At 39.7% G+C, this 57671-nt stretch carries 38 protein-coding genes, 1 tRNA gene and 2 pseudogenes (1 of these 41 running past the window's edge); 23 read left to right on the forward strand and 18 right to left on the reverse strand.

Annotation, left to right across the window (positions count from 1 at the left end):
- Window positions 1-13: 13 nt before the first annotated feature.
- Together gpmA and GD631_RS19870 are read right to left on the reverse strand one after the other, a co-directional pair.
- Complete coding sequence (gene gpmA, locus GD631_RS19865) at window positions 14-760, reverse strand: 2,3-diphosphoglycerate-dependent phosphoglycerate mutase (RefSeq protein WP_143259439.1); 747 nt, start codon at window positions 758-760, stop codon at window positions 14-16.
- A gap of 114 nt (window positions 761-874) precedes the next feature.
- A pseudogene (locus tag GD631_RS19870) lies at window positions 875-1535 on the reverse strand (DUF5117 domain-containing protein); the annotation flags it as partial.
- Between the two features lie 155 nt (window positions 1536-1690).
- On the opposite strand from GD631_RS19870, the pseudogene GD631_RS19875 reads away from it, so the two are divergent.
- A pseudogene (locus GD631_RS19875) lies at window positions 1691-1943 on the forward strand (ATP-binding protein); the annotation flags it as partial.
- A gap of 39 nt (window positions 1944-1982) precedes the next feature.
- On the opposite strand, the gene GD631_RS19880 reads toward GD631_RS19875, so the two are convergent.
- The 10 genes from GD631_RS19880 to GD631_RS19925 all read right to left on the reverse strand — a co-directional run bounded on the left by GD631_RS19880 (window position 1983) and on the right by GD631_RS19925 (window position 20051).
- On the reverse strand, window positions 1983-3437 hold the full coding sequence (locus GD631_RS19880; RefSeq protein WP_143259438.1) for an ATP-binding cassette domain-containing protein: 1455 nt from the start codon (window positions 3435-3437) through the stop codon (window positions 1983-1985).
- 130 nt (window positions 3438-3567) lie between these two features.
- Entirely contained in the window at window positions 3568-5709 is a 2142-nt protein-coding gene (locus GD631_RS19885; protein ID WP_143259437.1) for an alpha-glucuronidase family glycosyl hydrolase, read from the reverse strand.
- Window positions 5710-5739: 30 nt separating this feature from the next.
- Window positions 5740-6717 (reverse strand): glycoside hydrolase family 43 protein, encoded by a 978-nt coding sequence (locus GD631_RS19890; protein ID WP_143259436.1) that lies wholly within the window; start codon window positions 6715-6717, stop codon window positions 5740-5742.
- A gap of 179 nt (window positions 6718-6896) precedes the next feature.
- Window positions 6897-8033, reverse strand: coding sequence for an endo-1,4-beta-xylanase (locus tag GD631_RS19895; protein WP_143259435.1), 1137 nt, complete (start codon window positions 8031-8033; stop codon window positions 6897-6899).
- A gap of 29 nt (window positions 8034-8062) precedes the next feature.
- Window positions 8063-9547, reverse strand: coding sequence for an MFS transporter (locus GD631_RS19900; RefSeq protein WP_143259434.1), 1485 nt, complete (start codon window positions 9545-9547; stop codon window positions 8063-8065).
- A gap of 21 nt (window positions 9548-9568) precedes the next feature.
- A complete protein-coding gene (locus tag GD631_RS19905) occupies window positions 9569-11215 on the reverse strand; it encodes a sialate O-acetylesterase (RefSeq protein ID WP_143259433.1) in 1647 nt (548 codons plus the stop codon).
- Window positions 11216-11543: 328 nt separating this feature from the next.
- A complete protein-coding gene (locus tag GD631_RS19910; RefSeq protein ID WP_143259432.1) occupies window positions 11544-13766 on the reverse strand; it encodes an endo-1,4-beta-xylanase in 2223 nt (740 codons plus the stop codon).
- A 24-nt stretch (window positions 13767-13790) separates the two neighbouring features.
- On the reverse strand, window positions 13791-15197 hold the full coding sequence (locus GD631_RS19915) for a glycan-binding surface protein (RefSeq protein ID WP_143259431.1): 1407 nt from the start codon (window positions 15195-15197) through the stop codon (window positions 13791-13793).
- Between the two features lie 14 nt (window positions 15198-15211).
- Window positions 15212-16858, reverse strand: coding sequence for a RagB/SusD family nutrient uptake outer membrane protein (locus GD631_RS19920; protein ID WP_143259430.1), 1647 nt, complete (start codon window positions 16856-16858; stop codon window positions 15212-15214).
- A 19-nt stretch (window positions 16859-16877) separates the two neighbouring features.
- Complete coding sequence (locus GD631_RS19925) at window positions 16878-20051, reverse strand: SusC/RagA family TonB-linked outer membrane protein (protein WP_143259429.1); 3174 nt, start codon at window positions 20049-20051, stop codon at window positions 16878-16880.
- 389 nt (window positions 20052-20440) lie between these two features.
- Here GD631_RS19925 and GD631_RS19930 point away from each other — a divergent pair, with 389 nt between their 5' ends.
- Entirely contained in the window at window positions 20441-24589 is a 4149-nt protein-coding gene (locus tag GD631_RS19930; RefSeq protein WP_143259428.1) for a hybrid sensor histidine kinase/response regulator transcription factor, read from the forward strand.
- A 3-nt stretch (window positions 24590-24592) separates the two neighbouring features.
- On the opposite strand, the gene pulA is transcribed toward GD631_RS19930, so the two are convergent.
- Genes pulA through GD631_RS19945 form a run of 3 tightly spaced genes read right to left on the reverse strand, consistent with a single transcriptional unit; the run spans window position 24593 to window position 27523 of the window.
- Window positions 24593-26599 (reverse strand): type I pullulanase, encoded by a 2007-nt coding sequence (gene pulA, locus GD631_RS19935; protein ID WP_143259427.1) that lies wholly within the window; start codon window positions 26597-26599, stop codon window positions 24593-24595.
- Between the two features lie 58 nt (window positions 26600-26657).
- Window positions 26658-27224, reverse strand: coding sequence for a crossover junction endodeoxyribonuclease RuvC (ruvC, locus tag GD631_RS19940; protein ID WP_143259426.1), 567 nt, complete (start codon window positions 27222-27224; stop codon window positions 26658-26660).
- Complete coding sequence (locus tag GD631_RS19945) at window positions 27221-27523, reverse strand: DUF4286 family protein (protein ID WP_143259425.1); 303 nt, start codon at window positions 27521-27523, stop codon at window positions 27221-27223. Before GD631_RS19945 ends, ruvC begins: the two co-directional genes overlap by 4 nt.
- A gap of 117 nt (window positions 27524-27640) precedes the next feature.
- On the opposite strand from GD631_RS19945, the gene GD631_RS19950 reads away from it, so the two are divergent.
- From GD631_RS19950 to GD631_RS19975, 6 genes are all read left to right on the forward strand, one after another.
- A tRNA-Ala gene (locus tag GD631_RS19950) sits at window positions 27641-27714 on the forward strand.
- A gap of 66 nt (window positions 27715-27780) precedes the next feature.
- Window positions 27781-29445, forward strand: coding sequence for a tyrosine-type recombinase/integrase (locus GD631_RS19955; RefSeq protein ID WP_143259424.1), 1665 nt, complete (start codon window positions 27781-27783; stop codon window positions 29443-29445).
- Between the two features lie 286 nt (window positions 29446-29731).
- Window positions 29732-29905 (forward strand): hypothetical protein, encoded by a 174-nt coding sequence (locus GD631_RS19960; protein WP_185911519.1) that lies wholly within the window; start codon window positions 29732-29734, stop codon window positions 29903-29905.
- Window positions 29906-30513: 608 nt separating this feature from the next.
- A complete protein-coding gene (locus tag GD631_RS19965; RefSeq protein ID WP_143259423.1) occupies window positions 30514-30723 on the forward strand; it encodes a hypothetical protein in 210 nt (69 codons plus the stop codon).
- A complete protein-coding gene (locus tag GD631_RS19970) occupies window positions 30710-31351 on the forward strand; it encodes a hypothetical protein (RefSeq protein WP_143259422.1) in 642 nt (213 codons plus the stop codon). Before GD631_RS19965 ends, GD631_RS19970 begins: the two co-directional genes overlap by 14 nt.
- 494 nt (window positions 31352-31845) lie before the next feature.
- The gene (locus GD631_RS19975) at window positions 31846-33606 is read left to right on the forward strand and encodes a DEAD/DEAH box helicase family protein (protein WP_143259421.1); all 1761 of its coding nucleotides are present in this window, start codon (window positions 31846-31848) and stop codon (window positions 33604-33606) included.
- 218 nt (window positions 33607-33824) lie between these two features.
- Here GD631_RS19975 and GD631_RS19980 read toward each other — a convergent pair whose 3' ends face one another.
- Window positions 33825-35609, reverse strand: coding sequence for a RagB/SusD family nutrient uptake outer membrane protein (locus GD631_RS19980; protein ID WP_143259420.1), 1785 nt, complete (start codon window positions 35607-35609; stop codon window positions 33825-33827).
- 649 nt (window positions 35610-36258) lie between these two features.
- Here GD631_RS19980 and GD631_RS19985 point away from each other — a divergent pair.
- From GD631_RS19985 to GD631_RS20055, 15 genes are all read left to right on the forward strand, one after another.
- Window positions 36259-37278 carry a DUF3871 family protein gene (locus GD631_RS19985; RefSeq protein WP_143259419.1) on the forward strand — a complete coding sequence of 340 codons (1020 nt, stop codon included), beginning with the start codon at window positions 36259-36261 and terminating at the stop codon, window positions 37276-37278.
- A gap of 311 nt (window positions 37279-37589) precedes the next feature.
- On the forward strand, window positions 37590-37862 hold the full coding sequence (locus GD631_RS19990; protein WP_143259471.1) for a hypothetical protein: 273 nt from the start codon (window positions 37590-37592) through the stop codon (window positions 37860-37862).
- Between the two features lie 157 nt (window positions 37863-38019).
- Window positions 38020-38607: a tyrosine-type recombinase/integrase gene (locus GD631_RS19995; protein ID WP_118419800.1), complete on the forward strand. Its 588-nt coding sequence runs from the start codon at window positions 38020-38022 to the stop codon at window positions 38605-38607.
- A gap of 592 nt (window positions 38608-39199) precedes the next feature.
- On the forward strand, window positions 39200-39571 hold the full coding sequence (locus GD631_RS20000; RefSeq protein ID WP_223225895.1) for a lipocalin family protein: 372 nt from the start codon (window positions 39200-39202) through the stop codon (window positions 39569-39571).
- Window positions 39572-39859: 288 nt separating this feature from the next.
- Window positions 39860-40327, forward strand: a complete 468-nt coding sequence (locus GD631_RS20005) for a lipocalin family protein (RefSeq protein ID WP_185911520.1) — start codon at window positions 39860-39862, stop codon at window positions 40325-40327.
- Window positions 40328-40908: 581 nt separating this feature from the next.
- Window positions 40909-41787: a hypothetical protein gene (locus tag GD631_RS20010; RefSeq protein WP_143259418.1), complete on the forward strand. Its 879-nt coding sequence runs from the start codon at window positions 40909-40911 to the stop codon at window positions 41785-41787.
- Between the two features lie 104 nt (window positions 41788-41891).
- Window positions 41892-42848, forward strand: a complete 957-nt coding sequence (locus tag GD631_RS20015; protein WP_223225894.1) for a hypothetical protein — start codon at window positions 41892-41894, stop codon at window positions 42846-42848.
- A 736-nt stretch (window positions 42849-43584) separates the two neighbouring features.
- Window positions 43585-44157: a sigma-70 family RNA polymerase sigma factor gene (locus GD631_RS20020; protein ID WP_143259417.1), complete on the forward strand. Its 573-nt coding sequence runs from the start codon at window positions 43585-43587 to the stop codon at window positions 44155-44157.
- 81 nt (window positions 44158-44238) lie between these two features.
- The gene (locus tag GD631_RS20025) at window positions 44239-45309 is read left to right on the forward strand and encodes a FecR family protein (RefSeq protein WP_143259416.1); all 1071 of its coding nucleotides are present in this window, start codon (window positions 44239-44241) and stop codon (window positions 45307-45309) included.
- A 23-nt stretch (window positions 45310-45332) separates the two neighbouring features.
- Window positions 45333-48311: a carboxypeptidase-like regulatory domain-containing protein gene (locus GD631_RS20030; RefSeq protein WP_143259415.1), complete on the forward strand. Its 2979-nt coding sequence runs from the start codon at window positions 45333-45335 to the stop codon at window positions 48309-48311.
- An 8-nt stretch (window positions 48312-48319) separates the two neighbouring features.
- Window positions 48320-49507, forward strand: coding sequence for a DUF4876 domain-containing protein (locus GD631_RS20035; protein ID WP_143259414.1), 1188 nt, complete (start codon window positions 48320-48322; stop codon window positions 49505-49507).
- Between the two features lie 92 nt (window positions 49508-49599).
- Window positions 49600-51168, forward strand: a complete 1569-nt coding sequence (locus GD631_RS20040) for a DUF6850 family outer membrane beta-barrel protein (protein WP_143259413.1) — start codon at window positions 49600-49602, stop codon at window positions 51166-51168.
- 44 nt (window positions 51169-51212) lie between these two features.
- Entirely contained in the window at window positions 51213-53402 is a 2190-nt protein-coding gene (locus GD631_RS20045; RefSeq protein WP_143259412.1) for a zinc-dependent metalloprotease, read from the forward strand.
- Window positions 53399-55606: a S46 family peptidase gene (locus GD631_RS20050; RefSeq protein ID WP_143259411.1), complete on the forward strand. Its 2208-nt coding sequence runs from the start codon at window positions 53399-53401 to the stop codon at window positions 55604-55606. The genes GD631_RS20045 and GD631_RS20050 overlap by 4 nt, the downstream gene beginning before the upstream one ends.
- A gap of 15 nt (window positions 55607-55621) precedes the next feature.
- On the forward strand, window positions 55622-56197 hold the full coding sequence (locus tag GD631_RS20055) for a PepSY-associated TM helix domain-containing protein (RefSeq protein WP_223225893.1): 576 nt from the start codon (window positions 55622-55624) through the stop codon (window positions 56195-56197).
- 69 nt (window positions 56198-56266) lie between these two features.
- Here GD631_RS20055 and GD631_RS20060 read toward each other — a convergent pair whose 3' ends face one another.
- Both GD631_RS20060 and GD631_RS20065 read right to left on the reverse strand, forming a co-directional pair.
- Window positions 56267-56479 (reverse strand): hypothetical protein, encoded by a 213-nt coding sequence (locus GD631_RS20060; RefSeq protein ID WP_004312688.1) that lies wholly within the window; start codon window positions 56477-56479, stop codon window positions 56267-56269.
- Window positions 56480-57148: 669 nt separating this feature from the next.
- A protein-coding gene (locus tag GD631_RS20065) for an energy transducer TonB (RefSeq protein WP_143259410.1) crosses the window boundary here: on the reverse strand, window positions 57149-57671 show its 3' portion. The gene runs 494 nt beyond the window's last position; the window shows 523 of its 1017 coding nt (coding positions 495-1017); its start codon lies off the right edge, out of view; the stop codon is at window positions 57149-57151.

Genomic DNA, 57671 nt, shown 5'->3' on the forward strand with positions numbered 1-57671 from the left:
ATGTGTAACTTTTCTATTTTTTCTTTCCCTGATTGGCTACTGCTTCCATCAGTTTTTTGATTTCTTCCGGATTTCCCAGGAAATAGTCGTTGCCCACATTCAGGTTTTCATCAAACTCAAAAACGTAAGGCACGGCAGTAGGCAGATTCAGTTTTATTATATCTTCATCGGAGATGTTTTTCAAATGTTTTATGATACCCCGCAGACTATTACCATGAGCCACAACCAATAAAGTATGGGCTGTTTTCAGGCTGGGGAATATATCACTTTCCCAGTAAGGCATGATACGTTCAATGGTATCTTTCAATGATTCGGTACGAGGTAACTCCGCGTCGGGCACTTCATGATAACGGTAATCAAAACGCGGGTTTCGCAAATCACTCTCCGAAAGTGGATTAGGGGCTATATCATAACTACGACGCCACACGAGCACTTGTTTTTCTCCATATTTCTCGGCAGTCTCGGCTTTATTCAATCCCTGCAATTCACCATAATGCTTTTCATTCAGGCGCCAGTTTTTCTCTACAGGTATCCAGTCCAGATTCATCTTATCGAGAACACAGTTCAAGGTTTTCACTGCACGTTTCAAATAGGAAGTATAAGCCTTATCAAAATTGAAACCATATTCTTTCAATGTCTCTCCGGCTTTTTCAGCTTCGGCAACTCCCTTTTCTGTCAGATCGACATCTGTCCAGCCCGTGAAGCGGTTTTCTTTATTCCATGCACTCTCTCCGTGACGAAGTAATACTATCTTTTTCATTTCTAAAATTCTCCTTTCTTCTTTTTATATATACAACAGATTGTTTCTTCACAAAGTTCACTAGAAAACAAATAGTTATCAATACCCAGAAATAATGATTCTTTCTGCAAAGAAGGTATGCGGATCTACAATACGCAACCCGTAGGCATTCTCTGTTTCCGAAGGCAGATAACGCAATACGCTATAACGTGCCATCATCTAAGCTCATTGTGGGATCGTCCGGCCACTCTTTGGCAATAATGGCATTTTTAAATCCTGCTGCTTCAAAAGCAACATTCCAGTCGTTCACACCAGCTTTAAGATAAGGGATCCATTTCTTGGGTATCGCCGGGTCTATATAGTATACAATGGAGCGTTTCGGTTTGGTGAGTTGTTCCCGACGATAACGTTCCGGGCCTTTCGGTTCCAATCGGTAACGCTGAATGATAACTCCACGCGATGTGACTTGCTGTTCATCAGAGAATTCTATCACCGGATTCTGAAAAAAGCCAATCCTTTCATCTGCCAGTCGCGGCCGCATCGGTTCCTTAGGCAACATCACCATACTATTGTTCAGTTTCACAGTCACTGATCCTGTTGCCGCAGCCGGCAGTTTACCGGAAGTTATGTTATAAGTACGCAAAGTTACTACTTCCACATTAATAGGATAGGTCTTTATGGTATCCATAAATGTACGATCCTGCACCAAAGAACCAATACCAAGAATAGAACGGTCACTTGACATAAAGCCACATGTCTTGTTATCACTTAAAAGAAACTTGGAGACGTGTACTATGATTTACCAATGAAATCACAATGTTAGAGTGTAAGATGTATTGATAACAGTTTGCATACAGATTATTATCACTTAATTCTTTACAATCGGAATCCTCATTAAAAGTCATATTGATCCCATCAAAGGTAAGATATTCCCTGCCGATAATATTCGATTCTTTTGACATTGATTACCGGATTAATGGGAATGAAGTACGATTCTCCGTCAAGGATACAGAAATAGGCATCGCTCCGGAAAAACAAGAAGCTATCTTCACCCGGTTTGTGAAACTGAACAGTTTCACAAACCGGCACTAGACTGGGACTTCCTATCTGTGAAAGCATTATCACACAATTGGGAGGTAAGATCGGAGTGGAATCGGAACCAGGAAAAGGCTCTTGTTTTTGGTTTACACATCCGCTTCATTAGAAGCGAGATGCCCACTACATATAATCAACCCCAAAATAGTTATCGATTTCTCTTTAAGAAAATACGGTCTGTTATAGTGTTCGGAAGTTCCGATTCATAATGCGTCACCATAATCATCGTTTTATCCCTACGCTGGCAGAAAGCTTCGATAACTTTCTTTACCCGGCGACGATTATAGGTATCCAATCCATGAAGCGGCTCATCCAGAATGAGCAGTTCGGGGTCTTTGACGAAAGCTCTTGCCAGCAAAGCCAAACGCTGCTCTCCGCTGGAAAGTTGCAGGAAAGGTTTATCTTTCAAGTCTGCAATGCCGAATATATCCATCCACCATTCACAGATAGCCATCTGCTCCGGTTGAGGACGTTTGTACAGACCGATACTGTCATGCAGACCGCTGGCTACGATTTCAATAGCCGGCAAGTTTTTGAGATAAGCACGATGCATCTCCGGACTTACATAACCGATGTGTTTCTTGATTTCCCAAATACTTTCTCCTGTTCCTCGCTTACGTCCGAAAAGACTGATGTCGCAAGCATACGATTGCGGATTATCCGCACAGACAAGGCTCAACAATGTTGATTTTCCTGCACCGTTCTCGCCACTCAATGCCCATTTTTCACCACGAGACACGGTCCAGTCCAGTTCTTTCAGAATGGTTCGGTCACCATAACGGATGCTGACTTTATTCAGTTTTACTACTTCATCCGAGTCGTAATTATTGCCATTATAAGGCAAGTTTATAATCCGCTGCTGCAAGTCATCGAAAGAGGCAGTCACATCTCTACTGCGAAAAGCGTCCAAATAGGCTTCACGCTCCATTTTAGGAAAGACTTCCATCTTATCCACAGGAATGACATGAGTGATAAATGAAGGTATATCATCCAACATGGAAAGTACCAGAATAATCTGCACGGACGACATTTTCGTCAGGCGTTCAAGTAAAGAAAATAACAATTCGCGTGTAGGAGCATCCAGTCCGATGAACGGATTATCCATTATTAAGACACGGGGAGCTGTTAATAAAGTTTTGGTAAGTTGGAATTTGCGTAATTCACCACTGGAAAGAAGAATGATTTTCTTATCAAGTAACGGTTCGATACGGAAGAGTTCAAACAGTTCATGTTGCAGATGTTCGTCTTTGATTTCTCCCAGCATTTCACGAACATCGGGAGCCTCATCCTGATCATGAGCGTTCCAACGTTGCTGATAGTAGTAATTGGCATCAGCTGCTCCGTAAGTATCGCGAAAGGCAATGTATTTCACATTATCATAAAGAGTTTGGGTGGCAGAAGGGGAAAAATCATATTGCACAGTTCCTTCACGCAATGGATATTTTCCGAGGAGGGTGTCTACAAAAAGACTTTTTCCACCACCATTGGGACCTACAATGGCTATGTGTTCGTTCGCTCCGATAGTTGCCGTGACAGGTTTGGCTAAACGCACAAGCGGGTTGCGTGCTACGCCCCCCGCCATGCAGAATGTATTTTGACTCATATTCTTTTATTCTGTTTCGTTATTGCCCGCAAAGGTAACAATTTTATCATAAAAGACGTCTATATGCAAACATATTCTTATCATTTCTATTGATTGGATAGCTTTAGTTCATGGAAAAACAAAACTTCCTTTATTTAGTAAATCCATAAGGAGGACATTCAAAATTGGTCATATCGAGTTGATATTCCATCATGTCTTTCAACTCGTGTACCGGACGTTCTAGTTCGTAAGGTATCGGTTGCTTACTGAATTGCCCGAAGTAAAGCAAACAGGCATCCCGCCACCAGACTGCATCACGTGCCTGAATCTTCAAGCGATGTTGCACTTCCTGAAAACGTTCGGAATCGATATACGGCTGCATACTATCCCACACTTTCTGAAAGTTTCTCACTTCTTTTACGCCACGGTCATACGCATAACACATTTCTGTCCAAAGCGTACGTCCATTCTTCATCTGATGGTTCCAGGAAACATGGTGAAACCAGAGAAGCATATTTTCCGGGCAAGTATCCACATTGTCCAGTCGCTCACACAGTGGGGAATGATATTGTCCGGTAGCATTACTTCCCGTACTGCTACGGTCGAAACCGATTCCTAAACTGTCAGCACGGTGATAATAGGAAGGCATCCAATCGGGACGGGCATTGGGAATATCGCACCAGGGTTCCGGTCCGTAATGATGTCCCCAAGCAAAAATATGATGCAAGCCAAGCGGCATCATGTAGTTTACCACTGCTTCTCTTGACTTCTGAAGAACTTGGGAATTGAGTAGAGAGAGTTGAGAGAATAGTTGTTCTTTCTCTTTTTGCGCAACTTCTCCTGTTAAAAGATTGGACTGTGTATCAACGACCGGAAGAAAAGTCTGCCTCAACCACTCTTCACCGATTTGTTCGGAAGAAAGTGAATGTTTCCACGCCAGACGGCCGAAAGCATACCAGTTGGCTTGGGCAAAAGGATGTCCGCACCAATTAGTGTCATCACCGATATTGGTGACACCGGCAATAGCAGTCAATGAATGAGGGAACAAAGAGCCGTCCGTCACACGGGCAATAGTAGAACCTTCACCCTGCATGTATGTATCGCTATCCAGACACTCTTTCCACATAGGAGCAAGAAAAGCAAGATGGTTAGAAAAGCCGAGATATTCCTGTGTTATCTGGAATTCGGGCATAACCGCCGTTTTCTTCATCGCTCCGAACAACGGACTGAATGGTTCGCGAGGTTGGAAATCAATCGGGCCGTTCTTTATCTGTACAATGACGTTATCCCGGAATTTTCCGTCCAAAGGTTCAAATTCAAGATAAGCTTGTTTGGCACGGTCGCTGTCGGTAGGCGAGTAAACGAAAGCGCGCCACATCACGATGCCGTGATAAGGTTTCAATACATCGGCAAGCATATTAGCTCCTTCGGCATGAGTACGCCCGTAGTCACACGGTCCGGGTTGTCCTTCGGAGTTTGCTTTCACCAAAAAGCCTCCGAAATCGGGTATCAGCGAATAGATATCTTTGGCTTTCTTCTTCCACCAGGCAATCACCTCTTTATCTAACGGATCGGAGGTGGATAAACCACCTAAAGCAGCCGGAGAAGAGAAGTTGATTGAAAGATATATTTTCAAACCATAAGGACGGAAGATGTCTGCCAGAACCTTGACTTTCCGCAAATAATCATCAGATAATATCTTAGGACTTGCATTGACGTTGTTTATCACAGTAGCATTGATACCGATGGAAGCATTGGCACGTGCGTAGGCTTCATAGCGGTGAAAAACAACAGAAGGAAGTTCGTCCCATTTCCAAAGCGAATGTCCGGCGTAACCACGTTCGATTGTACCGTCCAGATTATCCCAATGATTCAAGATACGAATTCGGTAATCCGGTTTCTCGGAGACATTTAAAGACTTCAATGTTGATTCGGATAATTGTCCGGTAGCTTGCAGACGAAGCAGATGATAAGTTCCGTAAAGTATTCCTTGCTCACCGGAAGAGGTAATTGTCAGATGGTTGCCGTCTTTAGAAGCGCGGATGATGTATCCGTCATTTCCTAATGCACGCAGTTCCTTATTTTTCTGTATTTCCAACGTTATGGGGATTCCTCCCTGCCAAAAGTTCTGCAATTCGGAAACGGCGATATTTAATGTAGGAGATTGTTTCTTATTCATTATTATTGCTTTTGCTCCCGTTGGATAACGAAGCCACAAAGCGCTCCCATCTTCTGCATAAACAGAAGGAAAACAGAATAAAAAAACTAATATCAATATAGATATAATCCTCATAAGTAAATGAATCAAATTATCAGTTAATGACTATTCATCCAGTCCTTCAATCGTGATGATTTTTCCATCAGCATCGTATTGCAGTTCACAGACTTTCAGGCTACGAAGCCAGGTTTTCCCTTCGGAAGGTACGCAATCGTGATGGAACAGATACCATTTACCTTTGAACTCAACAATAGCATGATGAGTAGTCCATCCCACTACCGGAGTCAGGATAACTCCCTGATAAGTAAATGGTCCATAAGGATTGTCACCTATCGCGTAACAAAGTAGATGGGTATCGCCTGTAGAATAAGAGAAATAATATTTCCCATTATATTTATGTACCCAGGAAGCTTCGAAGAAACGACGTTCTGTATCTCCTGCTGTCAGAGGTTTACCGTTTTCATCCAGAATGACTAACGGACGCGGTTCTTCCGCAAACTCCATCATATCATCACTCAAACGAACAACACGGGATGGTAAGGCTTCCTCCTCTCCTTCGGGTAAAATGGCTGATTCTAATGCTTTATTATTCCGGTAACGTTGAAGCTGTCCCCCCCACAGTCCGCCGAAATACATATAATAATTACCATCCCCATCATTCCAGACAGCCGGATCGATGCTGTAACTTCCTTTCATCGGGTTTGCTTCCGGAATAAAAGGTCCGTATGGTTTATCGCTCACAGCTACTCCGATACGGAATATGTCGTTTTGGTCTTTCAATGGAAAATACATATAATATTTACCGTCTTTAAAAGCAACATCACAGTCCCAAAGCTGACGGCCTGCCCAAGGAATATCTTCCGTAGAAAGTACAACCCCGTGGTCAGTAATCTCTCCATTCATTACATCATCCATAGAATACACATGGTAATCTTTCATATTGAAATGATCTCCGTTGTCATTTTCGGAAATACCGCTTTCCCAGTCATGAGAAGGATAAATGTAAAGCTTACCATCAAATACGTGTACGGCAGGATCGGCCATATAGTCGCCGGGCACTAAATATCTTTTTTCTGTTTTCATGGTTTTATTCTTTTTACAAAGTTATAGTTCTAAATTAGCTTTATAAATGGGTATTTAATGAGTTCAAATTTGCAGAGGTCGTGTACAGCTCTATACAGAGATCGTGTACAGCTCTATGCAGAGATCGTGTATAACCCTATGCAGAGGTCATGCAAATTTGAGTCCATTTCGTTAAATTATCATTTCTGCATTGCCTCATTGATAATCAAACTGACTACGGGTTTCGGCTGATAACTGCGGTCGAAAAGTAGCGGATAATCCGTACGCCCTCTCATCGGCCAGTCATTACGCCAAGTATCCAGATCGGTTACCCCCCAAAGGGTAACTCGTGTGATGATATCCTGATGTTTCAAAAACAGGCGGAAGAAATCATTCATCCGTTCGGTCCATGCTTTCGATACATCCTCCGGCAATCCATTGGGATAAGGATTCATATCCTTTTTATATTCGAACGAAGCGGAAACTTCTGCACCTATGTTTTGCTTCGGTGTGGGCAATACCGTCAGATCGAGTTCTGTAACCATCACTTTCACCCCTGCCTCTGCAAATGCAAGCATACTCTTTTCAAACTCGCCGACCTCCGGATAGTCCATACCGATGTGTCCCTGCATACCTACCGCATCAATACGGATGCCACGCCTTTTCAATGCTTTCACCAGTTTTACGACTCCTGCCCTCTTTCCGGGATTAGCCATAGAAAAGTCGTTGTAGTAAAGTTCTGCGTCCGGATCAGCCTCATGTGCATATTGGAAAGCCAACGGAATATACTCTTCTCCCAAAATCTCATAAAACTTGCTTTTGCGATAAGACCCGTCATCTTCTATCGCCTCATTCACTACATCCCAGCCTATGATACGGCCTTTATATCGTTTCACAATAGTAGTGATATGATCTTTCATCCGTTTCTTCAAAACTTCCGGAGAAACATTCTTTCCTTCCCCATCCACACAGAACCAAGGAGAAAGTTGTGAATGCCATATCAAAGTATGTCCCGTGATGACCATCCCGTTCTTCTCCCCAAAAGCAACAAATTCATCCGCTTGCGTGAAGTTATAACGATTTTCCTCCGGGTGCATCTCCTGACTCTTCATGCAATTCTCCGCTACAATAGCATTAAATTGTTCCTGAATTACGCGCACTCCTGCTTTATCCTGACCGGACGCTTGTCGTGTATTCACCGCTGTTCCTATCAGGAACTTACCCTTCAAAGCTTCTTTCAAAGTCTTTTTTTCTTGTGCAAAAGCTACCGAAGTACTAGTTATCAGGGCCACAACAGCCAACAAAAAAACTGCGGTTGTTCTTGTCGAAGTCTTCATATAGTCTATCTATTAGTTATAGTTATTAATCAATTGTTTTCCAGACGGCGTTTTGCCAGATCGTCCTGAATATGCTCATTCAACTTCTTAGAAATAGGATAAAAAAACAAAGCAATTACTCCTACAAAGAAAGTGATGGCAGGAATCACGCTAGATGTCAAACGAATGCCGAAAATAGCGCTTTCCGTCTGCACTGTATTAGAAACAAAACCGAACGAATCGACAATTGCACCGCAAATAGCTCCCCCTATACCCAGTCCGGCTTTCAGGGCAAAGACTACACCTGCAAATACAAATCCTGTCGCACGACGATGGTTCACCCATTCGGAATGATCGGCAACATCTCCCATCATTGCCCAAAGCAATGGAATAGTAGGTGCGTATGCCAAACTCTTCAAACAGTTAATAATAAAAATCGTACTGATGTTTGTCGAATCTACCACAAAAAACAGGGCTGTAAAAAGAGCTGTCAATGTCAGGCAGATCAGAAATACATTTCGCTTGCCAAAGATATTGGAAAGAAATCCGGAAAGCAATATTACACCCGCCAAAGTGATAACCTGACCAATCATATTGAACAAACTGAAACCTACAGCAAACACATTACTATGATCGGGTTGCGCAATCAGTCCGAAAGCATCAAGAAAGGTGTGCCACATACCATAAGTTTCTCCTTCTACCCGTACTAATCCGAAGTTCTGCAAGAAATCAAAAAGGGCTGTTTTATCTACGAAGTAATTAAAGTAGTAAGACATACTGCTTCCCCACATAGCCAATGTCGTAAACAAAAAGAGGGTTAGGATAAACATCGCTTTCCATGGACGGCTGCTTACGATATCTTTGAAATCCTGTTTCACGGAAGTTTTCTGCCCCACGGGAGGCGTGATACGCTCTTTGGCGGAGAAAAATGTGATTACTAAAAGAACAACTCCGATGATGGCAAACAGGGTAATCGTCAGAAACCATCCACGTTGGTCATCGCCTTGCCCAAACTTGGAGACTAACGGCAAAGTAAGTCCCTGCACTATAAAAGTGGCGATTGTAGCAGTCACAAAACGGACGGACGAAATACTGGTGCGCTCCTTTATGTCACTTGTCATCACACCGCCCAAAGAAGCATACGGGGTATTATTGAAGGAGTAAATAGACATTAATAAGGTATAAGTGATACCTGCATAAATAATCTTCCCACGCTCACTCAAATCGGGTGTCGTAAATGCCAGAATGAAGAATACGGCAAAAGGAATAGCTGTCCACAACAACCAGGGGCGATATTTACCCCAGCGGGTGTTGGTCCTGTCGGACAAGATACCTACCACCGGGTCGACAAATGCATCGAAAATACGTGCGACCAACAATATCATACCTGCTGCTGTTGCTTTGATTCCAAAAACATCTGTATAGAAGAAGAGTTGGAACATCATCATCATCTGGAAAATCAGGTTCGCCGAACCATCACCCAAGCTATAACCGATTTTCTCGGCCATCGACACTTTTTGAGTCTGTGTTTTCATGGTACTACTATCTTTTTTAATTTATTTGACTCTTTGTTGAAAGACTGCCTGGGAAACACGTTGTCCCAACGTCTTTTTATCCAATGGATGAATATCATTCCATTCTCCTAAATCACCATTTTTAATTAGAGTGACATTTTTATTTGTATTGGCTACTTCTGCCTGCACTTTCCGGAACTCCGCCCAGGCAGCACGTCCTCCTTTATCTTCAGGTGAGAGGAAATCCGCCAGTTCAATCACATAGAAAGGCATATCAGGTCGATTCCAACGCTGTCTCCAATCTGCAATCATCGCCGTCAACAAGTCTTTATATTCATTTCTGCGAGACACATTCGATTCACCCTGATACCAGATAACACCGGATACCGTATAATTCAATAAAGGAGCAATCATGGCGTTATAAAGTCCCACGGGTTTATAATGAAAAGCTGTCTGTCCCGGAGCAGCAGGCATGGGAGCGCCAAGACGATATCTCCAGTTACCTTCGAGACTAATCTCCGATTCTCCTTTTTCCGGCTGACCTTTTCCGAAAAGTATCTTATAAGGCTTCTCCTTTACAAAGTGAGGGAAGCCGCCATAGCTGAAAAGACGTATGGTTATCGTATTTTTTCCAGCTTTCAACAATCCGGCGGGAATGGTATAAATACGTGGTGGATATTGATAAGAAACTGTTCCCACAAACGTACCGTTCACATAGACGGAGTCTACATCTACAATACATCCCAGACGGAGAGTTGCCTTTTCTCCCGCTTGTTGCCCGGACACTTGAAAATCTTTTCGGAACCAGTGGGAACCATTGATTGTATTCAATCCGTTAGTAGCCCAGCCGGAAGCAAACAAGTCAGTCGGTGTCCAATCACTGTCATCATAGTCGGCAGCATACCAAGGGGTGGCTTCATGCATTCCTTTATCTCCCTGATACAGTGTTACATTCCAGGCACGGCTTTTCTTGCTCTCTTCTTTTTTCATTGACTCTACCAAGTCATCTGATTCGTAGATACGTTTTTCGTTCAGATAATAAGGAAAAGGCTTCAAACCTTCCTCACTGATCCACGCTTCTACCGGTGAACCTCCGACACTAGAGTTTATGATTCCTACCGGAATTTTTGTTTTCTGAAAGTAATCTTTAGCAAAGAAATAAACCAAAGCAGAAAATGACATTACATTTTCAGGAGTCATAGCCTTCCAGGAGATTCCCGGAATATCTGTCTGCGGAGCATGAAAGTTATACAATAGAGGAGTTTTTATATAACGTACCATCGGATAATTACTGTCTGTAGATATTTCATCCCGAAAACGGTCTGTAACCCGTGAAACGGGTAATTCCATATTCGACTGACCGGAACATACCCAAACGTCCCCCACAAGAATATCCTTCAATTCTATATCATTAATAATCATCGTGTAAGGTCCACCAGCTTTCAATGCAGGTAAGGTTACTTTCCAGTTGCCTCGCGCATCAGCAACGGTCTTATATTTCTCTTTTTGGAAAGTGATACCAACAGTTTCATCAGGATCAGCCGTCCCCCAAATATTGACAGGCTCCCCGCGTTGAAGCACCATTCCGTCGGAAACAAAAGCGGGAAGTTTAACCTTTGCTTCGCCCAACACAGCGAAGCAAAGGAACACAACTACTAACCCAACCTTATAAAACCAATACTTATTCATTATCCATTCTTTTATGTCTTTATTTCATAGTAATCCGGAAAGAGAAACAATCCGTCCTGAATTCCACTTTGCAAACTTAGGAAGTTTCTCTCCGCTTACCCAGAATTTTTGATTCAAATCATTAGTCGCTTGTTACATCATCGTTTACGTATGTTACAAATACTTGTCGTAATGTTACACCCAAATTGAGATTGCCGATGAATAGGAGGAAAATGAAGGATTTAGAAAGAGCGGATCACAGTAGTTATTGTTATTCATTCTATCTATTTTAAGATGATACCAGCTACTGTAATCCTTACTTTCTCCCTCTTTTATGTTATAAAATCATTTATTGCAAATCTCCGGTAAAGTCCTCGCTGACGTCTTTGCCAGCCAAACCGTCGGCTACTCCTTTGTAAGCATGCTTGCGGGCATAGTTTGCATCCCAAAGGTTAGGAGCATCATTCGGTATCCAATTCACATGTTCTTTTTCATTATCTGATACTCCCCAAATGGTGATACCATATTGCTTATCCACTGGAATATACTTTTTATACATATCAATTACATACTGATACATTTCTGCCTGCTGTGCCAGATTTTCAGTAGTGGGCGACGATGTATTAACCTTGATATCCAACTCGGATACTTTTATCAGCTTACCGGTAGCACCCAGTTTCTGGAACATTTGAGCGATATTGTCTTTATTGGAATCAATAGCAATATGCATTTGTGTACCAATACCATCTACTTTGGCCCCTTTGCTTTCAATGTATTCTACATATTTAATCAGACCATCGCATTTATTGAGGTTATACTCCAGATTATAATCATTAATGAATAGTTTGTCATTCGGGTTTCCATACTGACGCGCAAGTTTAAAGGCTTCTACCGCATAATCTTTCGGAGTTAAGAAGTAATCCTGCCAATAGAATTCATCAGATGCCAAATCAGTTTTGTCTTTACCACTCTTAATATCTGATGTTTTTCCGTCATCCATCGGTTCATTAACTACATCCCATGCATGAACGTGGGATTTGCAATGAGTGACCATCTTAGAAATCCAGTCTTCCATCGCATCTCTAATGATTTCAGCTTTTTGTTCATCGGTCTTTTCGATAATAGTAGGACCGGAAGCGCGGGTAATAGAACGTGTCTCCATCACTTTTTCCGATAATACAATATTATCAAAATAATAATCACCTGCACTAACTCCGAAATTGATGCATAGACGATTCATATCCTCTTTAGACACTGTAAATTCTTTCTTAAACTCTGTCCAAGTCGCACTCACACTTCCATCTACATAACATTCACCTGCATAACTGGTTGAATTCTGAATTTGAATCTGGAAAACTGTTGAAACACTTGCTTTAATCATCGCAGAGAATTCATAAGTCTTGCCCACTTCCAAAGGAGTATCAAGACCATATCCGGCCTGTGCCTTATATGCATTGCCAGCTCCCCCATCAACAGAGCTAGTCAGTTTCATCGAGTATGAACTTCCATACCCTTCACCTTCTTCCGAAATAACAGCCTTTCCACTACTCCAGGCTCCCCATGGACTAATGGTCTTACTTTCAAAGTCACCATTACTAATGAGATTTACAACCGTAGGCTCCGCATCTTTATCTGTCACTACAATATTGTCTACATAATAAGTCACATTTGGTAAATAGCCAAATTCAAATGCAAATTGAAATGTAGTACTCGTAAAATCATTCACAGTAATTTTAACCTGTTGCCATTGAGATGTCGTTTCAAAAGCTTCCGTCCAATTACCACCTGTGGCATACCAGTCTTTATATGGATAGTTATTCTCCAATCCACTAAAGGTCAACCTAGCTTTCCCTGATTCATCCGAACGGACAAAAAATGAAATTTCATAATTATGTCCGCTTACTGCAGATATGTCTGGAGTATATAATTGTACAGAATGAGATGCTGTTACAGATGATCCTACCGCAAACTTCAGCGCTTTGGAAGTTGGCGTCAATCCTTCTCCTTCCACAACAGACATGGCATCACTTCCATTCTTACGATTCCAACCATCAAAAGTGCCATCTTCGATGCCGGATAAATCTAATAAATTACTTCCAGCCGGTCCCGGAATAACCTCCGGCGCTATCAAGCTATTCAGATAATTCGCATTCTGGTTAGAATGCCAAACCAGACAGTGACCATAAATGCTGATACCGGCTTCTGTCGTCTTGGTAAACAACTGGTCGACCTTATCAAACTTCAAATTGCCTTTAGAATCGACCATAGGTCCATGTTTCATAGCATAACCAATCGTTAAGTCATTAAAGTTTTCATTTACGATATTGGTCGTTGTCTCGTCACCAAGATATTCATCCATCCCTACTCCAATACCCAACTTAAAGTTGGGATCGGATAAGTATTCTTTCAATGGTTTGTAGCGAGAAATTTTTTCAGCCAACTGCAAAGGTAGTTCGGAAGAAGTAATCGCTCCATGTGCCGGGTCCTTATACCACTCCATTTTATTATCGTCGCACGATGTCAATATGAGAACTGACAAAGCAACAAACGGAAGCATATTTCTGTATTTCATAATCGTTTCAATTTAAAGTCATTATTATTCTGCGTCTTCTCCGTTATCTGGGAAATCTGTATAGTCCGGCTTCGTCAAAGGCACGACACGCCAGTTATCAATATAAATTTTCACAGAAGTAGCTTTGGACAGAAATTCTGTTTCTTTATCCGAGCTTGCACCCGTAATCTTATCCAGTGTGATATCTGAATTTTCAAAATAGAAACCGAAGTTAGCATAAGAAGCAGACGCACGAGTAGCAGCCACATCGGCAAAAGTAACCCAAGCTCCACTAGATGCTTTCGATTTATAGAATTCACTGAACGGAACAGTTACAGTCTGCCAACCGGTTGTCTGGAATGGAACGATTTTTCCATCTACAATCCATGGAACATAATTGTAACAATCTCTCTCCCATTCTCCGCCGTTGAATCCGTTCTGACCACATATCTTTAAGAATCCGGATTCAGACCAAGGTTCAGGAACATAAATTTCAAACTGAATAGCACATTCGGCAACAGGAGTTTCAGCAGGAACACCTAGCGTCAGCCAGTCAGGATCAGTGCCATTACCGGCTGTCCAAACTTCAGCACAACGATTTTTCGCCGCAGCTATCGGCAACTGTCTTTCCAACGGTAAGCGGCAATAAGCACCTTGCGACACATTTCCTTCGCCAATCGAAGCTGATTCTAATTCAGTTGTTTGAATCATACTTTCAGCATCGCCCCATGCTCCTTGCGCACCCACTCCATCAAAGTTCAACAACAAGCCTTTCTTATAATTGAAATAAGCAGGAGAATAAGCACCACCATTAGAACCTTCCACGAAAATAGCACCTCCTTCATCAGAAACTCCGGCAGGCATGTCTACCATAAAATATTCACCGTCAGGATCAGAGATTATATCATCTGTTACCACCACACCTCCGGGAAAGACAACTTTTGCTATTTCCGTCAATCCAGTTCCATAGACAATAACAGGCTCACCCACATTCGGCATACAGTTGGATATTTTTGTTATAGACGGTGCAGCAGCACGAATCTGGAAATCATAAACATATTCACCCCCATCTTTCACCAGACGAATCGTATTACGTACATTCTCGTCTGCCTCTGTTGTAGGAACTTTACTGTTTACACTAACCAGAAAAGATTTATTCGAAACAAACACCGGATTAAAATAGCAGTTATATCCATTAATATACACCTTCTTCAATCCGTTGAATCCTTCACCTTCAATTCGTATCAGTTGCCCCAAACGGGCAAAATCAACCAAACGGTCAGGAACATCAGACTTTGCATCTTCCAAATAAATTCCCGTAATACTCATTACAGAACTTCCTCCGTTATTATCATCGTCGTCATCACACGAAACAAATGAACAAGAGCAGATGAGCAGACTCACCAATAAGCCAAAGGCCTTTATGCTGTTTTTATATATCAAACTTTTCATTCGTATTCTCGTTTTTAGTTAAACAAATCGGTTATTCTGTCTTCCTTAAATACGTAAGGAACAGGATCTGCTTTCAGCAAAGGATTTTGTACCGTCTCCGATTCCGGATATGGAAGGAGGAATATACTGGAATCAACATCTCCAATAGCACGCTTGGTCTCATCCGAATCTTCATCCCTCTTCAACGTTTGTGTCTCCGAGTCCCAGATAACAGGAATAGCAGTACCTCTATCCTGTCCTGTGATATAATTTAGTACTTCCTGCTGTTTATAGTAAGCTCTACGCACCAAATCGTACCAATATTGTCCTTCCAGACAGAGTTCCAGTCTACGTTCACGACGAATATCTTCATAAGAAATAGAACTTTTAGGTTCCAGCCCGGCACGTTTACGTACCTTATTAAAATACTCCATTGCATCAGCATCATCCGTTGAAGGGTTATTTCCTAATACAGCCTCTGCATAAATCAGATATACTTCTGCCAGGCGCAACATATAAGTATTGATAGGAGTACTACCGGAAGTGATCTTCGCATTATCTTTACTGGAACCACAAACGTATTTCTTACAATAGATTCCGGAAACAGTACCCGATGCTTTCTTCTCACAGGTATATCCTCCGGTTGCCTTTTGTATTTCAGGATAGTAGTCGCCATAAGCCATCCAAGTCGGCTGACGTCGTTTATCCCCTTTTTCATACTCCCAAATCACGTCTGGTTGTGCAAAAACATAACCACCCCATGCACGGTCATTACCAGTGATAGCCGATTCGCAAGCGAAATAATCCTGTATCGTGTTACATTCTCCATACGTTCCGTTACTAACCCATTGCAAGGCAAACAATGTTTCTGAATTGTTATTATTGTCAATCATAAACAGATCGGCATAATCAGTCATCAATTCAAAATTTCTATTTTCTATCACCTTTAAAGCTGCTTTCTTTGCCAAATCCAAATAATTCTGGTTACGGGTCGCACTATTAGGGTTACTACTGTAGCCAGCATACGTCAGATAAACACGTGATAATATTCCAAATGCACTGTATTTATTTACACGTCCGGCAGCGGAAGAAACTTCCGGCAAATATTTAGCGGCAAACTCTAAATCACGTATTGCAAACTCATAAACATCACTAACCGGACTGGTATTCACAATCGGATTGGCTACCAGTTCATCCGTGTTCTCATTAATAATAACATTCCCCCATAACATCGCCAAATAGGAATAAGCAACCCCACGCATAAATCGTGCTTCAGCTATATATGGATTCTTCACTTCTTCACTATTGGATGAATTCCCTTTAATTCCATTAATAATCTTATTGGTTTGCTGCACAACATTATATAATGCCCCCCAAGCTGAAACCAATGGTCCCGTCAATCCGGTTTCTGTCAAGTCGGCAAAAGGATAGACATAATTAGAGGTAGTTGCACAAAGATTGAATCCGCGTCCGTCACCCAGTCCATAATAGAACTTATCGTTAAAGTCGAACCACACTTTATTATACAAAGGTGCCGTTGCTGCCCGGAAGTCATCTTCCGTTTGATAAAAGTTGTCTCCTGCAATATTGGAGTTATCTTCAGAATCGAGGAAGTCACTGCATCCTGTGAACGCTAAAGCCACAGCCAACATGAAAGAGTATATGTATTTACTTGTTTTCATATTTAGTCACTTTAAATGATTAAAAGGTTAAATTCAGACCGAATGTATAAATTCGCGGAGAAGGATAACGATAGTTATCGAAGCCTGTCAGCAATGCATCCTGATTAGCAGAACCGATTTCCGGATCCATACCTTTATATTTCGTGAAGGTATATACATTTTGCAGATTGCAATAAAGTTTCAGATTCTGAATACCAATCGGTGCCAGCCATTTACGTGGAAATGTATATCCGAAAGAAATAGACTGAATACGCAGGAAAGAACCATCCTCTACAAATCTGTCGCTAAAACGGTAATTAGAATCATCCGTGCCTTTAGCAATAGCCATACGGCAAGCATAAGGGTCGCCTCCCACAATCTGTATATTCCGGTAATCATCCGGACCATTCGGGTCAATCAAAGCCAACTGTGCATAGTCTAAAGCTGATTTCAGAATATTATTGTTACCACGTGGGTTTTCCAGTTCACGACGTCCCCAGTTTACGACTTCATTACCTACTGATCCTGTCAGGTTAATGCTCAAATCAAAACCTTTATAAGAGAAAGTATTTCCAAAGCCAAAAGTAAAGTCCGGTTCAGGATTACCTATATAAGTACGGTCTTGTTCATTGATAACTCCGTCTTTATTTACATCTTCAAAGATATAATCACCAATCCATACACTATTTTTAGAGATAGACATACCTTCGGGCAACGCTACCGGCTTGACAGCTCCAGAAGCATCTTTATAATAAAAATCTGTTGCCTTTTCAAAGCGCCCAATCACTTTATAACCATAAAACTGCCCGATAGGGTTTCCTACTGATGTACGAGTCAGTACTGTTATCGTTTCACCAGTCTGATTACTTTTATCTATCAAACTGGTCGCTGTATCCAGTGATTTCACTTTATTACGATTCATTGAGAATACTACATTACTCCTCCATTGGAATCCGCCTTTGTCGATATTCACAGTATTTAAAGTCAATTCAATTCCTTTATTTTCCAAAGAGCCTACATTCTTCCAAGGCGCGGAAGTGGATCCCTGACCGGAAGTTCCGACATAAGCAGGCAGAGGCACTTGTAACAACAAGTCATTAGTCTTCTTGTAATAAATATCAGCGATCAATTCTATTCTGTTCTGGAAAAGATTAATATCAAGTCCGAGATTACTTGAATAAGTTGACTCCCACTTCAATTCAGGATTAGGAGTATTACCAGCCAGTAATCCAGTTCCCCAAACAGTAGCTACGGATGAATAAATAGCTTTGTAAGCATTATTGGGCACATTCTGATTACCTACAACACCCCATCCTAAACGGAGTTTTAGATTATTAATAATATTGTTGTCCTTCAAAAATGATTCATTGGAGACTTTCCATGCCAACGCTGCTGACGGAAACCATCCCCAACGATTATCTTTGTAAAATTTGGAAGAACCATCACGACGAAGAGTAAAGGTAAGCAGATATTTGTCATCATACGAATAGAACAAACGACCGAAGTAAGACAAAATTGAACTTTCTCCGCTATTACCGTTATTCTTAGCCGTTGCAGCATCACCTAATGTCAAGTCAGTTGCTGCATTAGATAAATATCCCATACGACTTCCCATCAGATATTCCCATTTACTTTCCTGCATTTCCTGACCAATCATCGCATTCACATTGTGTACGCCAAAAGTCTTCATATAATTTACAATATTTCTCCAACTCCAGAATTTATTATATGACTTGGAGAAAGTACCCTGACGATCTGTATTTTCAATCGCGCCAAAAGTATATGAAGGATCAAATTTATACGTATTAGTCACACCATAATCAAAAGACAATTCTGTTTTAAATGTCAGTCCGTCAATGATAGTAGCTTCAGCGTAGGTATTTGCACGGATACCCATTTTCTCATTACGGTTATCCTTTATCATGGCAAGCCCTACCGGATTGGTCTGTACCCACTCGTCTGTATCCGGTCCGTCGAATGTGCCTTCCGCATTACGAACAGCAACACTCGGACTCTGTAACAAAGCAGTTCTAATCAACGACTCATCAGACACTGTCAACTTCTGACGAGAATTACTAAATGCGAAATTAATACCCATTTTCAGATACGTTTTCACTTGTGCATCAAAACTCCCCCGTAAGTTCAGACGTCTGAAACCCGAACCGATGGCAATACCGTCCTGATTGAGATAACCTGCTCCTAAAGCATAGTTACTTTTATCGGTTCCTCCGGTAACAGAAAGGTTATGACTGGTCATCATGGCTTTAGAAAACATTTCATCCTGCCAATCTGTACCATCACCCAATAAATCCGGACGAATAAAATTATTATCTTTGTTTACAATTCCCCAATCGTTTCCTGAATAGTCTTTGCCAGAACGAACATTCTTATGTTCTGCATATTCACGCAGATTCAGCATATCCAGTTTTTTGGGCATTTCCTGCCAACCTATATACCCGTCATATGTTATTTGCGCCTCGCCTTTTTGCCCACGCTTGGTAGTAATCATAATTACACCGTTTGCAGCTCGCGCACCATAGATAGCAGTAGCAGAAGCATCCTTTAAAACGTCCATAGAAACAATATCGGAAGGGTTAATAGATGCCAGGGCATTATCACTTCCCGAGCCTGTAGAGCCATCAATGATAACGCCATCAATGACAAAGATAGGCTCATTGGAGGCATTCAACGAATTGATACCACGAATACGTATAGAAGAACTACCTCCGGGCATACCACTATTGGCTTGTACCTGCACACCGGCAGCACGTCCTTGTAGTACCTGGTCAATGGAAGTCACTACAGACTTTTTAATGGCTTCATCATTGACCGATACTACGGAACCAGTCAGGTCACTACGTTTCATCTGACCGTATCCAACTACAACTACTTCATCTAATGCTTTTGCATCCTCTTTTAAAATAACATCAAACTGTTTTTTCCCAGCTACAGGAATTGTTTGTGTCTGATAACCAATAAAAGAAATCTTCAGGCTACCTTTAGCTGATATATTCAACTTAAAGTTACCATCCAAATCGGTAACTATACCATTGGTAGTACCAGCTTCTACTACACTAGCTCCGATAATCGGTTCGCCCGATGCATCTTTGACCACTCCCGTCACGGCAACAGTCTGTGCCAATCCCCATATAGGGAAGAGGCAGAAAAGAATAATAAGACCTAACGGTCGGAAATAATGATTTGTGCTTTCCATAAAATCATTTTTTAAATTAATAATGATAGTGGTTAATCCAAGTTTTAGGTTTCTCTCTCTTATATAATAAGGAATAGAAAAAAGATTCATGTTTTCATACGCAGTTATTATTTTAAGGTGTCCAACAATTCTTTTTTTTGACTAATACAAATTTATGGATAATATATCAAGCAAAGGTGGAGATTTTGTTTCAAGCAATTGACAGGCGGTTACATGCATTTGCATGTACGTTACAGGCTATTGCACACTCGTTACATACCCTTTCCAGAAGCTCTTTAGAAGGGGGGTATGCGTAACATCAGTAAAAGGAAAAGTAACAAAGCTAATACTCTTTTTAATTTAATATATTATCTTTGTCTATGCAAAAAGCGGAAATAACCCTTGCTTATATGAATATGAAGGCACAAATCTTACTCCTTTTTTCTATATACTGCTTCCTGATAGGAGGTACTCCTGTAATGAAAGCACAAACCGGCAGATTCTATTCAACCGACAAAGAACTTTCCAACAGTTTAATTAATGCTGTGTATCAGGACAGGAAAGGTTTTATTTGGATAGCTACTGAAAACGGACTCAATAAATTCGATGGAACACGTTTCTCTATTTATCGACATAATGCCATAGATAGCACTAGCCTGAAAAACAACTATGTACGAACATTATTCGAAGATAGCCGCGGTAATTTTTGGATCGGTTGCATTAATGGGCTACAACGATATGACCGTGCCACTGATAGTTTTCATGAATTATTTATCCCTCGAAAAGATGGACGAAAGAACCCACATATAACTTCCATTATTGAACGGCGGAACGGAGATCTTTGGATAGCGACTTCCGGACAAGGGGCCATATCACTGAAGAAAGACAGTCACCCCACTTCTTTCCATATCGAAACCGAACTGACAGAACGAATGGGGAGTAACTACCTGAACGTAATATTTGAAGATTCCCGGCAGAATTTATGGATTGCTACTGAAGAAAAAGGACTTTACCGTTACTCACCGGAAAGTAAAGAGCTTAAAAGTTACAAAGCTCCTCATAATATAATAGGTGATGATGTTTCTGCCATTTGTGAAGACACTCACGGGCAAATCTTTGTAGGAACTCTAACCAAAGGGCTTTTCAAATTATCGGCCAGGCAGGAAGGAGATTTCGAACCGGTTCCCTATCAAAACCGTATGAACCTGAATATCCGGACTCTTATCCTTGACACCCGGGGAAAACTATTTATAGGAACGGATGGTGAAGGAGTAAAAGAATACCAGCCTCAACAAAATACTATTGTGGACAGCGAAATTAATGCCGGTCCCTTTGATTTTTCCAAATCCAAAGTTCATTCATTAATCGAAGATAAAGATCATAACTTATGGTTGGGTATCTTCCAGAAGGGTTTGATACTGGTGCCCGGCATTTCAAACAAGTTCGATTACTATGGCTATAAATCGATACATAACAATACCATCGGCTCCAGTTGTGTCATGGCCATTCATACAGATGAACAAGCGACAATCTGGATAGGCACAGATAATGACGGGTTGTATGCTATAAACGAGCAGGGAAAACAATTGCGTCACTACACCCATCAGGCAGGTAACATCCATTCAGTCCCCGGAACAATTCTATGTCTTTATGAAGACTCTAACCGGGAACTTTGGCTCGGATCTTACTTCGATGGCTTAGCCCGGATGAATAAGCAAACCGGAGTATGTCAGGATGCCACCTCACTTTTACAAGGTAATCTTAGCGCAGGCAAACCGAAGGTTTCCTGCATCATTGAAGATAAAGATAAGAATCTGTGGGTAGGGACCTATGGTTCCGGATTGTACAAAATAAATCTGCCAACGCAACATGTCACCTATTACGAGTCTACCCGCAATGAAAACGACGACTGGAGTATCAATCGTCTTCCAAACGATTGGATTAGTTGTCTGCTCGAAGACAAAGAAGGAATGATATGGATAGGTAATTACAAGGGACTGGCAGTACTCAATCCTCAAACGGACAATTTTATCAATTATAAAAAGCAAAACAATCTCCTCCCCGGATATGTAGTTTACAGTTTATTAGAAAGTACCAACGGAGATATTTGGGCCGGAACATCGGAAGGGCTGGTCTGCCTGAATAAAGACAAATTAGTACCTGTGCTTTTCACTACTGCCGACGGTCTCCCCAGTGATATTATTTGTGGTTTGGCCGAAGATGAGGAAAAGAACATCTGGATCAGTACCCACCAAGGTATCTCTAAACTGACCCCTCAAGAAAAGAAGTTTATTAACTACTATGCTGGTGACGGTTTACAAGGTAATGAGTTTACCCGCACCGCTGTATTTAAAGATAAACGCGGCAAAATATTCTTTGGAGGTACCAATGGAGTGACTGCCTTCCACCCCCAAGATATCACTGAAATTAAAAAAGAAATGAATGTATTGATTACCGGCTTCTACATTGGTAACCGCCCAGTGAAGAAAGGTGATAAATCCGGTAATAATATTATCACAGATGCTGCAGTTATGGATACAGAACAATTTACATTGGCATATAATGAAAATACATTCAGCATTGATTTCTCCGTATTAGAATTCAGCAATCCGGAACGGATCAGTTATCAATATAAAATAAAGGAATTAGGAGACGAATGGATCAGTACACAACCGGGAACAAACCGGGTGACCTATAGTAGCCTGAAACCAGGGAAATACACCTTTTCCGTACAGGCACGTGACCATAATAATTTCTCTAATATCCGCACAGTTACTATCGTCATCACCCCACCTTGGTATCAAACCTGGTGGGCTAAAGTGTTCTGGGGATGTCTTGGAGTATTATTGATCTATGCCCTCACTATGTACATCCTGTCACGCATCCGCCACCGGCAAGAAGTGATGCGACAAAAACACATGGAACAGATCAATGAAGCTAAATTACAATTCTTCATTAATATCTCACACGAGATACGTACTCCGATGACTCTCATCATCAGTCCATTGGAAAAGCTATTGGCCGAACATTCCGATAAACAATCGGTTTATCTCATGATTTACCGGAATGCCCAACGTATTCTACGCCTTATCAACCAATTGATGGATATACGAAAGTTGGATAAAGGGCAGATGCATCTTAAATTCCGGGAAACAGATATCGTAGGATTTATCAATGATTTGATGCAGACCTTCAACTATCAAGCTCAAAAAAAGAATATCACATTTACTTTCGAGAAAAAGCTGAAAGATACCCGTTCTCTAAAAGTCTGGATTGATTTAAACAACTTTGACAAAGTATTAATGAATGTTCTTTCCAACGCTTTCAAATATACACGTGAAGGAGGGAATATCGAGGTATTATTAAAAACAGGTCATAATGATACTTACCGGGGTGCTTTAAAAGATTACTTCGAAATTGACATTACCGATAACGGAATTGGTATCGATAAAGACAAGATAGAACAAATATTCGAGCGTTTCTATCAGATTAACAACGATATGACGCAGTCGAATTTCGGTACAGGAATCGGATTACATCTTTCGCGGTCATTAGTAGAGCTACACCATGGTATCATTAAGGCAGAAAACCGGGAGGACGGACAAGGAACCCGTTTCATCATCCGTCTGCCACTAGGTAGTAATCACCTGAAAGCAGATGAACTGGAGAATCCGGAAGAAACCGGAAGCGAACTGACCATCTCTCAACTTCCCAAAGACTCTTTATATGAAACAGAAGAAGAGGAAACAAAAGCTAACGAATATAGAAAACCAAAAGCCAAAACGCGCTATCGTGTCTTAATAGTGGAAGATGATGACGAAATACGTCGCTACATACGCAGCGAACTGGATACTGATTTCCGCATCAGTGAGTGTACGAATGGTAAGGAAGGATTGGAAAACATCTTAAAGGAGAAGCCGGATTTGGTAATCAGTGATGTCATGATGCCGGAAATGGACGGAATTACCCTTTGCCGAAAAATGAAACAAAACATCAACGTAAACCATATACCTATTATATTATTAACCGCCAAATCAAAAGCCGAAGACCAGATTGAAGGATTGGAAATCGGAGCAGATGCGTATGTCATAAAACCTTTCAATACCGAACTTCTACGCACGACTATCAGCAACCTGATAGCTAACAGGGAAAGATTACGTAGCAAACTCGTCGGTGAAAAACAAGTAGAAGAGAAAATTGTAAAAATAGAAATGAAATCCAACGATGAAATACTGATGAATAAAGTGATGAAAACCATCAACGATCATCTTGCTGATCCTGCCCTTAATGTAGAGATGTTGGCATCCAATGTTGGTATGAGTCGCGTACATATGCACCGTAAATTAAAAGAATTGACAAATCAGTCTGCACGTGACTTTATTCGTTCCATCAGACTGAAACAGGCAGCCAATCTGCTGCGTGAAAAAAACTTGAGTATCTCGGAAGTCGCATATGCCACAGGTTTTTCCAACCTCTCTCATTTCTCCAATACATTCCGGGACTTTTACGGAATCTCACCTACAGAATATAAAGAACAACCGGACGTTCCGCAAGAGTGAAATTTACTTGTACATAATCAACGCAGACTGACCAGGAATAATCACCTCCGGTCCGGTTTGCGTACCCAATCCACGCACATCTATCACTCCGTCTTTGCATACTACCGTATATTTGCCAACAGGAACTTCCAGTCGTGCAGGAGTCGTACGGGAATTAAAGGCTACGATAATATCTTCCCAGCTATCTCCATTCGCACGCTCTTTGAGTCGGAACGCAATCAGGTTTTGTCCTTCAACCGGAAGGAACTCCAGATGTTTCCGGACCATTTCTGCATTTCCCATACGGAAAGCCGGATGAGATTTACGAAGCTCAATGAGCCGTTTATAGTATGTAAAAACATCTCCGTTCGTCGTTTTGCGTCTCCAATCAATGGCATTGATGGCATCCGGACTTTTATAACTGTTGTCTATCCCTTGTTTATCACGCATCACTTCTTCACCTGCATAGATAAAAGGAATTCCCTGTGAAGTAAAGACTATCGTTTGTGCCAATTTATCAAGTCGAACCAACTGTTCAGGAGTAGCTCCCGGCATACTTGCCTTCAATCGATCCACCAGACACAAACCATCATGGCAGGAAACATAACTAATCATCTGGGTAGGCTGTTCCGCCCACGGTTTCTGACTATAATTTACGGAATCACAGCGTACTTGCGGGTGCTTGATAGCTCCAACAATTCCGAATTTTACACTCATTTCTCCCCCCGGAACCCCGGCAAGAAAAGCCCCTTCCTCCTTTTTCCATACAGGGCCGCAAAGCCCGTCACGCAATTCATCCGAGAAAACAGCAATTCCGGGCATATGGGAAATATTTCCTTTCATCGCCAATGAATCTGCCGGATATTGAGGAGCTTCGGCCGCCCAACCTTCTCCATAGATACAAATAGTAGGATCGACTTTATTGACTGCTTTTCGAATCTCGTTCATTGTTTCAATATCATGCACTCCCATCAAGTCAAAACGGAAGCCGTCAATATGATATTCTTTTATCCAATATAGAACGGACTCTATCATGAACTTACGCATCATAGGTCGTTCACTAGCCGTTTCATTGCCACATCCTGAACCATTTGCCAATGTGCCGTCTTCTTTCTGACGGTAAAAATAGCCGGGAACGGTACGCTCAAAGTTACTTTCAAGCGTATTGAAAGTGTGATTGTAAACCACATCCATTATTACCCTAATTCCGGCTCTATGCAGTGCTTGTACCATCTGCTTGAACTCTTTCACACGAGTGGCAGGCTGATAAGGATCAGTTGAATAAGAACCATCCGGCACATTGTAATTCGCTGGATCATATCCCCAATTATAGTGGTTTTCATCTAATTTTGTTTCGTCGATAGAGGCATAATCAGAGGAAGGAAGAAGATGCACGTGTGTCACTCCGAGTTCTATCAGATGATCGATACCTGTTGGTTGATTGCCAGAATTCACCGTCCCATGTTCAGTCAGTGCAAGGTATTTGCCTTTATTCTTTATTCCCGAAGTAGAATCGACAGAGAAGTCACGATGATGCATCTCATAGATAATCATATCAGCAGGAGATTTCAGAGAAGGACGTCGGTCACTCTCCCACCCCTCCGGATTGGTAGTCTTCCAGTCGATGATAGCAGCACGCTTCCCGTTCACTCCTACAGCGTGAGCATTGATTCCCGGAGTATCCCCTTGCCATTTATCGTTGATTTTTACATTGAAAGCATAAAATTTGCCGAGCAGGTCTTTATCTACTGTAGTCACCCAGGTTCCATCCTCTCCGGGTTCCATCTTCACCGTTTCGTAGGCATGCCCACCCTCACCCGCATCATAAAGCATAAGGCGCACTTCTTCTGCTGTTGGTGACCAAAGGAAGAATTTGGTTGCCGACGGCGTATATTCCATTTCTGTAAGGCTTCCCGTACGAATCGGATATAATTCAAAAGAAGTATACTCCTTTTTCGCAGGAGAACAACTCATCACTGTTGTCACTGTAGTCACACCTAATATTGCTAAATAATTATTTCCCATCTTCATCTCAGACCTCCCCTGTGATACTTCACCTTATATCTATAACCCCTTATAATCAAATGCTTTATTTCACTTTATCCGGATTCTTCGCAATAAAATCCTTCCAACTACTATACCCTTTCTCCATTGTCGGTCGCCCCATTTGCAGGAAATGACAATAGGCTGCTGCCAAGCCATCCGTTGCATCCAGAAAGGTAGGCATATCTTCTTTTGAAAACCGGAGCATCCGCTGCAACATATCCGCAACTTGTTCCTTTGATGCCTGCCCATTTCCGGTGATAGCCATTTTTATCTTCAAAGGGGCATACTCGGTGATTGGAATGTCGCGGCTCAAAGCTACTGCCATTGCTACCCCTTGTGCACGACCTAACTTCAACATCGATTGCACATTTTTACCGAAGAAAGGTGCTTCAATAGCCAACTCATCCGGTAGATAACTTTCAATAATACTCAATACCCGTTCATGGATATGACGAAGTTTCAGATAGTGATTGGCAAATTTACGCAAGTCGATAATCCCCATCGCAATCATTTCGGGTTTGGTTCCTCTCACCCTTAAAACCCCATATCCCATGATTGTCGTACCGGGGTCAATCCCCAGGATTATCTTTTCTTTTACCGGTTGAATCACTCTATCACCTCCATCAAGGTCGGAAATCCGACCACTTTATCTTTAAATATTTTTGCCAGTTCGTCATTCAGTCGCACCCCCTGTTCCAAATGCCAGCGATGCAATAATCCACTGCTTTCTACCTCCCATTGCAAAGAATACGCACTTCCTTCTTCCCGATGACTCAATATCCGGCAAATGCGGGGTGCCTTCAACGCACCGTGTTTCTGTACTTCAGGGATGTAACTCTCTTTTATCCAAATCAGAAAATTGTCGTGAACGTCATCGTCCACTTGAAAAGTTGTATTATAAATCAGCATATCTTAAATTTCAAACTAATTATTTACCGCAAACATAGCAATTATTTCAGAATATTGCATTATATTTGCGCCAACAAAAAGGATTCGTTTACAAACGTTATCATATAAGACAAAAAAGGGGCGTTAGCTCATCTGGCTAGAGCGTAACACTGGCAGTGTTAAGGTGACGAGTTCGAGTCTCGTACGCTCCACAAATAAGGTACACAGTTATTGCTGTGTGCCTTTTTTTATGCTCATACGCTTAATAGCGTCCTATTATGCAACCTAAAACACTAAACAATGATTCTATTAAGAAAGCTGAAACAATGGTTTCAAACAATGAAATCAAACAATGTTTTATCCAAGAGATAACACCCTACTATAACCTAGTAAAACCTAAAGGGACAAAACCAACAATGGTTTACTTTATAGTAAGAATCAAAAACGAACAGGTACGTATATCTACAAGATGTAAGGTGTACCCCAATCAATGGGAGAAGAATAAAGCTAAAGTAAGTAAACTACTTCCCAAACTAGAATCTGATAATAATATGATTCTTAATAACCAAATCAAAATATATAATCAAAGATTTGACGAATACAAATATTTAGTAAATTGCGGGCAAATTGAGATGAATAAAGATACTTTAAAACATTATATCTACAAAGGACAAATTATGAAAGAGATAAAAGAAGCATTGAATATACCCCAAACATTAAAAGACTACATCTATAATGATATATCATTCACTGACGCTACAAGGGAAAATAGAGTAAGAGAGGTTGAAAAATTTGAGAGCTTTTTAAATGGTAGGGTATTGAATAGTTATTCAGAGCTAAACACAAAACTGTTTAGGGAGTTCCAAGAATGGTTAATTGAGAATGTTGAGGGTAAAAATGAGGATGGAACAGCATCCCCAGCAACATTAAATAAAATAGTTTCCAACTTATTAGGGTCAATAAATAAATATTTGGTAGCCAATGAAATTATTTCTAAGTCACAATTTATAGATATAGTAGTTACACCTATAAAGCAGACAAAAAACGATAATAAAATAGCCTTAACAGAAGATGAAATCTATTTATTACACAATTACCAATGTGAAACTGAAAAGGATGAGCAAATAAGAGACTTATTTTTATTAGAATGTACAACAGGACAACGCTTTAGTGATGTAAACAAAGTAACCAACAACATCATACATAAAGATGGCAGAACATACATCAACCTTGTACAAGATAAGAATAAAGCCCCTATTCAAGTAGATATACTATTTGAAATGGCATTAGAAATAGTACAAAAATATGACTATAAGCTACCAAACATTAGCAATAAGCTACTAAATGAAAGAATTAAAATAATAGCCCAAAAAGCAGGCATTAAAGGAAGTGAAGAGCTTTTTTTTGACCATATAGACAAAAGCAAAGCCTATACTATTACAAGAGAAAGACACGAATGTATTTGCAGCCACACAGGTAGAAATACATTTGTTACAATGTTATCATTACGTGGATGGCATTACCACGAAATAGGACGTTATACAGGTCATAAGAAAATAGAAACGATACAGCACTATGATAAATCCAAAGTAGGTACTAAATACAGGGTAATGTTTGAAGCTCTTCAAAAAGAACGTCCAGAATTACTGTTAAAGTTAGTTATTGATAAAGTTGATAAAAAAGAGGAACTTAATAATAAAGAGACAACTAAAGAGCCTCTCAACCTATTAACCAATCCACTATTAAATGACAACGAAAAAGTAGAACTGGAGTATTACGCAATTGATAGAGATGTAGATATAACTAAATTTGACCTTACTAATGATGAGTTAAAATGGCTGGATAAAACAGAAGGTACCTTTCAAGTTGGTATAGCCTCTTTAAAAACAAGAAAGATACTTAACAGGCTTATTCTAATGGGAATAGTAGTTAGGCTTAAATAAAGATGACACATAAACAACAATAGACAGCCTATACCTATTTCACACAAAATTTGATTATGAACTTTTAGCCTATAATAGCCCTGAGACAATCATATTCTCCCCGAACAGCTACGGCTATGGGGAGAATTTTTGCTTTATCGCATCCTCAACTCAAATATTCCACAATTTCGACTTGTTGTTTGGTGATGCGGTCGGGACTTTATACCTTTGCAACGTGATTGAAAGTCAGAAATGACCGAGTTTCTCATCACCCAGATTCACCACTACAAACCTAAATCTACTTCAAATGAAAGAACTGACCTACGCAGACATTCGTAAAATGGCACTGGAGCATGGCATCAAGGACACAAGGCTGCACATTGGACTTTGGGCTTCTGACCGATACGTCAAGAAGAGAAAAATGATACAAGGCAAGACTTACACAATCTATCTGCCACATCACAAACCAGAACAGGAATGATTTTTTAGTTCCAACCCTGCCACCAAGCTAGCAGAAAAGGGCATATCTTCACTTCATAAGGCTCTCAACACAAAGTTTTAAGAAAGTTTACGAAGCGTTTGGGCACCTCACCGAAGTGCAGTATCTTTGCACTACCAACATGAGATAAGGGTGGTATCACTGAAACTACTGAATTACCCACTTGAAACATATCTGAAAACCACTATTTGAATTTACGCCACTCACCGCACACAGATTCATTCTTTATATACCTAATTTTATGAATTTATGGCAATGAACATGCTATTGATAAGTTCAAGCTACTTCCTAAGAAACATTCCAGTAGCAATTTTAAACAAGAGAGAGATTATCAAACTCAAAATGCAGCGGTACAAGGACGTAAAGGTTTACCTCTACAGTTTTATACTACCAGACTACATGACAGATGAATATGTATCAGAGCAACTGGACGCACTTGCATCGCACTTGCTGTTCCCGCATCTCATACTATCCATCGCCAATACGACAATCTACAACCCAAGACTTGTCGCCAATAACGTGAATGGCATAGTGCATATCGTTTTATGCTTTGAGCATGATTGAATCAACAATTTTATGAATTTCTAATAATGAACACCAAACAGGAATTTAGCTTTGAAGAACTACGCAGGCTTGCATTGGCTCACCAAGTAAAGGACAGCAAAACAGTGATTGGAATATGGGCTAAGCTCAATGGATATTCCAAGAAACGCAAGCAAAGAGATAACAAGGTTTACACCGTTTACATCAAGATGAGCAATAATAAATCTAACACGAATAATAACTATGAAAACGTATAGACTCCCCCAATTAATTGGACACATTGATGTTAAACGTTTTAACAAATCAATGACTAAATTTAACGAGAATATAAATAAATTAAACGACTTTGTTAGTATGTTTCCCAAGTTGGGGATTCCAGTAACAACAGAAATGCTTCAAGAACTGTGTGATGATTATGAAGCCATGTGTGACAAATATTTCGGTATCATATCAGAAAGAATTTTGAATGAGCTTTCTGCACAACCAGATGGTTTGGATATTGAGAATTACGAGAAAGAGATTAATCAATTAAAAACGGATTTTAATAATAAGATAAGATGGTGGATGGAAGATAGACGTTTCAGAGAGTTCATTGATGTAGGATTAGAAAATAAGACATTTCACATATCAGATAATAAAATCTATGAAAGCTTTGGAGCATTTTACTTCTATGTCATGGTAAGTGCACATTATGTAGAATGTGGAAGTGAATCATTCATTTTAAACGAGTTACAATGCATTTGTGATAATATGAACAAACTAAGGGAGTATAATATCACTCTAGAATTGCTGCCAAAGTTGATAAAAGATAGTCCCAATGAAGGATACGTAGTTGACTCTAAAGCTTTTAATGAATGTAGTGATAAGGTGTTTTATGAGAGATGATAATAGAATGTATAAGGGAGGACTGTGCAAAACGGTTCTCCCTTTTCGTGTTCATACATATCAGACTGGCATATATTCCCAAATGGATATGCAACCAAGTCCAATTACCTACTGCCATGTAAGCCTGTAATGGGAATTGAAAACTTATTGGCATTTGAAGCGGTCATATTCCAACGTTCAAATAGGGGGTATAGCTCATTTCTGCCATTTACTAATACAGGTACAAATCAAGTCATGGATTTCCTGTTCTACTCCAACTCTCCCTGATATACATTCACTACAATGCTGTCATCTCCTAAATCAATGAATGTGCCAGTCAGATACTAAAATTACAGACATAATGATACGCTTATGGCATAATTCTTATGGACGAGTTTTTCTTCAAATCGTCCCTATATAAGAAGAAAAAAATAACCCTACTTAAACTTAATCTAAAGTCAGATATTTTAAATACATAGATTGCAATTTTATAAATTAAACTTAATCTATACACAATGAAACAAGAAATCATTAATGGTGACAATGCCCGATATTTGGGCGAATTAGAAAGATTTAAAGATGGTATTCCTTTTGGAATCGTGAACAAGACAAAGACAGATGTAGGCGGCACTTATGTGGCTGCAAATTGCAGTAGCAACTATATTATCGTATGTCCGTTCAAGGACTTGGTGGATAGCATAGCAGCAGATAAGAATAACAGGTATGAAGTATTCAAATGTTATGGCGGTGTAAGAGAATACCAGTTCAGGAAATATATCAAAAACAATACCACATATAAGATAGCCGTGACCTATGACAGCCTGCCCAAATTAATTGGATGGTTGAGCGGTACAGAAGGGTGGAAAGTCTTGGTAGATGAATACCATTTAATTTTGGAAGACATGGATTTCAGATATGATGCAATTAATGGCTTGATGGAAGAAATACAGAAGTTCAGGCATTATTCTTTTTTGTCTGCCACTCCAATTGACCTTGACTTTGAGATAGATTTCCTGAAACGGCTTCCACATTACAAAGTCCAATGGAATGGAGTGACGAAAATAACTCCTATTAGATATAAGGTCACGCAATTAACCAAAGGACTGGCTAGATTCATACAGATATTTTTGGATGAAGGCATATCACTCCCAGACATAAACGGCAATGTCAGTAAAGTGGAAGAACTATATATTTTCATCAATTCTGTGACCAGTATCAAGCAGATAGCAGATACGTTGAAGCTGAATCCAGATGATGTGAAAATATGCTGTGCTGACAGGATTAGAAATAACAAACTGTTGGGCGAATACCAGATTGAATCAGTCAGTAGTCCCAATAAGAAGATTAATTTCTTTACAAAGAAATGCTTTCAGGGATGCAACCTTTTTACCAATAACGGGCTGATAATAGTAGCCAGTGACGCATACAGAACACAGACTTTGGTGGATATAAGTACTACTATGGAACAGATAGCAGGCAGAATCAGAATCAATGATGAATACCAGAATATCTTTAGGAATGTGATAGTCCATCTGTTCTCCACCAATAAGAATGTTATGAGCGATGAAGAGTTTGAAATGGTGATGCAGGATAAAGAGAAGGAAGCTGACAAGTTGCTAAGCGGATGGAGCAAGTTGGATAAGGAAGAGAGACAGACCTATATTAAGAGGATGAACTTAGACACTGAACTAGTCTCCATCATTAATGGCAGGATGGTATATAACAATCTGAAAAAACAATCTTTCATTTATAAGCAGGCACTAAGGAAGACATACAAGGATGGAATCAGCATCAGGGACAGTTTTATGCAATCAGAAAAATTTGAGCTTACCAACCAGAATAAATGGAAGGATTTCAACATAAAACTGGCAAAGGCAATGACTGTCAGTTATGAGCAATTACTAAAAGATTATCTGGATTCCCCTTCTGAATCTTATGAACAGGAATATCCAGAATTTCCACTAATCAAAAGATATTTGAAGGAATCTGAAATGAATACTCTTAGATGGAACAGGGAGAAGATGCTAAAAGCTGTAGAGGACAAGAAACAAGTTGATAAAGTTTTCTTGGCTATATATCAGCCTGGCTTTATCAGCAATCAGGACTTGAAAGACAAGTTGAAGGATGAGTTTGGCAGATTGGGAATCAAGTTATCCCCCAAAGCTACTCTGATAGAGAATTGCACTCTTTACAATGTGGAGAAGGCAAGCAGGAAGATAGATGGAAAAACTGTTAGTGGGTATGAACTTGGCAAGATGATATTTACCTTTGAATAAGAATCTACCAATATGACAGAACAGGACAAGAATAAAGCTCCAGACCATTAATAAGGTTTGGGGCTTTTTATGTATATTCCCAACTCAAAAATATAGGTACTTAAAATCATACCCCCGCCCTTTAGATTGAGAAAGTGATATATCTACATAAAAAGAACTGTGCCAACAGAATTTTCATTATTTCTTGTTGACACAGCCTTAATTACAACCTCATATTTTTAATATCCTGCATTTTGTTTTATTAGCGAAGGATATTTATCAAGCGCTTCTTTAGGAACGGGTAGCAAGGAGTTGTGAGTTTTATAACCAGTGATATTTTTTAATTTGGTATCAATAATTCCCCATCGTCTCCAAGTTGAATATTCCAGTCCTTCTTTATTTAATTCTTGCTCAAACAGTTTTTGAATGTATCCTCTAATCTCATCTGTTGTAGCACCTTGAGGAGCTATAATAGCTTGTCCTTTTGCCAATACTATCTGATTGAGATATGCAATAGCTTCTTCCCTTTGCCCTATTTCATTTGCAGTTTCAGCAGCCATTAACAGCACTTCTACATAACGTATTGGATGAAAATAGGAGCCTTTGCTTAACTGGGGAATAGTATCGTTGTAGCCTCCCCAAATTACAGCCTTGTTCTCTGTAGTGGCAAAAACATCTTCACTAGACAAACTATAATTTCCTCCATCTATGAGTTCCCTGCATTTTTGATATGCTCTTTGATAATCTGTTTGATTTAGCCATGCCCGTGCTGATATCGCTTGAGGAGCTCCTTTATAATTGCTGGGAAGATATTCTATCAATTCATCCAAATAAGCAAATAAGGCATTTGTATCAGATGTAGGTTCACTATCATGTGATTTCTGGAAAATGAACTGACCATAATATCCTAAAATATCGCAATAGACCAATCCCAAATCAATTTTTATATTTTGAGAAAGGGTATTCCATAATTCTATATCAGTAGTTGCATTTGCTGCCGTTTCTTGTAATTGAAGCCCTAATTCTATTGTTTTATAAGCATTTTGCCAATAGCTGTCTGAACTATGTTCAATGTATTCAAAAGAAAATTCTTCATATCCATACGCCAGTTGCTGATTTAGTGTACGGTTTTGATAATAGAAATTTCGTATTTGTGATTTCCATTGCTCTTGTGCTTCATTGATTTGTACAGGCTGCCTTTTAGCTTCTTTCATAAAACATTCTTGGGTAATTTGGTTGTTGCTGCCATCATAAATCAAAACATTTTCTCCTTCTTTCAATTCATCATTAGTGACCATACCATCCCAATTGTAATCCACATACATTTGAAATTCATTTTTCTCCAATTGATAGAAAATCGTATCTGAAGCATGGTTAATTATAACTTCTCCAGAAGAGTCTGTAACATAATCACCTAAAGATTCCCTAGAACTGTTGAATACTTTTATAACAACTTCCGCTAACGGCTCCCTTTCTTGCAGATAATCATAGGTTAATAAATTCCAGACTTTAAATGTTGTTTCATGTAATATTGGAGCTGTTTCACGTTCTGGAATTACTTTGGGAACAATATAAATATAACTGTCACCTACAGGTATTGCTTCTCCTGTAATGACAACCCCATTAACAGATACTTCATCACTAATTTTAGATACTAGCAATTTGTCTCCATTAACACATGTGAGCTCCTGCCCATCTGTCAAGTCTTCTTTTTTATAGCTTCCAATGACCATGTGACGTTTCACAGAAACGGTGTCCAAATCTACATTTGCTCTTGTCGTTATTTCATTCTTCACAGCAAATACAGTCAACTTTTCTGCCGTGACATCTGTTAGATTGGTTTGTTTCAAAACTTCAATAAAATCACTGGCTTGTGGAACAGTTTCTTCCAAAACCTCTACTACATCTTTTACTACTTGGGGAGTTTCTTTAGGTTGTGTTGGTTGTTCTTGTTCATCATCAGAACATGCAGAAATGAAACAAACTAACATTCCGCATAAGAACATGAATAGCTTATTTTTCATAATGTTGCAAATATTAAAATTATATCACAAATATAGACATATAAACAATTACTATCAAATATTTGATGTAAAAATATATAAAATACGTTTTCCTATAGTAGGTAATTGTCATATCAGGCACAAGAATAATTCCTATGTTTGCCATTGCTTTATTATCCCCCCTCCCTTTTATTCAAGAAGTGTTTTCTATTTAGACTTTATACAGCTATAAGGTGAAATATTTGATTTGTCAGTGAGCGTATTAGATGTATATCGTGCGCTAAGCTTTTGTGAAACTACTAACACCCCCATACCAATCATTAGGAAAAAGAAAAGATAGCATGAATTGCTATTCAGCCCACAAACGCTTTGAATTTCTGAAATATGCGGACTTATCAACGATTTGTATATGTCTACATATAAAGATGCACAAAGGAAAGTGAATGAATAGTACTTCATGTTAAGCCCTCATTTTGTCCTTAAATACACTATTTACTAATCTATTATTATGCGTATGGAGAATTTAAAGATTTTATTGACGTTTGGAATAATTCTAATTGTGCCAGTAGTCTTAGTGCCACAGTTCTTTATTGGATTATTAATACTGATTGTGGCTTGCTTGGCTTTCAGACAGAGGAATTTCTAATATTAACTTAATAAATTACAGATTATGGAATCAACATTACAGATTATGCCAGTACAGAGAACTAGTAGAAACTTTGGTGAATATGCAGAAGAAGCGGTAATAATTGAAGAGCCAGTAAAGCCCAAGAAAGTAAACCACTTTATAGAAGCAAATTCTGTAGAAGTCACTTTAGACCATTTGAGGAATGAGAATGTAATACCAGTTTTCAGCAAGGATAATGAACTGACTATTTCGCATCCGCAATTCATTGAAACGGTCTGGGAAGCTGCCAACTCATTCTATAGTGGTGAACAAATCGAGCAGCCAGATATAAGGTGCAGCCATGTGATAAAAGGAAGAAAACCAGAAGCCGTTAACAAGCCAAAGAACCTGTTAACGGAAGCTGACACTACCCAATATTACGAAAGATGCGCTTTTGCCATAGATATTCCATCTATCTATGAAGATGTATCTGGCAACAGGCTTAATCTTTCTATAGTTGGCGTTCGTGCCTTGAATAGAGAGAATCTGGCAACTAAGAAAAGCCCAGAGTTATTCAGATTGGCGGTTTCATTCAAGAATACCGTATGCTGTAATATGTGCGTTTTCACAGACGGATATAAGGACGACATTAAAGTAATGAGCACAAAGGAACTGTTTAGGGCTACATTGGAACTACTTAATAATTTCAATGCAGCCAAAAACATACATTTGTTGCAAACGCTTGGCGATTCTTACCTGAATGAGCACCAATTTGTGACCTTGCTTGGCAGAATGAGACTTTATCAATGTCTACCACAGGGGTATCAAAAAGCAATTCCACGTATGTTATTTACTGATACACAGGTTAACAATGTGGCTAGGGCTTATATCGATGATGAGAACTTTGGGAGCTTGGGAAATGATATTAGTATGTGGAAATTGTACAATCTATTGACAGGTGCTAACAAAACCCATTCGTATATCGATTCATTCTTGGATAGAGCCTATAATGCTACAGAACTTGCAACGGGTATATGTTCCGCTTTACATGGTGATGATAATTATCAGTGGTTTCTTAGTTAGTGGTATTTGAGAATATATAGGATTGTCAAATACAGAAAAAGGGCATCTATATAATAAAGTATAGGTGTCCTTTCTTTATTCTGTCACTTATTAATAATCAAAGATTTATGTTACAAACGTTAGTAGTCGTTACATTTTGGATTATAGTTTTCTTTATTGCGTGTGCAATCTCACCTATTGTATTCTTCTTCATGATTATCTGGACTATATACAAGATTATTACGGTGAAGTAGTACATTAAAATGCAGAAAAAACAAAGAGCATCCATACAGGTGCTCTTTTTATTTATAAACCTCTTAAATATTATAAATATGGTAATAGAAGGCAGTCGCGAATACAAGGCAGCGCAAGAACTTGAAAGAGCCTTGAACGATTATAGTTGGAATCCTAAAAGATTTGCTGAAAGTACAAGGTATTACCACCGTACACTACAGCAGGAATTAATGAAAACCATAGTAGAGATTATTCGTATGGTTGGTAGTAGGAACTATGGTACAGACCTTAGAAATCAGGCATCGCACGAACTTTGTAAACGGATAGTTGACAGTGGCGTGTTGGATGAAGCTCACCTACCTTTTATATAGGTTGAATGAAGTAGGGACATTATTTACTTAGTGTCCTTGCTTTATAAAAATGTTCACTTTCTCTATTAGTGAATGTTTAGCTAATAATCAGTAGGTTAGATATTCCAACTCAAAATTAATATTCACTTTTATTAGTTTCACTATAAAACAGAACGTTATGTCACTTAAATATTCAAGTACAACAGCAGATTATTTGCAATGGAGCGAAGCGATGAACTTAGTAAGAAAGTTGGCAAGGGATAGTAATTATAAGATGTCACTTCTTATCGCTTTGGGTTGCTTCACAGGTCTAAGAATTTCTGATATTCTTGCTTTGAGGTGGAATCAGATATTAGATGCAGAAGAGTTCACCATTACAGAGATTAAAACAGGAAAGCAAAGGACAATTAGGATTAATATGCAGCTACAGCAACATATCAGAGATTGTTATGAGCATATAAATCCAGTTGGCATAAATGCACCTGTATTGATAAGTCAGAAGGGGACAGTGTACACAGTTCAGAGAATCAATGTCATGTTGAAGGAGATTAAGAAGAAGTACAAGTTGCATATAGGCAATTTCAGTTGTCATTCTCTTAGAAAGACCTTTGGCAGACAGGTTTATAATATGAACAGTGATAATTCGGAGCTTGCACTTGTCAAGCTCATGGAGCTATTCAATCATTCCAGTGTATCAATTACTAAAAGATACTTGGGATTAAGGCAGGAAGAGCTACTTAATACTTATGATTGTCTTAGCTTCTGATAATTAGATTGGTATGAAAATTCAGAATTTCTACTTATATGGGGATTTGGCAAGTTTCATACCAACCTTGAATTATTGAGCAGAGACAGCTCTCAACATTTAATAAACAATAGTTCTTGCTAATCAAACGTAAATTCGTAACTTTGTAGCAATTTCAGATACTTAATGTGTTAAGGCTGAAAGGACATAGTTAACGAAGAGCGTTTGATATATTATCCTAAGTTGAAATCTGGACAATTTCATTCTTCAAGGATAGTAGGCAAGAGCGCTCACGTCAATGTTATATACCTATCTTATTATTGATAGTCTATATATCGTCTGGCGTGGGCTATTGTTTATTACTTGAAGAAGGGCAGTCCAGAGCCTCAACTTAGTAATATTCAATAGTTCCCACGCTTCTTGTATGTAGTAGCCAACTATAGGGAACAGGTTGGCATAAATACAGGTATATAAGAAACAGACAGTCTATTTTACTACTCAACAGTTCTTTATCAAAGAAGTGTGCAACTCCGTGTTGTGTTCCTCACACTTATATCTCAATTATTAACGCTCTCTATTAGGAACGTAGAAGCACAAACAGATTATATAACAAATGAAGACATTAAGATTTATTGGTATGGCTATAGTAGCCATTATTATGAGTACAAATTTCGTTGCTTGTAGCGATGACGATGATGACAATCCTATAGTGGGTGTATGGCAGAACGATGATGAAGACGAACATTTAAGGTTGACATTTAACGCTGACGGTAGTGGAGAAGAATATCTATTTTGGGATAATGATAGCGAATCATATAGACACCAATTCACCTATACTTATGATAGTGCAACTAGTACGTTAGTAATAACTTATGAAGATGGTGATACCACAAAAGAAACCGTCACTTTTAATGGCAATACTATGACTCTTGCTCATAACGATGATAAAGAAGGCGTTATTGCAATTACTTATAAGAAGATGTAATTAAATAAAGGCAGCATTTGAAGTAACATTCACTTGCTGCCTTTTGGTTTCCATTCCAGTTTACCAAATTATCTCTGTTTCTTTCCTTTATGTAGATAGGGAGAATGTCATACAGTATTTTTAATTCCATTTAAATATGATTTCTTTACAAATAAGCCTGATTTTAGTCTGTTTAGTTATAAAATATATAATTTTATTTTTATGTGCTAATATTATTGTTTATATTTGCAGCAAAATACTTTAACAAAACGAAATCTATTTATTAACATATTAATTTATCAAACCGAAATGAAAACATTAAGATTAATCGGAATGGCTATCGTAGCCATAGTAATGAGTGTGAATTTTGCAGCTTGTAGCGATGATGATGAAGACATTGATGTAAATCAACTAGAGGGAAATTGGGGATTAGTGCTTGACGAAGGCTATGAGTATTATGAAGGTGAAAAAGAAAGTTGGAGTGATAGTTATGACCCTACAAACCCAACAGAAGATTGTGAAAAAATGACAATCTCAAAAGTGTCAGATAACATCTATTCTGTTGTTCATTATTATTACTATAATAATCAATGGAATCAATCTAGCACTGAAAAATTCACGTTGGATGGTAACAACTTGCTTCCTGTTGATGAAGAAGATACAGAAGTTAGTTCAATAAAATTGCTTGTTGCTAACTCAAGTCAATTGGTAGTTGAAATGAAAGGAAGAGATGAAGACGGTGATTTTTATAACAAAATGACGTACAAACGTCTATAATAAACACACAGTAATTAATAGGTGAAGGCGACATTTGAATAATATATCAAGTGTCGTCTTTTTTAGTTCATTTCCTTCTCTTCTTGACTAGTTTATGCTTATTCTTCTTAGCTGAATTTGAGAATAGTTGTTCTAACATCTCCCTTGTTACAGGTCTGTATATAATATCTGTATATGTAGTTTCTCTAATCTCTTGTGGTAAATAAGAAATCACGGTGCTCTTTTTTGGTGTTACTTGCATATTTGTGTAAAAATAAATAGATTGGTAATTGATTTATCTACGGCAAAGTTATTGATAAGAATCAGGTAAATCTAATACAAGATATATATTTTGGATTATTGGAATATATGTGCGTATATCTTCAAAAGGATTTGATTTGAGATAACAAGCAAAGCAGTTCTTGTAACTGATTCATGCCAGATATTTATGATTTCACTTTTTGTAACTATAAGACGTGATGAAACTCATTGATAAGGTGGTAAGTGAAATTTCATTTACTGCCTTATTTTTTATAATACAGTGAACTGGAATATTGGATAAATTTGTTTCTTTGCAGTCATTGATTTTAAAAGATAATACCATGAATGAATATGTAGATTTTTATATGCAGAGATGCTTGCAGGTAGCCACAAGCATAGATGACAAAAACAAACATATTATATTGAACAATATCAAAGCAATAAATTATGAGGAAGCTGTAAAACTCGCTGAAACCATAATCATAGATGATAACAAACAAAAATTATTGCTAAGTGAAGAAGTCTTTGTTAACGATAGTACTCTAGCTCAATATTTAGAAAGAGAGGAACTGGATGCGTTAAAATTATGGAGATTATCCGTATTGCTGTACGCTATGATAATGGGATGTAATGTTGCTGAACTATCCATATCTGTAGCAGACCAATATTTAGACTTGTTCAACCACCTAAACGATGGAATGAAGGTTGCAAGTATTGAAGTAGTGGGTAGGTTGCCAACAGAAACGAAGAAAGGTAAATCGCCTACTAAAACCAAAAAGTTTACTATCTCTAGTCAACTACTGATTAATAAAATAAAACAAGCTTATTTAGAACTGCAAGATGATATTGTAACAGTAGATAACTTGAAGCATTATACAATTGAGAGGATTACCACTATGAATGAAATAGCAAACAAAAGAATCTTGAACTATTATTTTGCACAAGAATTGAAAGCCTTCTTGAGCAAATACAAAGGTGGAAAAATGTCCTCAAACAGAAAGAAGCTTGTTTTATACATCCTATACTTGTTTGGTCGTTTCAAGAACAATATTCCAGTAAATACAGATAATTATAGAGCATTAACGCGCGATTATAATAAATCCCCAATAAAACTTTCTCTATTCACAGTAAACGGGCAGTCGTTCCCCTTAATCTTACTGCCTAATCCAGAAATTGAAAAAATAAGGTCTAAATATAGAAGGTTCATAGAGGAAATGTGAAATTTCGAGATAATCTAATTTTTCACGAAAAGTAATTTATGGCTCCTTACCTTTGCAGCATAGTTAATAACTAATTGCTGTAGGAGGCAGCGTAATAAAGAGAAATGAAAAATGAGAAAAATTTATTAAAAGAAGAATTTTTATTAAAAGTTATTGCCTTATCAACATTGTTAGATAAAGGCTTTAAGATAGCTAGACTATCAGGTAATCGTAACTTTGACGAAAAGGTGGTTAAAGCTAAAATGAAGTCCATGAAGGCAAATGGAATGTTAGTTCCCGCTATCATAGTGGATGCAAAGAAAGTTATAGAAGCCGGATTGGAGATTGTAGATTTTGAAACGGGAGAAATCATTAGCGGAGCTGATGCAGCCCGGTACGTTGTGTTAGTGGATGCAAACCACCGTTACAAAGGTCATCTAAATCTTCTGGAAGCTAACAAGGATTTAAAAGATGAAGAAAAGTACAAAGGTGAGTTCTATCTTATCTATGCTTTGAATGAAGAAATTGCAGTCTCGAGAATGTTTTCGGAGATTAACATTTGTACAAATCCTTGGAAGGGGGGCGACTTTCCTAAGGGGGCTAAAATGGCGTGCAAAGAGGAGCTTCCGCTACTTGATTTTATCGTGGAGCTTACCGAAGAAGGTTATCCACTACCAACAGCCTCCAAATGGGGAACGTTTAAAGCGGGTATTACTAAAGAGATAATGGCAGATGCAATGGCGGGTAAGATAAGTGATAAATTACGGAAAACTAATGGATTGGAAAGGGGGAGAAGATTATTAAAAGCAGTAGCAGAACACCTCTCCAAAGAGATTCTCAAAAGTCGAACTCTCATTGATTGGATTATCTATCAGTACGATGAAGCAGATGATGACCAAAAAGGTGCTACGATTGACAATCTGGTCAAGTTCTTTTCGAGTTTGAGTAAAGAGAAAGCAGAGCAGATAGAGAAAGCCAAAGGACAGCGAGGTGGAGATACCAAAGAGACCATTATAAATCGCCTTCTCAACAATTTCTACGAGCAGTTCACACAATCTCAAAGTGCTTCTACTGATGAGTAAAATTAAAAGCCAGTTATCGAGATGATAACTAGTTATCTTGACTTTAAATTCAATCTCTGTGGTATTTGATTATTTGAATGTTATTTTGTAAGCCAGTGGTCAGTGATGATAGCTGGCTTTTGTTTTTCTCTGACACAAAAGTGCATGGGAGAATTTTTAAAGCTCAATCTCAATTCTCCTTCCTTATGCGAACTTCAAAATAGAGTTATCTGAAATACAATGAGCATTGTAGACTAAAATACTATTCTCCTTAGGAATTTACCCTATATCCCATTTTATATTGAAAAATAAGTTTGGAATTTAGAAGGTCATGAACTATCTTTGTAAGACAGTAAACAATAAGTATAACCAATGCGTATAAGCAATAAATCATTTAAAGAGCTGATTATCATCACTTCGCTCAACACTGGCAGTGTTAAGGTGATCGGTTCGAGTCCGATACGCTCCACAACCATCCAATCAGGGGTTCTGTTTTCAGAACCTCTTTCTTTTTTCAAGAATTATTTCATATTTTTATTCTATTCCCCTCCCTCAAAGATTTGTTTTAAAAGCATCTAAATCTCCATGTTTTCGGCGTTACAGCCGTATTTTCAACCAAGTATCTGTACTATCAAAAAGATATCGGATACCTACAAATAGGTATTTTAAAGACGTTTTATCATAAAAACATAAACAAGAAGTATTATATCTTAAGATTTTTATATTATTTTGCATTGCATAATTCTATTACAAAAAAATGAATCACTTAACGGATAAAGAATTGGTAAGTTTATTCAATACAGATAAAGAAAGGGCTTTCAACCTTTTCTTTCAACGTTATTATATCCGTTTATGTATGTATGCAGTACAGATAACAGATGACTTTTCCGAATCGGAAGATATCGTTCAAAGTTTTTTTATTTCATTCTGGGAAAAGAAGCTCTATAAAACCATCACTGACAATCTGAAAGGATATGCCTATCTCTGCATTCGTAATGCATCACTGAAGTTTATTGAAAAACGAGAAAAGATAAACTCCAACAACATTCTTCTGAACGAAGAGGAATATCTATATATATGTGAGAGCCTTGAAGAAAATGAACGTGAACAAAAAGAAAAGGAGTTGGAAAAAGCTTTAGCAGCATTGCCCGAACAAGAAAAGAAGGCACTCTATGGCATCGTTATTGAAAACAAAAGATATAAAGTGGTAGCTAATGAATTACACATCAGTGTAAACACATTAAAAACATATCTTGCTAGAGCAATGAAAAAACTGCGCAAAAACGAGAAATTACTTCTAGTATCTCTATCTTTGATAAACCTATCATAATTCTTCCAAGAAAAAAAGTCTCTCGTTTCTGACACCCATTTTACACAATTTCGGATCATATAATAAAACGAGAGAAAAAAGATGAATCAAGAAGATAATAATAAGACTGAAAAAAATCTGATTACCTTGCTCAACTGGTACCGGTTGAAACGGGTAAATGAATTTGTGGCACAATGTGACGAGGCACAAGCATGGGAATCAATCCAGCAACGCATCTGCCACCGTAAACGGATACGGATGTACACCTATTGGAGTAGCACTGCCGCTGCTTGTTTATTAATAGCTGCTTTCAGTTTTTACACACTCACAGAATATGAACAATCCCTATTTGCACACAGAGGAGAGCAAAAAGCAACCCTGTTTGTTAACAATGGAGAGTCCTATGACCTACTTTCGCAAGATAAATCCATTTTCAATGCAAATGGTATGCAGGTTGCACAAAATACGGAAAAAGAACTAAGATACGACACTCAAACAAATACACAAAAAAATATAGGGAAGCATATTTTAAATGTACCCAGAGGAGGAGAATATAAACTTGTACTTTCAGACGGTACACGTGTGCATGCTAATGCCGAAAGCCGCCTCACTTATCCCGTTTCTTTTACCGGAAGTAAAAGAGAAGTTTATCTCACAGGAGAAGCTCTCTTCGAAGTTGCCAAAGATACACTCCATCCTTTCATTGTACACACCCCGTACGGTATAGTCGAGGTAGTAGGGACACGGTTTAACGTAAATACTTACGAAAAGAACCAGACTACCGTTACTCTGGAAGAAGGAGCAGTAAAAGTGTATTGCGAGGATAAAAAAGAGAAAGGACAAAAGTCTCTTTCGCCCGGTGAGCAAGCTATCATACAAGCAAAAACAATTAATACACAACCTGTTCAGGTACAAGAGTATACTTCATGGGCAAATGGTGTATATGAATATACTGATACATCCCTGGAAACCATCGTGCAACAACTTTCGCGCTGGTATAATGTCAATATGACTTTCACCAACCCACAATTACGCGAACGGAAGTTTGCCGGAGTTATCTTCCGCGACCAGCCATTACAGAAAGCGGTAGACATCTTGTCCAAAGTATCTAATGTGTACTTCAGACAAAAAGGAAATATTATTGAGATAACAGAGAATCGTCCTCAATATTAAACCGGAAAAAACGTTATTCAAATATGAAAAAACATCTTCTAATCCGGATAATGCAAACAGTAGCCATTATCCTGTTTGCCGCCAGTGTATCGGCACAAAATCAAAACGTAGTCATATCAGCCAAGAATATTCCGGTACGTACAGCGTTGACCCAGATTCGTCAAGCTGCGAATGTGCATTTTGTTTATGAAGAGAAAAGTATCAATAATCAGCAGACCGTTACTCTCAATTACCCACAAGGAACATCATTGAGCACTCTACTCAACAACCTTTGCAAACAGATAGGACTGACATATGAAATCAATGATTCTGTCGTCCTACTATACCCGGCCTCCAAACAAACTACTACTCATGACATTCATATCCTTCTATTAGAAAGAGGAACTAAACAACCGCTACCAATGGCTACCTGTATCCTCAATCCGTTGGGAGCTTATGCCGCAACCGACATGGAGGGAAAAGCAGCACTAAAAAACGTCCCTACAGGAAAATACATATTAAACATTTCGTATGTAGGCTTCGAGACTGTGCAACGTGAGATTAATGTCGAACAAAATCTGGATCTGACTATCCGCATGACTCCCACTTCGCTAGCTTTGAAAGAGGTAGTAGTGGTAGCAAGGCAAAACGTAGCCGGAGAATCTACCAGTTCCATCATAGGCAGACAAGCGATAGACCATTTACAGGCTATGAGCCTTGACGACGTAATGCAACTTATACCGGGACATTTAATGAAAAATACAGATTTAACATCCCGTTCCAATGTACAACTCCGTACTCTTGTAAACAATAACACCAATGCATTCGGATCAAGCATCATCATGGATGGAGTTCCCATGTCCAACAACGGTACACTGTCACAAGGAGGATTCTCAAGTACCGCATTTGTCGGAACTGATTTACGTCAAATCAGTGCAGATGATATTGAATCGGTAGAAGTCATCCGTGGTATTCCTTCTGCCGAATATGGTGATTTAACCTCCGGTCTTGTAGTTGTTCATTCCAAAATCGGACAAACTCCCTGGCAGATCAAAGGAAAAATTAATCCCGGAACAATGAATTACTCACTTGGTAAAGGCTTACGTTTAAACAAAGATGCCGGTATCCTGAATTTCAATCTCGACTATGCACAAGCATGGGGAGACCCGCGTCAAAAAACAAAGTCATTCGACCGCTATACCTTTAGTTTAGGATACAGCAAAGATATTTCACATATCTGGCATACAGACACAAAGGTACGTTATATGATGGGTAAAGACTGGAATGGAAAAGACCCGGACGCCATTGACGACGGTACTTTCCAAAAGAATCTCAACCAACTGTTTTCACTAAGTCACAACGGGAAAATATCAATTAATAAACCTTTCTCACGTACTATTAATTACACACTGGGTGTCAGCTATACTCAAACAGAGATGGAGAAGAGTTCCATTGTAACCAATTCGTCTGGGTTACTGCCGATACTTACTGCCACAGAAACAGGATATTATAATGTGCCTTTTGAGCAAAGCTCATATCAGGCAAGTGGAGGTTCTCTTAGCCGTCCCGGAAATGTATATGCCAAAATCAGCAATACATTTTTCGTAAAATCAAAGAAGACATACCAAAACTTTAAAATGGGAGTAGAATACCATTACGATTGGAATAATGCCCGCGGATATTATAATGATGACGACCGCTACCCGTTGCAACCTAACAGTAACGGACGTCCCCGTCCTTTCTCCGACATTCCGGGTATTCATAAAATGGCTGCTTACATTGAAGATAACTTCCGCTGGGAAATATCAGAAAACAAATTTCTGAAAATACAGTTCGGTGGGCGTTTCACAACTCTACAGCCGTGGTCGGATGAAGCAACTTTTTCTTTCTCTCCCCGTGTGAACGCTTCGTTCTCTGTCAACAAATGGCTGAATATTCGTGGAGGTTTTGGCCTTAATTCCAAGACTCCGGGACTGGACTATCTCTACCCCGACAAAAAGTACATTGACCGTGTAGCCGCCAATTATATGCCCCAAGATGACAAAACCGGACAAATATTGATGTACCACACACAAGTATACAATGTACAACGAACCAAAGGCTTAAAAAATGCTACCAACCGCAAATGGGAGGCCGGATTCGATATCAAGTTGTCGGACAAACATAAATTAAGTATCATCGGTTATCACGATAAAACTGCCAATGGATTCGGATCAGCCACAGAATATTTTACATATACAGCCAATTACTACTCTGCGGAAAAAGGATTGATTATCACTCCGGGACAAGCTACCAAAATAGACTGGAATAATCCAGAACGGCAAGACATTGTATTTAGTACCACTGGTAAAATCGGAAATACAAATGTCTCTATTAATAAAGGTATAGAAATGGATTTTGACCTAGGAGAAATTCCGGCAATACACACTTCATTCTATTTGTCAGGAGCATACATGGAATCCAAGACTTACTCCAAAGACATGAACAGCAATAATCCTTCTGACCTGCCTACCGAATATACAATAGCCAATACAACTCCCTTCAAGATTGTATATCCATCCGGACTCACCAACAATGTATATCGCCGTTTTATGAACAACCTGCGAATTGTGACCAATATTCCAGCTCTGCGTATGGTAGCTTCTTTCTCAACACAGGCCATCTGGTACAACTATACCAAGAGCAACAATCCACCGATGGATCCCATCGGATGGATAGATACAGATCTCTCCTATCATGAGATAACAGCAGATATGCTGGCAGACGAAAATTATAAAATAAAAGGAGTGTCATTAAAAAGCCAACGTAAGAACCCCAAAGACAATGTGCCGAGCAAAGCACCCATCACATGGTTAATGTCGGGACGTCTCACCAAGGAGTTAGGCAATATAGGCGGCATTTCATTCTATGCCAACAATATACTCTTTTACGAACCTTTTCTTAAAAATTCTACCTCCAACACGCTAGTACAGCGTAACACAGGTAGTTTCAGTTTTGGTGTTGAATTATTCTTTAATTTATAAATCACAATATGAATAGAACAATTTCTTTTATCACGAAAATGATGTTTGCAGCTGCCACAGTTGTCATGGCTGCATGTTCCTCTGATGACAATGCCACGCAGGCATTGACCGTACAAGTGAAAGTATCCATGCCCGAAGGGTTTAAGTCTGACATACAATATGCAGATCGCACTGTAACAATGGGTAAATACACTGCCACTACAAACGAAAAAGGTATAGCCACTTTTGAAGGAGTGATTCCCGATTTGTATGATATCTCTACTTCCTGTGAAATCACTGCGGAAGAATACGCCGAGATGACCGGTAATGAAACACAAAATGAGAATTATGTGATATCCGGCAGTCTATTGAAATATACTGTCGGTTCGTCAACAACTATTGAACTTCAAACCAGTATTTCAGTAAAACAATCCCTCATCATCAGTAAAATTTATTATGCAGGAACAAAAGATAGCAGTAATAAAAATTATATGGCAGGAAAGTATATTGAATTCTTTAATAATTCAGACCAGACAGTTGATATAGCCGGACTTTATTTTGGATTGGTAGAATCAGAAAGCACCCCTGCATACACCCTTGGTTCCACACCGGAATATATTTATCTAAAACAGATCTATCGTTTCCCCTCTAATGGGGTCACAAGAGTTGAACCGGGAGCCTCGATAATTGTAGCCAATAGTGCTATCGACCATGCAGCAAATAATGAAGTGGATTTATCCAAAGCTGATTTTGAGGCTAAAGATACGCAAGGAAAAACGACCAACAATCCTGCAACACCGGCTGTAGAATTGATATATTCTACATTTCCCACAATTAGCAATATGAACCTTGTACAAAGCGGTCCATGTTCAGTTGTGCTGTTCAGTACAGATGAAAACGTTTCTTCATGGGAAACTGTATACGTCGACGGTAAAGACAGGGGAAACAAGTTTGTCAAAACCCCAGTAAAATACATAATGGATGGTGTAGAATGTTTGAAGAACAAAAGCACAGGAGTAGATAAAAGCACCAAACGTCTCTACAACTACATTGACGCAGGCTATCAAAATACGGAAGCTATATCGGGATATACCGGAGAAGTAATCTACCGCAAAATAGCCAAAACAGAAAACGGGCGTACCATTCTTGCGGATACTAATAACAGCAGCAATGATTTTGCCGTATCTACTGAAATCAAACCGAGGGAATATAAATAATAAAAAATAAAAGAGACTGTGCACAAAGAATACATATTCTTATGGCACAGCCTCTCCCAACTATTTCACGAAATAATTAAACCAATTCAGAAATGATGATGAACCATCGATATATACTCTTTGCCGGTCTGATGGTAACAGCACTGTGCATACACGCCCAAGATGCCACGTTACAGACTAAAGAAAAATACGAGTACGCCGATGCTACCCAGCTATGGAGACGTACCTTGAATCCTGCCGGACTTTCTCTGGATACGCTGACCAATCGGGGAATCAGTTATTTCGAGTTCTCTCATCAACAAGGCACCCACTATCGGGTTCAAGACGGTGATGAACAAAACAAATTATTGTTCACTTCGGAACGATACCAAAAAATAGGGAAATACCTCTACGGCTACGGACGTTTCACTTTCGATATGGGACGTCAATTCAACCGTTCGTGGAGCGACGTACTACGCAGCCACCATTCCAATCCATATTTTTCGGGAAGTTCTATCAAAGGGAAATATGACTTCCAAAACTTCGATCTCTCGGCAGCATTGGCTACTTTACCTATCAAAAACTTTACTTTCGGTGCACAGTTGGACTATAAAGTAGGAGACCTTTCCCGGCTGAAAGACCCTCGTTCGCGTACTAACCTGGCAGACTATCAACTGATTCCTGCCATTACCTACACGTGGAACAAACATTCATGGGGTCTTAGCGGATATTACCATCGCAGAAAGGAAAAAATTCCCAACATCACTACCGTGCAAACTGATCCGAACCTAAAATACTACACCTTCACAGGAATGGAAAATGCAGACGGCACTACTGGTGGTTATTCCGGTTTCGAACGTGAATTCGTCAACCATGAATTTGGCGGTGAGTTGTCTTATCAATATAAAAACGAACGTATACAGACACTTACCACTCTGTCTTATGCCAAAGGCAACGAAGACGTATGGGGAGATATCAAATATTCACCGGGAAAGTACCACACTACAACTTACAAACTACTGTCTCTGAACCGTATCAAATCCGGACAGACAGAGCATATCATCGACATTGACATTCGTTATCAGACAGGAAAAGCCGACGAGTACCGCCAAGAGAAAATAATAGAAAAAGATCCGGTAACAGGTATCGAATCCTCTTACTGGAACACACTTCTCATTTATGACGAACGTTATACTGTTGATTTACTTAATGCCGACCTGCACTACCGTCTATTATGGAGCAACCATCGTACCGGAGAAACTACGGCTTACACAGGTGCACGTGCATGTTTTCAGTCGGTAGAAGATCAATACAATCTCCCCTCTTCATCGCTTACAGTCCGTCAAGCAATTATCTGCATGGAGGGTGGATATTCATTCCTGCGTAGAAATAACCGTTCATTATGGATAGAGGCAGAAGCCGGTTACTACCTCTCATTATCATCGGACCTGTCACTAAACGATCCGTCCACTGAATATGCGCAAAACGTGCTTTTACCGGATATAACTTATTATGGAGCATCGTATGCACACGGAAAACTTCAAATACAATATCAAATGCCTGTAACAATAAAGAAGCATACCACCAACGTATGGTTCGTCAAAGTCATGGGAACGTATTTGAAAACCGACAAGAAAACTGATTCTAAAATGTTCGGAATAAGCCTCGGACTCTATCACTAAATTCTCCTACTCCACAGAAACCAACAAGATAAATTACACCAATCATGATGAGAATTGCCAACAACAAGCTCTGGTTACTATTCCTGCTGCTCTTTCCAACCCTTCTTTTGGGGAACTCCACCCCCATGTTTCACATCCGGCAAAATGCCAAAGGGTGCTTCATAGAAATACCTAAACGGCTGATAAACCGTGACTTCTTGCTAGCAGCCCGTGTGATGACCGTCAGTTCTCCCAATAACAGAGTAAAACTTTATGCAGGCCAGCGACTTTATGATCCGATATGGATACGTTTGAAATATGACAAAGAACAGTTGTACCTCCTACGTCCCGACCCCAAAAGTTTATGTGAGGACACCACTCATATTTCTTACGCAGCTTATGCCCGTAATGCCATCACTCCGATAGCAGAAGCTTGGAAGATTGAACAAGAAACAGACAGCTCGATTGTTGTGAACTGGAGCAAATTTCTTAGTGAGCCCATAGAAGGTGTAGACCCCTTCGGAGGAAAAACGTCACCGGGACGTTCTCTACCCCAACTCAACAAAATACTTCAGGTAGACACCTACGAAAATAACTTGGAAGTCAGCGTGCAGTATGGTTTTGAAGGAACCACCCAACCTTTCCTCACTACCATACGGAAATCGTTGTTACTGCTGCCGGAACATCCCATGCAACCACGCATATACGATGCCCGGGTAGGATATGATAATATCCCCAAACGGAAATTCAATTTCGAAACTCCCTCAATCACAGCAGAAAGCTACATCACCCGTTTCCGCATTGCCCCTTCTCCTAAAGACATGTGCAGCTATTTAAAAGGCAAACAGGTGAAGCCTCAACAACCCATCGTTTTTTATATAGACGATGCCTTCCCTCCTCTTTGGCAGAAAGCCATACGCAAAGGAATACTGGATTGGAACAAAGCATTCGAAGAAATAGGCTTCAAAGACGTAATGCAAGTAAAGACATATGCCGAAGCCGGGCCGGAATTTGATCCGAACGATATACGTTTCAACTGTTTCCGATATATAATCAGCGATTTCCCGAACGCAATGGGAAAACACTGGGTGGACCCGCGTTCCGGAGAGATTATGCAAGCTGACGTGTTGTTTCACAGCAACGTCATAACCCTGCTGCGCAAATGGTATTTCCTGCAAACATCAGCCTACCATCCTGCAGCACGAACCAAAACACTGCCGGACGATATAACAGCACAATTAATCCGTTATGCCGCCGCTCACGAGATAGGGCACTGCCTCGGACTTGAACATAATTTCAAAGCATCGTATGCTTATAACACAGAAGACCTGCGGCGTCCGGAATTTACCGAACGTTACGGTACTACCCCTTCCATCATGGATTATGCCCGATTCAATTATGTCGCCCAACCGGGAGACGGCGTCCGTTACGTATTGCCTCCTCTATTAGGAGTGTACGACCGATACGCCATCCGCATCGGCTATACATATCTTTCCCACGAAGACACCCGGACCATAGCCGGATGGATAGATAAAAAGCAAAATGACCCCATGTATCATTGCGGACGTATGACACCGAGTACCATCCCGATTGACCCTACCATTCAAACGTCCGATCTCGGCAACGATCCTGTCGCATCGGCAACATACGGAATACGTAATCTTCAACAAATATTGAAACAATTGCCGGAATGGAATAAAGCCCGTCAAACAAACGACCCGTTTGAGGATATGCCCGCCACATATACGGATTTGCAGCAAGCCTATTTCGATCATCTGGAACGTGTTATTCCTTTTATCGGCTTCTCCGATGAAGCATCCGAAAGAACTGTCGAATTTCTTTGGAAGCAACTGCTCGACGGATATAACTTTCTGCAAACCGACACCGTATGCAGGTATGCCGGCAACCAAACCGAAGCCATCATAAAGGCGCAAAAGACAATCATCGATAAGATGTTCGGCAGAATCATCACCGAACGAATCTTTTCGAACGAAACCTCAACAGGATTTACCTATACGCATTACCTGGAAACCTCCGCAAAATATCTTTTTGCAGACAAGGCTCCGGATATATTCACGCGACATTTGCAGGAAAGTTATCTCAATGCGTTGCAAACATTACTGACAGAAGCACGTACCTCCTCTTTCAGTGTACTCTTCTCCCCAACAGTCAATGAGCATCTCACTCGCGTCCGCGAACAATTGACAGCTACACCTTCTACATGGAATAATTATTTAAAAAATAAAATACAATGAAGTTAACTACCATTATTTCGACCTTTTGCCTCCTTTGCCTGTTGTGTATACAGCCCATGTATGCCGATGGAGGTTTCTGGCTACCTACACAAATACAAGGGAAAGTACATCAGACAATGAAAAAACAGGGATTACGCCTTAGTGAAAAGGATATTTACGATATCAACCATTCGTGCCTGTCGAACGCTATCCTCTCATTAAGTTACGACAACAGTACTTTTTCTCCCTTTGCCAGTGCCTCCTTTATCTCCAGTGAAGGACTGGTGCTGACCAATTTCCATTGTGTCGCACGGTATCTGGAACATATCTCCAATGCAGACCACGATTACGTAAAACATGGTTGCTGGGCTACCCATCGCAATGAAGAGACCTACCTTCCAAACTTGCAGGTCAACCAACTGATAGCCATCAAAGACGTAACAGCAGAAATAACCCAAGATACCGGGAATCTTGCCGACCAGGCACTTACCCAAAAGATTAATGAAAACGGGAATCAAATAGTCAAAGCTCAAGCCAAAGGGCGCGGCGTAGAAGGAAAAGTCTACTCATTGTTTGGCGGCAGACAATACATCCTTGCCGTCTTCCGCTGCTTCAAAGATGTACGCATCGTAGCCGCTCCTCCCATCTCGATAGGAAAGTTCGGAGGCGATACAGACAACTGGCAATGGCCCCGTTACTCCGCCGATTTTGCCATCTTGCGCGTTTATGTCAACGACAAAAATCAGCCGGCAGCTTACAACAAACAGAACCGTCCCTATCAGCCTGATGCTCATCTGTCTATTTCAAGTAAAGGAGTAAAGCCTGATGATTTTGTGATGGTAGCAGGGTATCCTGCACAGACAAGGCAATACGTCCCTTCGTTTGCCCTTGAGAAAATTGTATTCAAAGATACACAGGCAGAAGCAGATATTGCTAAGATTAAACTTGACTTCTACACACAACGCAAAGAAACAGCAGCCGACTCACTTTATTCTTACTACAACATAAAAGCAGGAAGCGCAGCCAACGTCTATCTAAAATCAATCGGTGAAATCAGTGGCGTGAAAGAAGCTGGCATCATCGCCCGGAAACAACAAGAGGAACAGGCGATGACAGAATGGATTCTGTCGGACAACGACCGTACACAACACTACGGCGCCACATTGCTCGGTGACATGAAAGCAAATTACGAGCATCTTACTTTACTGAATTTCACCGACCAAATGTTTCGTGAAGTCGCACTTTACGGTGCTAACATCATTCCTTTTGCCGGAAAATTTGAAAAGCTGGTGCAAATGGAACAACGGAAAAGCAAGAATGCAAAGGCTGCCATGAAAGGAGAAATCCGCAAACTGAAGCCACTTACCGCAGGATTCTATCGTGATTTCAGACTCGAAGACGACAAATATATCATGAAGAAACTATTAGCTTATTATCTGGAACACGTAGATTCTACTTTCTACTCCACGGCATTGAAAAAAGTGAAAAAATATTATCCACAACATCTTTCCACCTACATAGACAGCCTATACGATCATTCTCCCCTGCGCAATCAGGAAAGTATGCTCACTCTTCTGGACAGCGTGCCGACACAAGGAACAGCCGCTCTGTCACAAGACGGTTTGTATCAGTTATCACTAGGTTTCTATCTGATATATGTAGAAAAGATTAATCGCTTAAAGCAGGCGTATCAGAATAAAAACATGAAACTCTATTCTCTGTATCTGCAAGCATACGCCGAAAAGAACAAAGAGAAACAGCTCTCTTTTGACGCCAACCGTACTCTGCGTTATTCTATCGGGAAAGTGAAAGCAGCCATTCCCGGTGAAGGTGTCATTTATACTCCATTTACAACTGTCAACGGAATGGTCAGCCGTCATCTCCTTTATGCCGGGAACAAAGATTTTCAGCTACCGGCACGTTTCGCCAAACTCATTGAACAGCGCCAGCCCAGTAAATATTTCAGCCAGAAAGTAACACCAACCTGTTGTTTCCTGACCGATGCACACACCACTTCAGGCAGTTCGGGCAGTCCGGTACTGAATGCCAAAGGAGAAGTGATCGGTATCAACTTCGACCGTATCTGGCAGGGGCTTAGCTCCGATTATGAAACTGTTGGCAATGAGAAAAGCCGTAACATCGTAGTAGATATTCGTTATGTATTATGGACTTTGGAGCAATACTCCCGTTCTCAATATGTATTAGATGAATTAGATATTCACTAACCTATTAAATTCAATATGAAAATGTTATCTCCCAAAACACTCAAATACTTACGCTTAACGCACCGTTATATCTCTTTTATCTGTGCAGGCATCTTGTTTGTCTATCTCCTTTCCGGTTTCCTACTCAACCACCGGAAGGAATTCACATTCATGAATCAGAAAAAGGAATCTACAGTGGATTATATATTCCAACTTCCTGCCAATAAAGACGAGTTTACAGAAGCTGATGCACGAAAGATCCTCTCCGATCTCTCCTACAATCCCGACTTGTATAACCGCTTTAGTTTTAGTAAAAACAAACTGACCATCTTTGGTAAAGAGCAGTTGGTTATCAAATTGGATGCAACCAGTCAGCAGGCTTTTATTAAAGAAATGCATCGTCCCGCTTTCTTAACTGCATTGAATAAGCTACATCGCAATCCGGGTTCTTTATGGACAATAACCTCTGATGTATTCCTTTTACTCATGCTTATTTTGCTCGTTACCGGACTTTTGATTGTTCCCGGAAAAAAAGGATTGTGGGGTATCGGCGGAATACTGACGATAGTAGGAATATTGATACCTATATTCGTTTACTGGATGATAGCATAATTCCTTATTGTTACCCATCCAATCTGTCTGTACTACCTTTCCGTGCCACAAAAAAATAAAAAAGGACCTTTATTCAAGGTCCTTTTTTATCACTTCGTCCATTTCTTTTATACGTTTCTCGCGGTCTTTAATAGGACCGTCTTTCTTGTCATTCTTGAATACGTCATCGGCACGGTCGGCAACCTCGCCGCTCCATTCTTCAAACTGGTCTTTAGCCGGACGGCCATTCGGTTCGATATTTTCTTCGGCTATCGAATCATGCCTGTTAATCATATCATCCATAAGTTCTCGTTTTAAAAGTTTATGGCTATAAGACAATACAAACGAAGAAAAGTTTTCTGTTTTAATGATTTTTGAAGAAATCAGTCATGTTATTATACTATCAAAAGTACTCCAACATAATCCGGCTATTACAGAGTAAAGGTTGTTTCATCGGCGAGAAACTACAGTTCCATCAGTGTGAAACTATAGTTTCATCAGTAAGAAACTAATAGTTCCAAGCAAGAGAAACTAAAGTTTCAACCCTGTGAAACTAAAGTTTCAAGGCATAGAACAAACAGTTTCAAGCCTTGAAACTATCAGTTACAAGGCAGATCCCGCCCCGTAAGTACAAGGATAATAATAGAATAGCTTATCTACCTATGGTTAATACGATTAATTTTAGGCAATGAGATTTCATTTGTGATTTTTACTTGATTCGGGTATGCATCTCTATCATATCTTTGTAGTGCGTTTATCTCTCCTTGGCTTTGCTGTGACAGCATTATTGCCGTCACAGTGCTGTCACCATGTTGCTGTCACTCCATTATTTTATCATTATCAAGCAGTTAAGTCACAATCGGTGACAGATGACAGCAAATTTATTTTTTTATTTATTAGAGAGAGCTGGCTGAATTCAAGTTATAAATGCAATATCTCTTTTTATTAATTGGACTTTGAATGCAAGGTTGCTTATTTATTCCGATAGAGTTGCGGACGGAAAGGAACATAAAGAGTGTAATTACTATCCGCCGGCTTTCCTCCCGCCAATGCAGGTGACCACTTCGGCATTCCTTTGACAATGCGGAGGGCCTCCTCTGCAAATTCTGGATGAGTGGAACGCAGAATATGAGGGCGAAGGATAACTCCTTCTTTATCAATGGTAAACTCACACAAAGCATACCCCGAAACATTCTTCTCTAAAAGTCCTGCCGGATAAACCATTTCACTGGCAATATATTCTTCCGGACTCATCGCAGAGAAATGAGCTGGTTCTTCCACCTGCTTTCCGGAAAGCGTCTTTGCACGGGGACCTACCGGATAAATTCCAACATACATCGGTTGTTTATAAGCATCCGGCTCTTCCTTACTACGCTGTTGCAATACTTTCAATAAAGAAGCAGCCTCTTCCGCCAATGTCTGTTCCGAAATATTCTCCCCCCGGGATAACATATACGCCGACTGACAAACCAATACAAGACGTTCCATCAACGTT

It is taken from the genome of Bacteroides luhongzhouii (genome assembly GCF_009193295.2).
Taxonomy (GTDB): domain Bacteria; phylum Bacteroidota; class Bacteroidia; order Bacteroidales; family Bacteroidaceae; genus Bacteroides; species Bacteroides luhongzhouii.

What these genes read in the sequence shown, in the direction of transcription:
- gpmA (WP_143259439.1), bottom strand. Translation starts at nt 760, where the DNA reads ATGAAAAAGATAGTATTACTTCGTCACGGAGAGAGTGCATGGAATAAA.
- GD631_RS19880 (WP_143259438.1), bottom strand. Translation starts at nt 3,437, where the DNA reads ATGAGTCAAAATACATTCTGCATGGCGGGGGGCGTAGCACGCAACCCG.
- GD631_RS19885 (WP_143259437.1), bottom strand. Translation starts at nt 5,709, where the DNA reads ATGAGGATTATATCTATATTGATATTAGTTTTTTTATTCTGTTTTCCT.
- GD631_RS19890 (WP_143259436.1), bottom strand. Translation starts at nt 6,717, where the DNA reads ATGAAAACAGAAAAAAGATATTTAGTGCCCGGCGACTATATGGCCGAT.
- GD631_RS19895 (WP_143259435.1), bottom strand. Translation starts at nt 8,033, where the DNA reads ATGAAGACTTCGACAAGAACAACCGCAGTTTTTTTGTTGGCTGTTGTG.
- GD631_RS19900 (WP_143259434.1), bottom strand. Translation starts at nt 9,547, where the DNA reads ATGAAAACACAGACTCAAAAAGTGTCGATGGCCGAGAAAATCGGTTAT.
- GD631_RS19905 (WP_143259433.1), bottom strand. Translation starts at nt 11,215, where the DNA reads ATGAATAAGTATTGGTTTTATAAGGTTGGGTTAGTAGTTGTGTTCCTT.
- GD631_RS19910 (WP_143259432.1), bottom strand. Translation starts at nt 13,766, where the DNA reads ATGAAATACAGAAATATGCTTCCGTTTGTTGCTTTGTCAGTTCTCATA.
- GD631_RS19915 (WP_143259431.1), bottom strand. Translation starts at nt 15,197, where the DNA reads ATGAAAAGTTTGATATATAAAAACAGCATAAAGGCCTTTGGCTTATTG.
- GD631_RS19920 (WP_143259430.1), bottom strand. Translation starts at nt 16,858, where the DNA reads ATGAAAACAAGTAAATACATATACTCTTTCATGTTGGCTGTGGCTTTA.
- GD631_RS19925 (WP_143259429.1), bottom strand. Translation starts at nt 20,051, where the DNA reads ATGGAAAGCACAAATCATTATTTCCGACCGTTAGGTCTTATTATTCTT.
- GD631_RS19930 (WP_143259428.1), top strand. Translation starts at nt 20,441, where the DNA reads ATGAATATGAAGGCACAAATCTTACTCCTTTTTTCTATATACTGCTTC.
- pulA (WP_143259427.1), bottom strand. Translation starts at nt 26,599, where the DNA reads ATGAAGATGGGAAATAATTATTTAGCAATATTAGGTGTGACTACAGTG.
- GD631_RS19945 (WP_143259425.1), bottom strand. Translation starts at nt 27,523, where the DNA reads ATGCTGATTTATAATACAACTTTTCAAGTGGACGATGACGTTCACGAC.
- GD631_RS19955 (WP_143259424.1), top strand. Translation starts at nt 27,781, where the DNA reads ATGCAACCTAAAACACTAAACAATGATTCTATTAAGAAAGCTGAAACA.
- GD631_RS19960 (WP_185911519.1), top strand. Translation starts at nt 29,732, where the DNA reads ATGAAAGAACTGACCTACGCAGACATTCGTAAAATGGCACTGGAGCAT.
- GD631_RS19965 (WP_143259423.1), top strand. Translation starts at nt 30,514, where the DNA reads ATGAACACCAAACAGGAATTTAGCTTTGAAGAACTACGCAGGCTTGCA.
- GD631_RS19970 (WP_143259422.1), top strand. Translation starts at nt 30,710, where the DNA reads ATGAAAACGTATAGACTCCCCCAATTAATTGGACACATTGATGTTAAA.
- GD631_RS19975 (WP_143259421.1), top strand. Translation starts at nt 31,846, where the DNA reads ATGAAACAAGAAATCATTAATGGTGACAATGCCCGATATTTGGGCGAA.
- GD631_RS19980 (WP_143259420.1), bottom strand. Translation starts at nt 35,609, where the DNA reads ATGAAAAATAAGCTATTCATGTTCTTATGCGGAATGTTAGTTTGTTTC.
- GD631_RS19985 (WP_143259419.1), top strand. Translation starts at nt 36,259, where the DNA reads ATGGAATCAACATTACAGATTATGCCAGTACAGAGAACTAGTAGAAAC.
- GD631_RS19990 (WP_143259471.1), top strand. Translation starts at nt 37,590, where the DNA reads ATGGTAATAGAAGGCAGTCGCGAATACAAGGCAGCGCAAGAACTTGAA.
- GD631_RS19995 (WP_118419800.1), top strand. Translation starts at nt 38,020, where the DNA reads ATGTCACTTAAATATTCAAGTACAACAGCAGATTATTTGCAATGGAGC.
- GD631_RS20000 (WP_223225895.1), top strand. Translation starts at nt 39,200, where the DNA reads ATGAAGACATTAAGATTTATTGGTATGGCTATAGTAGCCATTATTATG.
- GD631_RS20005 (WP_185911520.1), top strand. Translation starts at nt 39,860, where the DNA reads ATGAAAACATTAAGATTAATCGGAATGGCTATCGTAGCCATAGTAATG.
- GD631_RS20010 (WP_143259418.1), top strand. Translation starts at nt 40,909, where the DNA reads ATGAATGAATATGTAGATTTTTATATGCAGAGATGCTTGCAGGTAGCC.
- GD631_RS20015 (WP_223225894.1), top strand. Translation starts at nt 41,892, where the DNA reads ATGAAAAATGAGAAAAATTTATTAAAAGAAGAATTTTTATTAAAAGTT.
- GD631_RS20020 (WP_143259417.1), top strand. Translation starts at nt 43,585, where the DNA reads ATGAATCACTTAACGGATAAAGAATTGGTAAGTTTATTCAATACAGAT.
- GD631_RS20025 (WP_143259416.1), top strand. Translation starts at nt 44,239, where the DNA reads ATGAATCAAGAAGATAATAATAAGACTGAAAAAAATCTGATTACCTTG.
- GD631_RS20030 (WP_143259415.1), top strand. Translation starts at nt 45,333, where the DNA reads ATGAAAAAACATCTTCTAATCCGGATAATGCAAACAGTAGCCATTATC.
- GD631_RS20035 (WP_143259414.1), top strand. Translation starts at nt 48,320, where the DNA reads ATGAATAGAACAATTTCTTTTATCACGAAAATGATGTTTGCAGCTGCC.
- GD631_RS20040 (WP_143259413.1), top strand. Translation starts at nt 49,600, where the DNA reads ATGATGATGAACCATCGATATATACTCTTTGCCGGTCTGATGGTAACA.
- GD631_RS20045 (WP_143259412.1), top strand. Translation starts at nt 51,213, where the DNA reads ATGATGAGAATTGCCAACAACAAGCTCTGGTTACTATTCCTGCTGCTC.
- GD631_RS20050 (WP_143259411.1), top strand. Translation starts at nt 53,399, where the DNA reads ATGAAGTTAACTACCATTATTTCGACCTTTTGCCTCCTTTGCCTGTTG.
- GD631_RS20055 (WP_223225893.1), top strand. Translation starts at nt 55,622, where the DNA reads ATGAAAATGTTATCTCCCAAAACACTCAAATACTTACGCTTAACGCAC.
- GD631_RS20060 (WP_004312688.1), bottom strand. Translation starts at nt 56,479, where the DNA reads ATGGATGATATGATTAACAGGCATGATTCGATAGCCGAAGAAAATATC.